The sequence below is a fragment of the Sedimentitalea xiamensis genome, from assembly GCF_030164465.1.
Classification (GTDB): Bacteria; Pseudomonadota; Alphaproteobacteria; order Rhodobacterales; family Rhodobacteraceae; genus Sedimentitalea; species Sedimentitalea xiamensis.
On sequence record NZ_JASNJE010000031.1, the window covers coordinates 1 to 54,606 of the forward strand.

A 54,606-nucleotide genomic window follows, 5' to 3' on the forward strand; every position below is an offset into this window, starting at 1 on the left:
TCATCGACATGACCGGGGGTGACATCGGCATGACCAATCAGGAAAGCGCGAATCTCTGGATCGGCATGAACCTTGTCATTTGCTCGGAGGCGGAACTTCAGAACCGCGGGATCGAGAACAACGGGACACGCCGCCCCGCCTATTACGATGGTAACACCGATCCTACAGACGATGTAGTGTTTGGCGGAGACATATACTACCTCAACAATACGGTGCCGCTCACTCCCTCGGCTACCTTCGGCTACACGACGAACGGCATGATCACTGGCAAGACCGTGAACGCAACGCACCATGTCTGCGGCAACCTGTCGTTCGGGAGCACCAACCCTTATGGAACTGGATCATACACCCAGCCGATCTCAAACTCCTACCCAGAGGCCGGATACCCTGAGGGATTTACCAGATACACGGCGGTGGGGCGAACCAAGGACAATATTGTCGTAGATGACGATGAACCGGTTTTGACGAACGAGTTCTGGGATCCAGCGAATGCCAACAACAACACCCGCGTGACGCCCGCATCCGCCGCAGCCTTGTTCGAAAATTTCGCGGCCAAGGACTATCGCCCGGCTGCGGGGGGATTGCTGGATGGGCCGGGAGCGGATCACTCCGATCTTCTGCCGAGCGGAGCGTGGATCGATTGGTTCGACTTCAATCGCGACCTCGAAGGACGGCCCTTCGATTGGTCGGTGAACCCGCCCAAAGGCGCACTTCTGCCCACATGAACCTGCGGCGGGGTGCGTCCCGCTACCTCAACTAGCCCGCCCCGTTATTCGGTGGCGGGCTTTTTTATTGCGTTTGTGGTGACAGTTGCGCAATATTCGAAAATATGTTACGACAAAAGGGCAATTAAGGAAAACCTATGCCCGCGTCAACTATAAATCGTAGTGGACATTTGTCAGATCACGCCGTCCGTGCGGGATCCGGTGACACCGTCACCTTTCCGCTGTCGTCCGAGGAACCGTATCGTCGCTTTGACGGTGTGGAAATCCTCGACCACACGCGCGAAGCGATCGACCTGACGTGGTTGAACAGTGGCAACGCGCCCCTGTTGGATAACCACATCCGACACGATGGTATCGCCCGACAGGTCGGTGTGATCACCCGCGCGTGGATCGACGGCAAACGCCTGTATGTGAGCGCAAAGTTCAGTTCACGTCCCGAGGCGCAAGCACTTCGTCAAGACGTGATCGACGGAATCGTCCGCAACGTGTCGGTCGGCTACGAGCGTCTTGAAATCAAACGCGACGATGGCACCGAGGATTACCACGTCACGTCATGGAAGCCGACAGAGGCATCCTTTGTTCCTGTTCCTGCCGACACGACGGTCGGGATGGGGCGTTCCGCAACCCCAAAAATGGAGGCACACATGCCTGACAACATCCAAGGCGCCCCGAAGACCGGGGAGCGCAAAATGCCCGGTGTCAAAACCGACGCGGAACGCGCCGCCGAGTTCGAAACGGCGCTGACCGACATCCGCTCGCTTGCGTCCGAACACAACATCGGCAACGTCGGCGAGGCGTTCATCGAGGCGCAAATTCGCGCTGGCAACACGCCGTCGATCGAAGTGTTTCGTGGCATCGCCCGTTCGGAAATCCCCGAAGGGACCGCGCTGCGCAACGAGGACATCGGTCTGAACGATCAGGAGACCCGCAAGTTCTCGATCCTGAACCTCTGCGCTGCCATGCGCGACGGTGCCACGTCCACCGACAATGAACGCGCTGCTTTCGAACTGGAAGCGTGTGAAGCTGCCGCGGCACAATCCGGCAAGGCCACCAAGGGTTCGTTCGTCCTGCCCGCTGAACTCATGCGGTCCTGGGATGACTTCGAAATCGAAGGTGTCCGGTCGTCTGCTGTTCGCGCCCCGGTATCCGCTGGTGGCAACCCGAACATCCAGGACGTTACGCACCTGGCGTCGCGGTTCATCGACAACCTGCGCAATCGCCTGGTTCTCGGCCAACTCGGTATCACCATCCTTGACGGACTCACCGGTGACATCGAACTGCCGGGTGGCGACCAGAACGCACAGGCAGCATGGCTTGGGACGGAAGACGCGGACGCCGCAGAAACCGTGCCGACGTTCCGCAAGGTCTCGCTGACCGTCCACGACGTTGCTGCGTACACCGACATCACCCGCCGGATGATCCAGTACAGCACCATCGGGATCGAGATGTACGTTCGGAACCAGTTGGTGACGGCAATGGTCGAGGCGATCGACCTCGCCGGTTGGTATGGTTCCGGTCTCACCGGCGTTCCCGAAGGTCTGGCAAACACCACCGGCATCGGCTCCGTGACCTTTGCCGCTGCGGTCCCGACACGCAACGAACTGATCGACATGGACACGGCGATTGCCAACACCAACAACACCGGCACGCCCCACTTCGTATCGACCACGGCGATGGGCGGTGCGTTGCGCAAGGCGCCGATCGACGCCGGTTCCGGCAAGTTCCTGATGGACGCAAGCGGTCTGGAAATCGGCAACCCATTCACCCGGTCCAACCAGATCACCGACGGTGATGTATTCGCCGGCACGTTCGAGGACATGCTGATGGGTGCCTGGGGATCGCTCGAACTCGACCGTTCGACCGAAGCCAAGTTCCTTTCCGGTGGTCTGCGTCTGCGCGGGATCCAGTCGGTTGACTTCGGTGTTCGCCGGGTCGGCAGCTTCGTCTTGGGCAACGACACACCGTAACGAAATTAGCGACAGGGTCTCACGATCCTGTCGCCCCTGTGAACATCAAAATTGGAGGCCGAGATGGCTGATAAAGAGAAACCGAACGTCATTGCGATCACCGACTTCCGCCTGCGCGGTGTCAAAGTGGTCGAGGGTGAGGTCGTCGCCAAGAGCGACTTCGCGTCGAAAGGCGACTGGCAGAACCTTGCGAACATGCGCCCCGCGCGTGTCGAGGAAACCGACAAGCCCGTCGGCAAGCCGAAGGCACCCGCCAAGGCGGAAATGCCCGCAGCGAGCAAGTAAATGGCAGGGTCGTTCATCGAGAGCGACCTGTCGGCAGTATTCGCCTCGTCGGATTTCGGCGAGGCGGATTTCGCTGTGACGTGGAAGGGTTGCCCGGTCTCGGGCTGCATCTTCGATGACGAGGACGTCGCCGTCGAACTCGGCGAGGGCGTCGGGGAAATCATGCACCAGTCCGTCATCACCGGACAGTCCGCGAAGTTTCTTGGCATTGCCGACGGCGACCCGATGGTCGTCCGTGGCGTCAACTACACGGTCAAGCACTGGTCCGACGACGGAACGGGCGTGATCGAGATTCACCTAGAGGTCGTCTGATGGCACACGTCCGAACGCAAATCAGAGAAGCGTTCAAGACCGAACTGGCAGCGAACCTGCCCGCCACCGGCTACGCGGTGTTCAGTTCCCGCAAGTTCAAGCGGAACCACGACCGCGCCAAGGCCATTGTGGATATCCACATCAACAACGTCAACATCTCGCAACAGACGATGGGTGATGACCGGACGCACATTGCGTCGCTCTACATCCGTGTGCAGCGCAGCGACGCCGAGGACGCACTGGACGACGCGCTCGACAACGACGAAGTTTTGTTGACGCAAATCATCGAACAGCGCGACTGGTCGAGCCTCCTGGAAGAAGAACCGGAACTTGTGCAGGTCAATTTCGCGGAAGATTCTGACTCTGCGAGCGCAATCGGCGCAATAATCTTGCGCTATGACGTTGAATACCGTATTGATAAGACAAATCCCGAAATAGCGAGGAACTGACAATGGCGACGACAAAAGGCAAAGGCGGCGTTCTTTCCGTAGGTGGCGAGGTCGTCGGCGAATTGAAGTCGATGGAAGTCACCGAGACCTCGAACGAGGTCGATACGTCCACGATGGGGACGGACTGGACCGGCGTCGACTCCACGCAAACCAGTTGGAAGGCAACCGGCGCGATGTTCTGGGATCCGCTCGACGCGGGCCAGGGTGAACTCGTGGTCGGCACCAAGGTCGCGGTCATCTTCTACCCCGCCGGGAACACCACCGGTCTGGTCGAGGAAACCGGCAGCGCCCTCGTGACCAGCATCGGTCGCCAACAGGCGCACGACAACATCATTGAGTCGAGCATCGAACTGACCGGCGACGGTGCGCTCGTCAAGAGCGTGGTGTCGTAATGGGACGGTTCACGAACGCGCTGAAGGCGGAAATCGGTTCCTACGAGAACACCGAATGGTCGGGGAAACTCGGCGGTATCGACGCAAACCTGTTCGCCAAGCCGATCACGTCTGCCGACATCAGCCGCATCAGCCGCAAGTTCCCCGACTTCGCACAGAACCCGTCGCCCGAGGGCATGGTCGAAATGGTGATCCTGAAGTGCCTGGACGAGAACGACGACAAGGCGTTCGACGTGCGGGACAAGAACCTGTTGATGAACATCGGGACCAACAAACTCGGTGAGATATTCGGCGCCCTCTTTGGCGATCAGATGGACGAGTACACCGAGGACGACCTGGAAACCGACATAAAAAACTAGACGAGGATCCGCTTCGCACCGCCTGTTTCGCCATTGCGATGAAGCTGAAGATGCGGGTCCAGGAAGTCGAGAATTGGCCGATCCAGGAAGTCCGCGATTGGCTCGCGTTCTCCGCACTAATGGAGCGACGACAAGATGAGCAGTCTTCGGGGCGTTAATTTCAAACTGTCTGCGACGAACGCCGCGCAACCGGCGTTCAACTCGTTCAATCGGGGCATGGCGTCCGTCAAGAAGGCCGCGAACTCTGCGCAAGCACCGATGAAGTCGTGGAACGCCGGTCTCAACGCACAGCGTCGGATGGTCCAACAGTTCGGTTTCCAGATGACGGACTTCGCAACACAGGTCGCCGGCGGTCAGTCCGCGATGCTAGCGTTCACCCAACAGGGTGGGCAGATGTTGCAGTTCTTCGGGCCGGCGGGCGCGATCATGGCGGCATTGCTTGCGGTCTTCGGATCCCTTGCGATCGCGGTCACGCGCAGCGGTGTGGCTATCAACCAGCTTTATCCGTACCTCGGCGCCCTTGAAGATGATTTCCGTGGACTGGTCGATGTGATCGGCAGCGTGATCGGCGTGTTCGCCGACATGGCGCGGTTCGTCGTCGCGCACCTGGACGTCATCATCATTGCCGCCAGCCTCGTCGCGTCGTTCTTCCTGACCAAGTTCGTCAGTGCGATGGTTGTCGCCGCGTTCAGCACGAACGCCCTGCGTGCGGCGATGCTGGCAACGCACATGAGTTTCGTTCTGGGTGGGACGTCCGCTGCGGCGATGACCGTGGCGACGATCACATTGAGCGCCGCAATGAACGTCCTGCGGGTCGCGCTCATGCGCCTGGGTATCCCGTTGCTGGTGATCGGTCTGGCCTACCTGATCGAGCGGTTCGTCACGCTCACGCGCGGCGCGGGCGGGTTCGGCAATGCCATGCGTCTCTTGGGGTCGCTGGTCAAGTCCATCTTCGTCGGCATGGGCAAGGTGGCGCAAGGGCTGTTCAATATCATGGCGGGTGTCGCGGCCGCAATCAACGGCTCGTTCGTCAAGGCGTTCGCCGAGATTGCGAAGGCATGGGACGCCGTCGCCAATGGCATGGCCGCGACCTGGAACGCAATCGCCGGCAGCGACTTCGGCAAGAGCCTCGGGTTCGCTATCATGGGCGAGTCCAACGTCGCCGGGAAACTCAACAGCGCCGCCGACTCCCTGTTCACGACCGCCGTGGCGCGGATCAAACAAGGTGGTGAACAGATCAAGTCGTCCACCGAGGGCATCAAGGACGCATGGGCCAGCCTGAAAGCTGCAATCGCCGCTGGCGACGTCAATTCCGCGCTGCCCGATTGGAGCAAGGGCGGCGACAAGGACGGCAAGGGCGGTGGTGGTAAAAGCCCGCTCAAGGAACTGAAGGACGAGGCCGATCGGATCAAGAAAGTGTTCGAGGACACGGCCAGTTCGATCAGTTCGTCCATGATGTCCGCGTTCCAGTCGCTCGCCGACGGCACCGCGTCGTTCGGCGACGCCGCGAAAAGCATCCTGGCGAGCATCCTGAAAAAGATCATCGAGATTCTGATGACGCCCGTGTTCAACTCGATCGCCGGGGCGATCACCAATGGCATTCAGGTGGGCATGGGCAGCGTCGGGCTGTCGTTCGCTGGCGGCGGGTACACCGGTAACGGGTCGCGGTCTGGCGGTCTCGACGGGCAGGGTGGGTTCATGGCGATGCTGCACCCGCGGGAGACCGTCATCGACCACACGCGCGGTCAGTCCTCGGGTGGCGGTCAGTCCGTCGTCTACTCCCCGCAGATCGACGCACGCGGCGCCGACGCTGGTGCTGTGGCGCGGATCGAGAACGCGCTGATCAAGGCCAACGCCGACTTTGAAAGCCGCGTCATCGGCACAGTCAACACGGCGCGGAAGCGGAGGATGCTCTAATGGCTCTGACGTTCCCGCGCACCGACATTCTCACCGGCCTTGATTTCAGCCCGCAGACAGAACCGTTCAAACCCATGTGGCGCCAGGAGGTCAGCCGCACGGCTGGCGGTGTGACCATCGTGAAGAACATCGGGCCGCTATTGTGGAAGGCAAATTATGCGACGATCCCGATTCGAACCGCAGAAGCCGGCGAAGTCGAAGCGGACCTTTTGTCGCTTCAAGGTGGCGTTAAGACCTTTGAAGGGTACGACCCGCGCCACCCGCTGCCGGCGTCCGACAAGGTCTCGGCGCTCACAGGCGTAACGGTGTCGTTCATCTCGCCGAACATGGAGCGTATGCAGATCATCGGCGTCCCGGTCGGATTCGTACTGACGAAAGGTGACTGGATCAGCGTCGATGACGGGGTGAACCTGAATCTCCTGAAGGTCGTGGAAACAAAGTCGGCCGACGGAACGGGCGAGGTCGCGCAGTTCACCGTCGCACCGTTCGTTCCGGTGTCTATCAGCGTTGGCGACCCGGTCACGCTTCGCTACCCCTGCGCCCGGTGGATGATCGACAAGGACAGCGTGCAGCGCGTCCCGGCCAGTGCATTGCACGAGCGTATCGTGTTCTCCGCAACGCAGGTGATCGAATGAGGGTTCTGGATCCATCCGTTCAGGCGGCACTTGAGGCACGCGCAATTACCATGCGCGACTTCGTCTGGATCATCGCGCGTGACCGCGTTGACCAGACACCCGTACCCTACGGGATGTGGTCAGGCATCGGCACCATCTCGGCGAGCGTCATCGACCCGCTGACCGGGTCGCCCGTGTCGCGCACGTTCGTCGGTGCCGGTGGACTGGTGGAAATCTCCCCGGTCCCGATGACAGCCAACATGACCGTGCAGTCAGTGACCGTGTCGTTGAGCCACCTGGCGGATGCGAACGACCTGATCCGCGCCTACGACATCCGTCAGGCGCGGATCGAGGTCTGGCGTGGAATGTTCACACCGTCAATGCAGCAAATATCTGCGGCGGTTCCCAGGTTCGTCGGGTTTATTGACGAGGCGTCAATACCGACGCCGGCCGAGAACCAGATCGGCAGCGCGGACCTCACCTGTGTCAGCCACTCGCAAGAGATGAGTCGCAGCAATCCCGCAACCAGGTCCGACGCCGACACCCGTCGCCGCGACCCAACGGATACCTTCAGGCTGCACGCCGCTGCCGTCGGTACATGGGAAGTGAATTGGTCGAGTTGATCCGAAAAGCGGAACGCCGCGACATCCCCGAGATGGTTCGAATGGCCGGCGAGTTCGTCGCTGCCAGCGGCACCGGCTTGCCGTTCGACCCCGTCTATGTCGCCGACTCGATCCGCGCACACATGGTCAACTCCGCGACCCTGTCGCTCATTCTCGACGTCGATGGGTCCGCTCGGGGCATGTTGTGTGCGGTCGCCGCCCGGTCGCCCCTCGCGCCCGTCATGATCGCCGACGAACTCGCCTGGTGGATCGACCCGGAACATCGCGGGCGACACGCCGCGGCCATGCTCAACGCCTATGAGAAATGGGCGGTGCGGATTGGGTGTGACCATCTCGGGATGGTGGCGCTGGCCGGGTCGCGCACCGACGTCATCTATCGTCGCGCGGGGTACGCCCCGATCGAGACACGACATGTGAAGGGACTCTAGGCTATGGCATTTTTCTCTGCGGTAGCGACAGCGGTAGTGACAGCGGTCGGCGGGTTCTTTGCGAGCATTTCGTCCACCGTGATCGGTGGGTTCCTGCTACGCACGGCGCTGTCGATTGGTGCGTCCCTGTTGATTCAGAAGTTGGCGGGGAACCAACAATCGGACGCCAGTTTTTCAGTGCGTGGTCGAATGGACCGTGGCGCCAACATCCCGCAGAGTTTCGGCATCGGCGAGTACGCCACCGCCGGGACGCTCGCATATACCAACACGTCGGCGGGGCACTCCCCGAACGCCGCGCTGTGGTGGGTCGTGACGCTGTCGGACATCCCGATCACAGGCATCAACGACGTATGGGTCAACGGCGTCAAGCGGACTCTCATGCCGGCGGGCGCCGACGGTCGCAGGGCGGTGAGCGGTTTCCAGACCACGCCCGGTCAGTCCTCGAACGTCCCAGGCAATCACCTGATGGTCGAGTTTTTCGACGGCACGCAGACCGCAGCCGACTCCGTACTGACCAGCCTGTTCGGCGGATCCAGTCGTCCGTGGGCCAGCACCGCCGTCGGCAAGGGCACCGCCTACGCCGTGGTCTACGCTTATGTGTCGCAAGACTTCTTTCCCAACGGCATCCCCAAGGTGCTGTTCGAACTGACGGGTGCCCCGCTCTACGACATCTCGAAAGATACGACCGCCGGCGGCAGCGGAACGCACCGATGGAACGACCCGACGACCTGGGAGTCCAGCACATGCACCGCGGTCCAACTCTACAACATACTGCGCGGTATCACCTACGACGGTGAGTGGTTCTATGGGCTTCAGGACGTGACCGAGGCGCAGCTTCCCGCCGCGCACTGGATCGACCAGATCAACAAATGCAAGGAGACGGTGACGGGTGACAGCGGTGCGGAACCCCGATTCCGGTCGGGCGGCGAGATACCGGTCAATGCATCAGCGGCCGATGTGATCACCGCACTCCTGACCGCATGTAACGGCCGACTGTCCGACGCTGGTGGTGTCTACAAGTTGCACGTCGGCGTGCCGGGTTCGACTGTCATGTCGTTCACCGACGATGATATTCTGTCCACCGAGGGACAGATGTTCACGCCGATGTTTGGTCTGGCCGACACGGTGAACGGCGTGTCAGCCAAATACCCCGCGCCCAATGCGGCATGGCAAGTCGAGTCGGCACCGCCGCTGTATCGGCCAGATTACGAGGCCGAGGACGGCGACCGTCGATTGCTGGTCAGTGTGGACTTCGACCTCGTGCCGTACCCTGAACAGGTCCAGCGGTTGATGAAGTCGGCGCTCAACGAGGCGCGGCGTGCGCGGCGTCACACGATCGCGCTGCCCCCGAAGTTCTGGGCGCTCGAACCGGGCGATGTGATCGAGTGGACCAGTGAACGCAACGGCTATGTCTCAAAGCAGTTCCGCGTCGATGGGGTGATCGACACCGTCGCCGCCGACGTCATCCTTGACCTGACCGAGATTGACCCGACGGACTACGATTTCAATACTGCCGTGGACTTCACGCAACCCGCTGCACCATCGCTTGATGTCGTCATCCCGACACAGGACGTGCCGGGGTTCGCCGTGGCACCGGTGTCAGCGACGGATGCGGACGGGAACGCACGTCGCCCCGGTATCCAGGCGACGTGGTCCACAGACATTGACGACGACGTGATTGCGCTGAAGTTCCAAACCCGTGTGAAGATGACCGGCGCCGCCGTGCCGACGCATCGTTGCGACACGCCGCTCGACGGGTCCGCAGTCATTACCGACGGTATCATCCCGAACACTCAATACGAGGTCCGCGCCCGGTACATCACGCGCACATATCGTCCGCTCGACTGGACCTCGTGGCTGACGGTCACATCGCCCGACACCCGTATCGGATCCAACGATCTTGAGACCACCATCGCTGACACCATCGCCGCGGCGGCGGGAGTCGAGACCGCCCTGACTGATTTGACCGCAGGCTTCGTCGGGAACCTGGTTGACGGGTTCGCCGACGAGGCTGAAGCCCGCGACCTGAAGATCACCAGCACCGCCAACATTCTACGCAGCGAGTTCAACAGCGCGGCGAGTTTCCTGTCGGTCAGGGATTTCGCGGATGGATCCGGTGACTGGACACCCGCCGATCACACCATTGTCACCAGCACCACGCCAGCACTCCCCGCAGGCATCACCCACGCTCTGCGCATGGACGACCAGGGTGTGCAGGACGGAGGTCTCCGTGTTGATGCGGGCATGGCGGATCGAGTCATGGAATGGTCGGGTTGGGTGCTGACCGAGGACGCCACTGGTGACGCAATCATTCGAATTCGCACGCAACGCACTGACGGCATTACTATCGACAACACCGACATCACGATACGAGATGCGGGTGTGCAGGGCTGGGCGCAATTCAGCGTCCAGATAACGCTACCGTCAGACGTGGGACAGTGGACACCGGTGTTGCGGTCCAGTGTCAGCGGGACGACACAGAATATATTCTGGGCCAACTTGGACCTGCGGGACGTGTCGGGCATCGCGGCTGCGGAGACCTCGGCGAAGGCATACGCTGATCAGGAAATCCTCGCGCTGACCGGCCCCGGCGGCGCGATCACGACAGTCAGCGAGACGCTTGCTGCCGAGGTCACATCGTTGCGCGGGGAATCGGACGGGCTGAACGTGATACTGGACGACCTGACGAAACTGTTCGAGAACAATTCGACCACGCTGTCGGGCGCTGCGGCGGTTGGTCAGCCCGACACCATCATTGTCACAGAGGCCGCGGGGACGCGCGTCACATCGGGCAATACGAACGGCGGCGCGGTGATCGAGATAGACGAGGAAAAGGCGCGGCAATTCTCGGGGCGGCGGGTCAAGATCAGCATTCTTGCCCGCGCACCCGTGTCCGCGCCGTCAACCCGGTTCGGCATCGCATACAGCACCGCCGACGCGGGCAACTCGGGGTATTTGCAGGCCGACGCGGATCTACAGACGTCCTGGGAATGGTTCTATTTCTTCTTTGGGGTTCCGACCGCCGGCAACGGTGGACCGGATTACCTGGCGATCTTTGGTGACGACGACCAGAATGGCGACGGGACACAGGTCGCCCGTGTGAACATCCAGATCGCCGCCGAAGCTGCCGACCTCCCCGAGATTGCCGACCTTCAGGGGTCCGTCACGGAAATCAAGGGTCTCGATCTGGACGCGCTGACCGGCACGGCGTTCGGCACGTTCATGACGCAGTTGAACGTCGATGCGGGCGGCACGTCGGCCACGATCACCTCGCTGAACTCGGCGAAGTCCGACATGGATGGGTTCGCGTCTGCGTTCTCGGGACTGACCGTGACGACCAGCGGCGGCGCTATTGCCGGGTTCAAGGCGTCATCGTGGACCAGTCCCGACGGCACCGGCAGTTTGCTCGAACTCATGGGCGACGTCGTCAAGGTCGGGACAATGGCCGCTGACCGTCTACAGGTCGGGTCGTTCACGGCAAACCTCGTGGACTCGGCGTCGTTTGCGGTTGCCGGCCTTGCTGTGTTCGGGAACAACATCGCGGGCGGTGGGTTCGACGGCACGTTTTCTGAGAACGGCGAGAACATAACCGACGCCGGAACGGTCGGATACGCCTTCTCGAAGAACGACGCCGTTCTCAACAGACTGATCGTGCGTAACAGCATAGTTGATGGTGCTGTCTCGGACCGACAGGACGTTTTTACGTTCTATCCGACACACAGCATCACATTTCCACCAATCGCAACGAATGACGCCACGGTTTTCGTGTTTGGTCTGGATGAGGAAGTCACAGCCGATAACACCGGGCAAACTACGGTGGCGATTCGTGTCAGGTATTTCAGGAACGGTCAGTGGACGAGTTACGAGACCGTTGGTGGCAACAATTCCATTGCAACCCCGTCGATATTCTACCCATTGCGGGTTGCGGGTGTTGTTGCGGCGCGAGCCGACCTCATACAGTTCCAGATCAACCATACACATCAGTATCCGGGCAATTTCTACCAACAAAATCAGTATTTTGAAGTGTGGGGCGTGACGCGATGATATGGGTTGAGATAGAGAATGGGCTTGTCATGTCGGTGGTTTCCGGCTCGGTTCAGCCTGACGATCACTGGCTGAAAGTTGTCCCGGCGGTTCCGGTGCCGTTCGACCCTGCGCCGGGTGAAATCGGAACGCTAGTGCCGCCTTCGATCAGGGGCTTTGCCCGCCTGATGGTCGATGGTGCCGGGCTTCTGGTCGAGCGCCCTCAGTCACCGGAACCGGTGGTCACTGGTAATACCGTGGACATTCCACCGTGCATGTCCAGCACTGTCGTCACGATCGATGATGGGTTCGAGGTCATGGTCACGGAGACCGCCGGTGTTGACGGGTGGACCGCGACCTACACGCTGCCCGACGCCGGCGCTTATCGCGTCGAGGTCGTGTCGCCCCTGCCCGCTGTCCCATCCATCAGGAGGCTGACAGTCACATGACGACGATTTACAGATCACAGGCCAGCAAGGACGCCGAAGTTTCCGCGCAGATGGCCACGGTGCGGGTGCAGATGAGGCTGACATTTTCGCAGCTTTTGATCGGCCTGGTGACAGAGGGATGGATCACCGAGGCCGAAGGCGATGCATGGCTCACCGGCAATGCCCTGCCTGCCTCTGCGGTGGCGCTGGTCGGAACGCTGCCAGCACCCGCACAGTTTGCGGCGCGGGCGCGGATGCTGCGCATGTCGGAGGCCGTTCGCATGGACCCGCTTGTTGTGGCGCTCGCGGCAGCCGAGGGCAAGACCGATGCGGAAATCGACACGTTTTTCACGACCTATTCGGGAGTGTGACCATGCAAGAAAACACCAGATCAAAGATCGAGGCGGCGAGACGTCTCGTCGCGGAACACGGCAGCATCCGCGCAGCGGCAAGGGCGACAGGTATCCCCCGGACCACGCTGATGTACCGGCTCGACCTCGACCCGGCCGTTGCCGACGGGATGGACGCTGTCGGTGCCGAGATGGTGCCGGGGCTGGTCTGGGCGAAGACGAAAAACTACTCGGTCATGCTCAAGCCGGCGGCGACCGAGTTCCCGTCGTTCCTCGAACACATCCGCAGCACAATCGGCGACCTGAAGTCCGACATGACCGTGAAGCTGCCGAAGCGATTCAAGGAGTCGGTCGGCAAGTTGCTGGTTCTGGATCCGGCGGATGTCCACATTGGCAAACTGTGCGTCGAGTCGGAGACCGGCGTTCGCTACGACAGTCAGATCGCAGAGCATCGCCTGGTCGAAGGGTGCCGCATGCTGATCGAGAAGGGCGTGGCGAACGGGGCGACAAGCGTGTTGCTGGTGATCGGCAACGACATCGCGCACATCGACACGCCGAAGAAAACCACCACCAGCGGGACGCCGCAGGACGTGGACGGCACCATCTTCACCATCCACCGGGCGGCACAGGTCGCCTATGTCCGCGTCATCACAATGGCGCTTGAGATGGGTCTGGGGGTGCGCGTGATCTTCAACCCGTCAAATCACGATTGGGTTCTCGGGTTCACCATCGCGCAGTTCATACGGGCGTGGTTCCACGATCATCCGAACGTCGATGTCAGCGAGTACGCGGTCAGCGAGCGGCACCGCAAGTACGTCCGGTTCGGCGGGAACATCATGGGCTTCACGCACGGTGACGGGGCGAGAGAGGTGGACCTGTTGCCAATCATGACGAGCGAGGTCCGTCCGCACATGTCCGAGGCGCGTCATCTCTACTGGTACGTCCACCACTACCACCACAAGATACGCAAATCGCTCGGGGTTCGGTCGCAGTCCCGAGAGAAGGACCACATTGGAATGACGGTGATCAAGTCGGCCGCGGGGTCGATGGAAGGCGACAACTGCCACATCGAGTATGTCCGGTCTCCGTCGGCGCCTGACGGCTGGCACGACCGCAATGGTTACGTCGGGCGGCAGGCCGTCGAGGCGTTCGTACATTGCCCGTTCGACGGCCAGGATGCGCGGTTCACGGAATGGTTTTGACGATGTGCAGGATCCGGTCTGTCACGTCGCTCACTGACCCATCATTTGTGACGTCCGCATCGGCCCAGGGCGGCGCTTCGCTGGCGTGATCATTCACCGGGCCGACGTCAGTGCGATTGATCCTGATGATTTTCCCACCGACCTTTCGGATTGCGTCAGCTTCGTTGAAGAACCGGACATCGTCAAAGACCACGTTGTCGTATGGTTGCAGATCGCGCGTCGCCGCGTCGCACCAGAGGTCTTCGCAGATCAGCGCCCGACCCCAATCGGTGCCCAGGGTCTGCATGGCGTAGCGGGGCGACTTGCCGTTCAGGAAGTGCGATGGGGTTTCCTTCAGGTCGCCCTCGATCATCCGGTCGATGACGCCGTCCCTCACGCCCTGGTCGCGCAGGAACGACCGCAGCATGTTCTTGATGGGTGCCGCGAACTTGCGACGCCGGAACCCCTTCATTATCAGGCGGTCTGATACGGTTGTCTTGCCGCAACTGGCGTATCCGCAGAGTCCGATGATCATGCTGCAACCTCCGTGTTGAGTGACAGGCAAGCGATCAATGCGTCACGCCACGCCTCTTTGTCCGCGATTTCTTCGTTCACGAAACCCAATGCCGCATTCATTTCCCCGACCGTCATCTTGTTCAGTCGGTCCTCGAACAGCGCGATTGCCGCAATACGTTCAGTCATTTCAGTCATCCTTACATTCCCGGCATTTTGCGCGGCGTTTGAATTGATCGCAGGAGGTTTGTTGCCGCCTCCTGTGGGGTTGACCCTTCCCTGCTGACACATGTGACGTTGTTGGCTTCGAAGATCATTGCGAAGAAGCCCGGTGTTTTTGTCATCGTGCACTTCCCGATCGTGAAACAATGCCACTTCGGGTTTTCCGTGAGTTGTTTTTGCAATTCCTCCAATACGCTCATATATCCCTCCTGTTGATTCCACAATATCTAGATTAGTAGTTTTCTGGCTTCCTCGATGTAGTAAAGCCAGTTCACATTTGACCAATCAAACGCCTCCACATCGTTCGAAATGGTCACATTCCAACCCTTCTGAACGGCGAATTTGCGCGGTTCAGTCTTGCCCTTCAACGGCGGCATCGTTTTTGTCAGAGAACAACCGACGGTTGATATATAATATCGAGTCGTGTTCTGGATCGGTTCGTCACCCAGAGTCAATGTTGACGTGCGCGGCACCTTGATCGAAATCAAGAAGTCAAACGGATTCGTGTGCGACTTGATAAATTCCGCGACGTCAACTCCGTGAACAAGCGCAGCCTCTGCGGCTTTCCGTACCACAAGTGCGCTATGATCCTGGTGCCACTGGCGTTCGCGCGTGTACGGGTTATCGTGGGGCGTCTCGTGCGCATAGGCGCCAATGCGCTTCACCGACCCATCCATCTTGACCGCAATGTAGCTGTTCACGTCGCGGATGTGCATCGCACTGTAATCGACATGTTCCAGTTCAAGGCCGGTGTGTCGTTCCCAAGCCGCGCATGTGTCGTTGAAATTCTGCCGGTGCATCTTGGGCACCAGCATCGTCAGACCGTCGGTGTTGATCTGCACCATCGACCCGCCGGTCTTGGCGAGCAACCATTCTGCCAGCATGCAGAGATATAGCTGGCCGTTGACCGTGATCGACATGGTGTATTGCGGATCATAGAACGGCGAATATTTGTTGTTGCTGTCACCATAAACCCCGTTGAGCGCCAACTTCAGCATGGCGTTCTCTGCCGTGCCTTTCTTGTGCGTCTTGCGCATCTCGTAGACGTCCGAGTAGATATCACAGAACGCCTCTGACAGATGCTCGGGGAACCACCGGTTGCTGATAGCGAGGTTCGGATAGTAGGACGCGACATCGACGTCGATCAGGTCGTGCGTCTCGCTGGCACGCACCGTCTGCGCCTTGACGGAACCGTGAATACCACCGGTCCCGAAGTCGAACCCGAACCCGTCGATCACCGCGCCGACGTCCTTCAGCACGCCCTTGGTCTCGACGTCGCCCGTCCGCATCCCGTCGATTTCCGCACGCTCAAGCACCTGGTTGTTCAACCAGTCGAGGATCCGCTGAAACTCGGGCCGTGTGAACATCACCTTGGGACTGATGACGTCGCACAGTGCGATGCGATCGCGGATGGTCTGGCGCACCTGGCGGCGACCGTTCACCTTGACATAGCAACTGCCGGGAACCCTGCGTTCCAGTTCGCGCTCGAAGTATTTCTTGCCGATCTTGGTGTCGTTGAAATTCAGCACGTCGCCGAGGTCGGGGTACTTCAGCGCCAGGTCATCGCGGAACTTGATCTGATCGCGCGAATGCTCGTAGAAGCGCAACGTCTCGCCGACGTCGTGGCACATGTAGGCAATGACCTCGTCCATCTGTTCGGACGTCAGCGGCTCGTGCGGGGAGTACGGCAGATCAACGACACGCGCCGACCGCATGTTGATTTCCAGTTTCTTCAGCGACGTGCTTCGCGCCATGTTGTCGAAGTGGTGAATCTTGTAGAGGTCGCCCTGCGTCACCAGCCGGTCGCGCGGCCAGACGGTGTGCGCGAACCGGTCGCCGTCGATGATCGCCTGGGCCTTGTCGTAGGCGTCGCGTGCCGTGAAGAACCCTTGTGCAGCGAAGACGTCCGCAAGGTGCTGGCACACCGGCCAGTCGAACCCCTCGTTGTTGTAGCCGAACAGGCGCGAGTCGGTCTGTTTCAACCAGAACAGCATGTCGAAGAAATGCCGCGATTGATCGCGCCTGTCGGAGACCTCGAATACCCATCGAGTCCGCGTATCAACGTGGGTGATGTCGCACGAGAACATATTAACGTAGGTCTCGATGTCATAGATGAAGTCGTTGGTCATCTGGGAGCGAAGTCATGGTAATCGCGCGTGAGTCGACGGACGCGGTGTGACCATCCCCTCGCACGCAATATGTTGTTGACTGTGTGGAATGATACATCCAGATCATCGGCAATTTGCTGTATCGTCCGGTCCCATCCGACGGGCGTGCAGTACGCCCAAATTCGGAAGGCTATCGTTTCGGTTCTCGGGTTCATGTTCACACCGCCCTGTATTCCGCACGTCCCTTGCCGTGCCCCGTGGTTCCCGTGCGCTTGGCGTGACCGAGGTCTACGAGCGCGTCACCGACACGCACGCTTAGAACGACCCCGCGCCCGTGCGCGTCCTGAAGCTGACGCAGCGCGTCCTCTTGCCGATCAGTCATGTGTCACCGCCGACGCTCTGGAATGCGTCACCAGACGCGACCAGACACGCAATTCCCGACGGAGCAACCGCGGTGAGTGTCCACGTCCCTGTTGTCCTGTTGACGAACAACTCCATGAGTAGGCCACGCGATTCCAGCCCGAGGGAATAGCGGGTTTCGCCGTACTCGCCGGCCAGGTGCGCGATGACATCGTCGCGTGGGGCACAGTTATCCTGTGCGCTGACTGTCGTCGTCTGTGCGATGAGCGCGGCGAGAGCGGAAAGTAGGAGTCGTTTCATGGCGTTTTCCTCTGTGAATGAAGTATTGGAGGGCGAGCGCCACGATAATCAGGAGCGGCGGGATCGACAGGATTGCCGGCAGATGCTCGAACAGGATGTATCCGAACCACTTGCCGACCGTCGGTTCACCGACAAAATACCAAGGCGTTTCCATAATTTGTTACCTCTGTTTTGGTGGTGGGCGGGACCGTGAAGCCCCGCCCGGTTGCGTCACATCCCCGGCATGCCAGCGGGACCGTTCAGGATCCCGGTGTGCGGCTGCACGTTAGAATGGGATGAAGTCTGCGCCGCAGGGGCAGCCCCCGGCATTCCGCCACCGGCAGATGCCGTGGGTGTCTGGGCCGGTGCAGGGTTTCCCGGCATACCGCCACCACCGGTCGCGGGTGGGGTTGCCCCGGCCGCTGTGGGCATTTGCGTACCCATCGCTGCCGCTGCACGACCGGCGAACGCCTGCGACGCGCTGATGCCGGTTGCGATCGGATCACCGTAACCAAGGCGACGGATGGCGACCGGGTTCATGTAGACACCGGCGGTATCGTCCATCTTGCCGTTGACCATGCAGTTGAACATGACGTCCACATAGTCGCCACGCTTGATGTCGGCGCGGTTGATCTGGTTGCCGTTGAGGTCGCAGGCGTCAACCTCGAACTGCGTCGAGAACTTGAAGATGTAGCAGCCCTTCAGGTAGTCGGGGATGTCGCGCGGCTGACCGGTTTTCTTGTCGTAGGTCTGGATGTCACCGTCCTGAATCTTCCAAGCGAAATCCTTGGCAGCAAGACCCTGGTTGATCTGGTTCATCACCAGCGGCACCTGGGCGTAGTCGGTCGCGGCCACCTGCCATATCGAGTTGATCAGTTCGGCGACACCGGGCGTGTCTTTCGGCACCGCGACGCCGAAGAAATACCGGCGCTTGTCATCGGGGATGACGTTGCCGTCGTAATCCTTCTCGTCACGTTCGGTAAGACTCCCCATCACGAGGCGACCGCCCGGTGTGAATTGTCCGTCAAGTTTCGTTGCCATGTTCCTATGGTCCTCTTGATTATGCGCGGAATGCGCGTGGTTTGCGGCTGTAGCGTGAATAGTGCGGGCGCGGCGGGGTGCCGCGGTTCGCGTGGGGCGCCTTGTAGTCGTGCGGTCCCGGCAGCGCCCCATCACCGATGATCACCTGAAGCAACTCCTGGGCGACGCGCAGATGACGGCGGGGCAGGGACACGGTGCCGTCGTCGTTGCGGACCAGATCGCCGAGACCGACGAACTTGCGGACCAGCTTGCGACCCCACCCTTCCTTGTCCTTGACGGTCTCGGGCGCGAACCCGCGGCCAATCTCTGCGGCGGTGGGTGCCGACGACGCGATGAACGACTTCATTCGTTGTTCCATCATTTGTTACCTCTGTTTGAACAAGTTGGCGTAATAACCCGGCGCGACTTTCTTCAGGCGCGGGGCGGTTCGTGGCGTCTCGGTGATGCGGGCGACGACTGCGTCGCTGGCACCCATCCGTTCGAGTTCTGCCGGTGTGACCATCTTCGACACTTCGGGATCGAGTCCCGTCAGGGCACGGACGGTCGCGGCGGGCACGGTAAACCGGCGTTGACCGGCTCGCTGTTCCATATGCCAGCCGGGGATCGTCTCGGCGCGTTTCATGCGTGCAGCGGCTTCAGCCTCGACAGCGGACTTGCGACCCTTGAGCATGTCGGACGCCATTTCGAGGAAATCGAGTTCCTTGGCGAGTTCTTCGACGGTCATGTGTCGCTGTTGCTGCGACGCATTGCGCTCGTAGACGCGATAATTCTCGGCGGCGTTCGCGGCGCACGTTGCGGCCGCATCGCAATATTCACAGTGGGCACCTGGCGTTGCCGGTGCGTTGGGGTTCTGTGCGGCGTTACCCGCTTCCTCGATCGTCTTGACGAACGACATCAGTTCCTCGGGGTAGCACGACCATATACGGTGGATCCCGGCAGGACTCCATGCCCGTGGCTGGTAAATCCCGATGACGACGCGATCGACGCGCACGCCCCGTGCTGTCAGCATCCGCAGGATAGCGCCGGCATAGATGCAGACTTGCGGGTTCTGGTACGGCTCGACCAGACCGAAACCATATTTCAGGTCGTCCACGATCAGGACGTGGTCGCTGCCGAGGACGGCGAAAGCGTCGGGCGTCCCGGCGATATGCTGGTTGAGTCGGACCTTGCGCTCGGTGTGGATTTCACCGCCGTAGGACCGGACGCGATCGACGTATTTCTGGATGTGTTGCGCCATGTCAGGCTCGACCAACCATCCGTTTTCGTGTGACTGACCGACCATGTCGGCAGCGGTAGAAACTGCGCCCGTCAAGACCATCTCTGCAACCCAAGCGGCGCATGTACCCTCGCGGGCAGGATCTCCTACGTCACCAGGGGGGACTCGTGACGACATGAGAGGCATGGCGGCACACTTGGTCCAGATATGGGATGATGACGGGCGCAGATCCATCAGGCCAGTTCCGGCTCGATGGCGCACAGTTCTGCAAACAGTGCTGCGCGATAGCTTTCATTGGTCTCCAATGCCGACGGGTCGGGGATGCCGAGTTTGGCGTAGAGTGCGGTCACGCCGTCAGCGTCGATCTTGCCGCGCTGCATCATGCCGAGGGTCTTGTCGAGCATCTGGTCGAAGCTGACGGGCGCGGGTGCGGCTTTGGCTGCACCGGGCATTCCCGGCATTGCGGGGGTGGCGGCAGGGGTCGTCTCGGGTGCGGCTTCAGCACCACCGGCAGCTTTGAACGCAGCGCGTGCCTCGTCGGCTTCCTTGGACTTGCCGCGCTTCGAACGCCAGGTGCCTTTCGCCGTGAACGACTTGGGGTCCGCATGGATTTCCGGATCATACGGCAGACCATCCGCATCGACGTCGTCAGTAATCTCGTCGCTGTCACCGTCGTCGGCTTTGGTCTGCGCGACGGACGGGCTGTGTGCTTCAGGCTCGCGTGCCGGCTCTGCGGGTGCGGGTGCTGCGGCGCGTGTCTCGCCACCGAGGTACGCCCGAAGGTCATCCTCTGTGTCGAACTCGATTTCCAATTTGTATTTGGGCATTTGTGTCTCCGTTGGCGTTAATGAGCAATTTGTATCTTGCAACAACAGTTAGTAACGGTTAAAAGGAATTATGTCTAGCACAAAATTCACATTAAGACCCGATCAGTCGAAGTTGATCCAAGATGGCGATGCCGCGACAGGCAACGTCATACTTGTCGCACCGACGGGTTTTGGCAAGACAGTAGTAATGGGTGCGCTGGCGGAACGTCAGACACGCCCGTCGGTCGCTATCGCCCATCGTCACGAACTGGTGTCACAAATCAGTAAGGCGATCGCGCAATTTGGCGTGCATCACAACATCATCGCGTCAAAGAATACAGTGAATTTCTGCATTCAACAACATGTGCGTCTGTTCGGTCGGTCGTTCTACAATCCTCGCGCCCCGTTCACGGTTGCCGGCGTCGATACGCTGAATGCACGCGCCGACAAGCTGCGCCAGTGGGCCAACACGATCGAGATGTGGATGATAGACGAATGTCATCACGTGCTGACCGGTAACAAATGGGGCAAGGCGACCGAGATGTTCCCCCGCGCCACCGGTATCGGGTTCACCGCAACACCGATTCGCGCCGATCGCAAGTCGCTCGCCAGGTCGCAGGGCGGGGTGTTTGATTCGATGGTTGTCGGGCCGAACATGCGGGAACTGATTGGGCGCGGCTCGCTGTGTGAATATCGCATCTTTTGTCCGTCACAATCCATCGACCGCGCGAACATCAAGGTCGGTGCGAGCGGTGACTTCTCGGGCGCGTCGCTGCGGCAGGAAGCGCACAAGTCGCAGATTGTCGGCGACATCGTCACGCACTACAAGCGAATCGCACCCGGCAAGCGCGGCATTACGTTCGTCGTGGACGTCGATCAAGCCAACGAGACCGCCGCAGCGTTCCGTGACGCCGGGGTTCCGGCAGAGTGTGTGAGCGCCAAGACACCCGACTCGGTGCGCGACGCCATATTCCAGAAGTTCGTCAACGGCACATTGCTGCAACTGGTCAACGTCGATCTGTTCGGCGAGGGTGTGGACGTCCCGGCTGTCGAGGTCGTGTCGATGGGTCGCCCGACGGAATCCTATGGTCTCTATGTCCAACAGTTCGGGAGGGCGCTGCGGACGATCAAGGGCAAGACGCACGGCACGATCATCGACCACGTCGGCAACGTCGTGCGCCACGGTCTCCCCGATGCCCCGCGCAACTGGTCGTTGCTGGCAGAGGAACGCGGCAAGCGCGGCCAGCGGGATCCGAACGTCATGCCGGTCACGACATGCACTGAATGCTTCATGGCCTACGAGGCGGTGACGCCCAAGTGTCCGTTCTGCGGGCACCGGCCGGAACCCGAGTCCCGCGGGCGCCCCGAGTTCGTGGACGGCGACCTGATCGAACTGGACGCGGAAACACTCGCCGCCATGCGCGGGGAAATCGAGGCGGTTGACGGCCCACCGCCGGCAGACGGCAGCGACATCGTCGGCGCGTCGATCAACAAGAACCACCGGCTGCGCCAGGAAGCGCAGGAAGAACTACGCCACTCGATCGCGGTATGGGCCGGCGTGCAGCGCGACATGGGGCGACCCGACAGCGAGATTTACCGCAGATTCTACCACACCTTTGGGACCGACATCATGTCTGCCCAAACCCTCGGCAGACCCGCCGCAAACAAACTCAAGGAACAGATTGATGAACGCATTTGACGCATGGTCCGCTGGCTTCGTTCGGCGCTGGCACACCCACCCGCAACTCTGCGACACGGTCGATTACAACTCGGGCCACCAGCAACGTGTCGCGCTGTTGATGCTGTCGTTCAAACCGTACGTCAGCCGCGACGCGCTTGTTGCCGCCATGCTGCATGACCAGGGCGAGGTGGACGCCGGTGACATGGCGCACCCGGCAAAGGAAAAACACCCGGTAATTCGCGGCATGTTGCGCGACGTCGAGATGGAATCCATCGCCAACCAGGGGTTCGACTACCCGTGCCTGAAACCCGACGAACTCAATTTGCTGACCCTCTGCGATTGGCTCGATTCGTACCTGTGGATGCTGCGACATTTTCCGAAGTATTTGCGGGATGAGGCTTGGATGCATCAACGGATGGCGATGTCGCAACTGGCTGAACAAGTCGACTGCTATCACCAGTTCTGGCGCGTCGTCAACAAAGCCGCGTCGTGCCTGGCATGACCGTGTTCGAATGGGCGGCAAGGCACGGGGTATCGCCGGGTGCCGTCGAGGAATTGCTGGCGGTCCTCGAACCCGGTCGCCCCACCGGTGAGCGCGGCACAGAAGAGTCCGAGGCGGCGGTCCAGGCCGCGCTTCAGATCGAGGCGGCGCGGCGCGGCGGGTCGCTCATGCGGAACAACAGCGGTGCGTGCCTGGACGCCGAGGGACGGATGGTGCGGTACGGTCTGGCGAACACCAGTTCCAAGATCAACCGCAAGTTCAAGTCGGCTGACCTGATCGGGATAACGCCGGTCAACGGTGTCGGGGTGTTCACCGCGATCGAGGTCAAGTCGCCGGGGTGGAAAGGACCGCGCCCCGGCAACGAGCGGGAACAAGCGCAGGCCGCGTTCCTTAAATTCGTCAGGGGTCTCGGCGGTATCGGTCTGTTCGCCCAATCAGTGAAGGACGTTTACAGATGAGACTTGAGCCACAACAGCGACGCACTGTGATCATCACAGCGGCGGTGCGCATAGCACGGGACGGGCAGCTTTCGGACGTCACGCACGGCGCGGTCGCCAAGCGTTGCACGGTCAAGACGAGCGCGGCGACCGTCCGTCACTATTTCCCCGACCGGTCGCAGTTGTGGCGGGCGGTGATCGACGCGGACGAACGGTTCGCGCTTCAGGGTAGGGAACTCGGATTGTGCTGACATGCAAGATGCACCGGGGCGACGCGCGGGAACTGTTGCGCGGGATGCCCGCGGAGTCGGTCGATTGCGTGGTGACAGACCCGCCGTACCAGACGATCAGCGGGGGCAACGGAGAGTCTGCGACGCACAAGCGCCCGACCGGAATGCTTGCCGACAACGACGGCAAGATGTTCGAACACAACGACGTCAAGTTCCGTGAGTATCTGCACGACCTCTATCGTGTGTTGCGTGACCCTGGGCACATCTATCTGATGGTCAACTTCCTGAACCTTGAGGCGGCGCTGGCCGAGATGCGACGCGCGGGGTTCCGGGTCCACAACCTGTTGATCGCGCGGAAACAGAACGCCACGCCGAACCGCTGGTACATGAAGAACGTCGAGTACACGATCTTTGCCCGCAAGGGCGCGGCGTTCCCGATCAACGACTGCGGCTCGATGACATGCCACGACTGGAAGAACCCGGTGGGCAACAAGACGCACCCGACCGAGAAGTCCGTCGATCTGATGCGGATGTACGTCGAGAACAGCACGCAACCTGGCGACATTGTCCTCGACCCGTTCGCGGGCACCGGGTCCACCGGAGTCGCATGCAAATTGTCGGGACGGTCTTTCGTGGGTTGTGAATTTGACGTCACATATCTTACAATAGCGTGCAAGAGAATCGGAGTAATGCCTTGTCTGTAGGAAAACACTGGCGCGATTTCGCCACAAACGAGGAAAATAGGCAGCACGACGAACTCGAACTGATCGTGCTGTTCGCAAAGGACCGGATAGCGGCGGTGCGCGTCGAACAGCGCAAGATCATGCTGCGGGCAACGACACGCTTGCGGAGGGAGCAGAAATGAGAAACGATGGGCTTCTTAGGTACATGGTCGGTGTGCGTGACAAAGGTTACGACAGCGCGGCCCTGACCGGCGTCACCGGATACTCTCCACTGGAACAACAGGTCGCGCACCGCACCGCAGCCCTGCACGGGTTCATGGATGACGACGGTTCGATCACGGGCGAAGGTCATAAATGGTTGAATAGCAACCTGTCACTTCGGGGTGATTCCGGCATGCTATCGGTCGGTGGCGACAAAGACGCGATAATGTTTGCGGAAATCTATGCGGGCCGGGACGCTGCGACCAAGACCAGTTTCGAAGTTCTCCAGGCAATCCTGCCGGAAACCACGTTCGCGGCAATGTGTGAAATTGTCGGTGAGGGTCACGGTCACGAGGCGTTCGAACGGAAGCACCAGATACCGCAGCGAAGCGCAAAGTTACTGGTGGCCGAGGGCGCGACGATATGCAACCGGGTCTTGCGAGCGGTCACATGAATGTCCGTGAACAACTCAAGGACGTACCGGAGTCGGAGCGGGTCGAGTACCTGCTTCACTTCATCGACTACTACATGGGGTTCGCCGTCATCCCCGAAACAGCGACGCCGGGGTTCACGCTGGCCGAGACCGTGGTCCTGAACATGCTGACAAAGCACAGTGGCGACATGGTCCGACACAGCACGATTGTCGCGGCAATCGCGCGTGTGACCGGGCGCGAAGATGTGGACACGCCGACGAAAGTGTTCATCTCGAAAATCCGCAGGAAGCTGCGGGAACAGGGGAACCCGTTGAAGATCAGGAACATCCGGAATTACGGATATATGGCGGTGGCGATATGACAGCCTACTACAACGAGTTCGATGCCGGTGCCGCCGCGTGGCTTCGGGAACTGATCGCAAACGGGCTGATAGCGCCCGGTGACGTGGATGAACGGAGCATTACCGATGTCAAACCCGACGACCTCAAAGGTTACGACCAGTGCCATTTCTTCGCCGGTATCGGGGGATGGTCGCACGCCCTGCGTCTCGCCCGAGTCCCTGATGATTATCCTGTTTGGACGGGTTCTTGCCCCTGCCAGCCTTTCAGCAGCGCAGGTAAGGGTCTTGGGTATGACGACGAGCGGAACCTGTGGTGGGCGTTCTTCCATCTCATTTCCGAGTGCCGTCCTACAGAAATCTTTGGCGAGCAAGTTGCAAGCAAGGATGGTCTCAAGTGGTGGTTCGATCTTGTATCGCCTGACCTGGAAGGAGCGGGGTACGTCACCGCGGCAGCAGATTTGTGCGGCCCGAGCGTCGGGGCACCGCACATCCGGCAAAGACTCTATTTCACTGGCAGGTTGGCACACGCCGGTAGTCAGGGATGGCAAGAACAGCATGGGCGACGGATCGAACCCGAGAGACTTGCCGCGACAAATGGCGCTGCTATCAGGTTGGCCGACGCCGACGGTGGGGAACGCGACGGGCGGGCAGACCTACAGCAACGGGACGTCGGCGACGGGGAGAACACCGGACGGTCGCAAGATCAGGGTGACGCTACCGAACACGGCGTCACTGACGACACCCGCGCGACTGACGGTTTCTGGCGAGATGTTGATTGGCTCTGGTGCCGGGATGGAAAGTGGAGGCCAGTTGAACCCGGCACATTCCCGTTGGCTGACGGGGTTCCCGAAAGAGTGGGACTCCTGCGGGGTTACGGCAATGCAATCATACCGCAAGTCGCGCAAGCGTTCATCGAAGCGGTGAGGTCATGCTAATCTCGATTCCCGAAGCGGCCGAGCGATTGGGCGGTGTTCCGGTGAAACCCCTTGCGTCCGCTGCCCTCGCCCATGGACTCCTGATACGAATCGGTTCATCATCGTTCGTGCAGGAATCAGAGTTGGGGGAGTTGATCGAGAGATGCCGATGCCAGCCAAAGGTGCCCGCCTCGTCCTCCGAAAGCGCAAGGGTCGAGACCCCGTCTACGTCATCAAAGACACTGGCGCCGGTGAAATCTCAACGCGCACAGGGGATCGCCGAGAAGCTGAAAGGCAACTCGCGGAATACATCGACCAAAAGAACCGCAAAAGTGGTCCATATGGACCGGAGGAAATGACAGTGGCCGATGCCCTGGCGATCTACGGAGAGGAACATGCGCCGACGGTGGCCGACCCCGCACGCATAGGGTACGCCATTGACGCACTATTGCCGTTTTGGGGGAATCGCTCCTGTGCGGACGTAAAAGGTTCAACGACCCGTCTGTATGCCAAGCACCGGGGGGTATCCGTCGGGACCGTCCGTCGGGAACTCGGGACACTTCGCGCGGCGATGGTCTACTGCGGCAAAGAGGGATACCTGACCACTGTGCCCATGTTCCCGATGCCGGCGGCACCCGAGACCAAACAACGCGCGATGACGCGCAGCGAGGTCGCCAAGCTACTACGGGTCTCGCCGCGTCACCTGCGCCACTTCATCCTCGTGGCGCTCTATACCGGCACCCGACGTGACGCGACGCTGAACCTGCGACTGTCGGGTCCGACGACGACCGGCGGCTGGTTCGATCTGGACGCGGGGATACTGTACCGCATCGGCAGCGGCGAACGCGCCACACGGAAACGCCGCGCACCCGCACGGATCCCACGCCAGCTACTCGCCCATGCGCGACGGTGGGCTGCGCGGGGAGACACCTGGGCGGTTGAGTGGAAGGGCGGGCGCGTCGGCAGCGTCAAGACGTCATGGTCACACGCTGTCACGGATGCCGACCTCGGGTGGCGACCGACGCCGCACACGCTGAAGCACACCGCGATCACCTGGGCGATACAGGGTGGCGCGACCAAAGAGGACGCCGCGGGGTTCTTCTCAACCAGCACCGAAACGATCGAGCGGGTGTACTGGCACCTGTCGCCCGACTTCCAACAGGGCGCACTCGACGCAATCGAAAGGAACGGATGATGATGTACTGCTATGTGAACTGCGGGTTATCTGGCGATGCATGCGCTTGCTATCGCAACATGATGGCGCGGCGCGACGAACTGATTGCGCAGAACGACGCAGCGTCGGGTTGGGGCGCAGCCGTCGGTGCGAGACTGGGAGAAATCGCGGGTATTGAGCGCCGACTCGAAGGGAACCAAGCATGACTTTCATTTTCGTGATCGCCTTCCTGGCCGTCGGGTTCGCGCAGCCGCACGTCGAGCAAGCTGCCAGCGAGATTGCCGAGTCGGCACTCGACACGTCGGACGTGGACGCTGTGAACGCCGCGCTCGATGGGGTATTTGGGGGCGAAGCGGGGGCGGGGGAAATCGACTGAAGACGTAAGTATCTGATTTCATTGGTCGGAGTGAGAGGATTCGAACCTCCGGCCCCTGCCTCCCGAAGACAGTGCTCTACCAGGCTGAGCTACACTCCGACCGTTGTGCGTGCGGATTACAGACCTGACACGACTTTGGCAAGCCCCATCATTTGGGTCCCTTGAGGTTGTTCTCGATTGTGCCGACGCGCAGGCTGGTGTCGAGGCCGATCCGGGTTTTCGTTTCCAGAACCGGGGTGTGGCGGGATACCTTGCCGCTGTATTCGCGGCGCAGGATGTAAAGGCCGCTGGCGGTGGTGATTGCAGCGCCAAGGTAGGTCATGGCGTCCGGGTATTCGCCGAACAGGGTCGCGCCATAAAGCGCGGCCCAGAGGATCTGCGAATATTGCATCGGCGCGACCACGACCGCCGGGCTGCGGCGGTAGGCCGCGATCAGGCAGGACATGGCGATCAGGACCATCACCGAAACCACGGCGAGCGCGCCGAGGTCGATGAGCGGCATCGGGCGGTACACGGCGGGCAGGGCGATGGCCATCAGACCCACACTTGCCAGCATCGGATAGAGAATCATCAGGACCGGGCGTTCGTCCTGCCCGATCTTGCGCACCACGATGGAATTGAACGCGCCGGCCACGGCGGACAGCAGGGCGGCCATATGGCCAGGGCCAAGCTCTGCGGTGCCCGGCCGCAGCACCACGATCACGCCCAGCAACCCCACCACGACCGCGAGCCCGCGCCGCAGGCGCACGGTTTCCCCGAGGATCGGCACCGACAGCAGGGTGATGAGCAGCGGCGCCGCGAAAAGGATCGCGTAGACCTGCGCCAGCGGCAGCACGGAGAACGCGTAGAAGGCGCCGACTGCGGCCGTGACCCCCGAGACGCTGCGCAAAAGCATCCACCAGGGATGCACCGGGCGCAGCGTGCCGGGCTTGCCGTCGCGGATGATGAGCAGGGTGATGAAGGGAAAACTGATCAGCGAACTGAAGAACACGATCTGGAACGGGGAATAGTGCCCGCCAAGATACTTGATCAGCAGATCGTGGGTGGAAAAGATCGCGAAAGCGGCCAGGCCGAAAAATGCACCACGCAAACTGGCGGCTTCCGGGCCTGTGACGGATGTCATGTCGGGCCTCCGGGACGCGGCCCGGCCGCTGTCCGGCTGAAGACTGCGCGGCACAAGTTCATACCGCGCAGGTGCATCTCAGAGGCTTTCGTCAAGCGCGGCGAGAATGGCGTCGCCCATCTCGCGGGTGGACACCGGCTGCACACCTTCTTCGCCGATCAGATCGGCGGTGCGCAACCCGTCCGCCAGCACTTTTTCGACCGCGTTTTCCAGCCGCGTGGCCTCGTCGCCCTGGTCGAAGGAATAGCGCAGCGCCATTGCAAAGCTCAGGATGCAGGCGATCGGGTTGGCCTTGCCCTGTCCGGCAATGTCCGGCGCCGATCCGTGCACCGGTTCGTAAAGCGCCTTGGGACGGCCATTGGCCATCGGTGCGCCGAGGCTGGCCGAAGGCAGCATGCCGAGGCTGCCGGTCAGCATCGCGGCGGCGTCGGACAAGAGATCGCCGAACAGGTTGTCGGTCACGATCACGTCGAACTGCTTGGGCCAGCGGCAGAGCTGCATCGCGCCGGCGTCCGCATACATGTGGGACAGTTCGACATCCGGATAATCCTCGTCATGCACCTTCTGCACGACCTCGCGCCAGAGGATGCCGCTTTCCATCACGTTGGCCTTTTCCATGGAGCAGACCTTGTTTCCGCGTTTGCGGGCCAGTTCGAAGGCCGAGCGTGCGACCCGGTCGATCTCGCTCTCGGTGTAGCGCTGGGTGTTGATGCCGACGCGCTCGTTGCCTTCCTTGAAGATGCCGCGCGGCTCGCCGAAATAGATGCCGCTGGTCAGTTCGCGCACGATCACGATGTCGAGCCCCGCCACCACGTCGCGTTTGAGGCTGCTGAAATCCGCCAGCGCGTCGAAACACTGGGCCGGGCGCAGGTTGGAAAACAGGTCCATCTCCTTTCGCAGGCGCAAGAGGCCGCGTTCCGGTTTGACGCTGAAATCCAGGTTGTCGTATTTCGGGCCGCCGACGGCGCCGAGCAGCACCGCATCGACCGCCTGGGCCTTGGCCATGGTTTCATCGGTCAGAGGGGTGCCGTGCTTGTCATAGGCCGCTCCGCCGACCAGGTCCTCGGAGACGTCGAACTTCAGGTCGCGCTTGTCGCCATACCAGTCGATGACGCGCCGGACCTCGGTCATGACTTCGGGGCCGATGCCGTCGCCGGCAAGGATGAGAAGCGAGGGGTTGGACATGCGGGACTCTCCTGAATTGTCGTTGCCTGCCCCTACCGCGCGCAACGCAGAGCGTCAATAAGTTGCCTCGGTCCGTGCGGGCGCGCATTGCCTGGCAAGCCCGTCGGCCAGAACGTCCCAGACCCGCCGCAGACGCGGCGTGTGGCGCAGTGACTGATGCGCCGCCAGCCAGACCGGCAGCGGCGGGATCGTTACGGCGAGGTCCAGTTCTTCGACCAGCGGATCGGCCCGTCCGACCGCCACCTGGGAAAAGCCGATGCCACATCCCGCGCGCACCAGTTCCCAGTAGGCCGCCTGGTTATCGCAGCGCACCGCGAAGTTTCCGCGGCTGACCGGCCAGCCCATGTGCTGCATCGTGCGCACGATGAGTTCATTGCTGTCATAGCCGACGAGATCGAGGTCGAGGATGTCGCTCGCCTGTCGCGGGCGGCCGACCCGGTCGAGATACCTGCGCGCCGCGAAGATGCCCAGTTCCAGATCCCCGACATGCCGGGCCACGATGTCAAGCTGGGCGGGGCGATACATCCGGACCGCGATATCCGCCTGGCGGAACAGGAGGTTCTCGGTCGTGTCGGACGGGATCAGGTCCAGCTGGATCTCCGGTTCAAGGCTGCGCAACCGGGCGAGGATCGGCGGCAACAGGTGATGGCTTGCGAATACGCTGGCCGTCACGCGCACGGTTCCACGCATCTGTTGCGATTGCCCCGCGGCGGTCAGGCCGATGGCCTGCATCGTTTCGTGCATCTGCCGGGCGAGCGGCAACATGCCGAGCCCGGTCGCGGTGAGTTTCAGCCCCCGCGCGTGGCGCTCGAACAATTCCGTTCCGAGGCTGCGTTCCAGGGCGGTCACATGGCGTCCCAGTGTCGGTTGGCTGCGGTCTAGCCTGCGGGCCGCGGCGGACAGCGATCCGGTTTCCGCCACGGCCAGAAAGCTTTGTATCAGGGTCCAGTCAGTGATCTGGCGCGGGTCATCCATTCAATATTGAATACATGACCTGCGATCTTTCGCAATATGATTGCAATCCATGAATGGGTAAACCGGACCCGGATTTCACCCCTTCGATGGAGGCTTGCATGGCACGAACCGTTCTGATCCTTGGCGCATCCGGCCGATTTGGCCGGAACGCCGCCATCCAGTTCAAGGCGAGAGGTTGGGAGGTCCGGCTGTTTGACCGCGCCACCGACGATCTGGAAAGATCCGCCGGCGGGGTCTCGGTGATCGTTAATGCCTGGAACCCTCCCTACCCGGACTGGGCGCGGCTGGTTCCGGACCTGCACCGGCAGGTCATCACCGTCGCCGCGAAGACGGGCGCGACGGTGATCGTGCCGGGCAACGTCTATGTCTTCGGGGCGCAGACGCCCGTTCCCTGGGGCAGCAATACTTCGCACCGGGCGGAGAACCCGCTCGGGCAGATCCGCATCCACATGGAAAATGCCTACCGGCAGTCCGGTGTGCGGACCATCGTCCTGCGGGCCGGGGATTTCATCGACACCTGCGCATCGGGCAACTGGTTCGATCAGATCATGATCAAGTCGCTGTCCAGAGGTCGTTTCATATATCCCGGAAACCCCGACATCCCCCACGCCTGGGCCTATCTGCCGGATCTTGCCGCCGCCGCCGTGGACCTGGCAGAGATGCGCGAGAGCCTCCCCGTTCTCGCCGACATCCCGTTTCCCGGCTACAAATTCAGCGGCCGCGACATGGCCGCGGCCCTGGAACGTCTTGTGTCGCGGCCGCTGAAGCTGAAGCGGATGTCCTGGCTTCCCCTGCTGCTGGCGCGCCCGTTCTGGCCGATGGCGCGTTGCCTCCTGGAGATGCGGTATCTCTGGGATACGCCGCATTGGCTGGACGGCGCCGCGTTTCACCGCCTGTTGCCGGACTTTCAGGCCACTCCGTTCGAATTGGCGCTTGCATCGGCTATCCCGCCCGGATCAATCGAGCGCGAGGTCCACCCAGACCAGACGGTGCCGGCTCGCCGCTAGGGCTTCGGCACGACCGTCCTCGCCCTCTGCGGGCCAGGCCACCCCGGCGTCGATCACCTTCCAGCCGCTCGCCGGAAGCACATAGTCCACCCGCATACGCCCGACGCCATCCCAGTCCACCGTGTCCAGCGCGTTGTCGCCCGTGTGGCCCTGATCGGCGGAGCGCGCCGCCCCCGCGCTGGCGGGCCTGGGATCCTGAAGCCGCGAATCGGCGAGCAGGTTGCGCATGGCGGCAAAGCGCCCGTCGCTGTCATGGGGATCGAGATTGGCGCCGCCGGCCAGCACGAAACGGTCGTGGAGCGAACCGAAGCGGCCGTCAAGAACCTCTGTCCAGAGCCGGATTTCGTCGTGATTGCGCCGACCGTTGCGGTCTTCGGCCCCATCGAAAACCGGCGGGCCGGCCTGAAAGGTCAGAAGATCGAACAGGCCGCCGTCGGGCAGCGCGATGGGCACGATCCAATGCGCGGTGCTGGACAGCAGCTGGATCGCGATGGCGTCGTCAGAGGGAAACGGGCGACCGTCCGCCCAGGTTGGCAGCAGGGCGTCCGGCAGGTCCTTCCAGAGCAGATCGGACAGGTCCGTGACCTGCGCGACTGCGATGGGGTGCCGGGACAGGACGGCCAGACCGCCCTGGCCGGTGAATGCACCGAAACCCTGCGCATCGCCGGGACCGCCCAACCGCCTGTCCCCGTCCAGATCGAGATCGGTCGCCAGCCCGCTGTTGGGGCGGGCGGAAAACCGGTGTGGATAGGGCGCTCCGGCATCCGCAAGCCGTTCGGCAAAGGCGGCGAGGGCCACCTGGTCGTGATCCCAGTCGAAATTCTGGATGGCGAGCACATCGGGCGAATGCCGCGCGATCACCGCGACGATCGCGTCGATCTGGGGGTCCTTGCCCCGCGTGAGATCCCGCAGCAGCAGGCCGGGACCCTTGCGCGCCAGTTCGACGTTGAACGTGCCCACCCTCAGGACATCGGCAAAACCCGGCGTTTCCAAGGCAAGAAGAATCAGGGCAAGCAGTGCCCGCAGGCTGGCGACCGCCCGCCCCATCGGCATGCGGTCGCCGTGCCGGATCATCAGATCCAGGGACGTTCCATCGCTGCCTTGGCTTCGAAACTGTCGATTGCGGCGGCCTTTTCCATGGTCAGCCCGATATCATCGAGGCCTTCGATCAGGCAATGCTTCTTGAAAGCGTCGACTTCAAAGGCAAAGGACACGCCATCGGAGGTCGTCACGGTCTGGGCTTCCAGATCGACTGTCATCCGCGCATTGGCACCTTTTTCGGCATCCTTCATCAGTACGTCCACCGTTTCCTGTGGCAGGGCAATCGGCAGGATGCCGTTCTTGAAGCAGTTGTTGTAGAAGATGTCGGCGAAGCTCGGGGCGATGACGCAGCGGATGCCAAAGTCCTTGATCGCCCACGGCGCGTGTTCGCGCGAACTGCCGCAGCCGAAATTATCGCCGGCGACCAGGATTTCTGCCTCGCGGTAGGCCGGCTGGTTCAGGACGAAGCCGGAGATTTCCTTGCCGTCGTCGTCATAGCGCATCTCGTCGAACAGGTTTTTGCCCAGCCCCGAGCGCTTGATGGTTTTCAGGAACTGCTTGGGGATGATCATATCCGTATCGACATTGATCATTGGCATCGGGGCCGCGACCCCGGTGATGGTGGTGAACTTGTCCATGTGTTTCTCCGTCTGGACCGCGTCTGCGCGGTCCGAAATGCGATTACTTGTTGAGACGCGCGTCGAGCTTGTCCTTGAGAGCGCCCTTGGCTGTGCGCAGGAAGAATGCCATTGCGATGAGGCTCGTGCCGTTGATCAGCAGTTCGATCCCGAGAAGGATGCCCAGAAGGCTGAGCGCGATGGCCGAGAAATTGGCAAAGATATACCCCGCCAGAAGCACGGAAATGGCGCCGGATATGAGCATCAGCCAGAAAAACGGCGTGTCGCGCATCTGGAAGGCCGTGATCAGCCGCGAAATGCCGCTGGCGGCAAAGAGGATCGCGACAAGCATGGCCAGCGAGATGACGCCTTGCAGCGGGTGAAACAGCAGCGATGCGCCCAGCAGGATCATCAGAACGCCAAGGCCGATGCCGAGCAGCTTGCCCATGGTCCCTTCCTCGGACAGGCCGGCCCAGATCTGGAACCCGCCGGACAGCAGGAACATGATCCCTGCAAGGGTCGTGACCGCGACCGAAGCGGCAACCGGATTCGCCAGCACGAAGAAGCCAAAGGCAACCGACAGGACGCCTAGAATCAACCACTTTATCCAGACTTTCATTTTCGTTCCTTCTGCGTTCGTTTCAAACCGCCTGCATCATCGTTTCGGTGCCCGGCACGTTTGGTTCCCGGCCGGCTTGCGGCGTTGCACCCCGACGGTTTCACGCGGGACAATAGACCCGCAAGGATCTGTGATCAATGAGATAGAGGCTCCGATGGGCCGGGAATCGGTGGTCTTGCGCCGGCGCTCGCCATTTCGGCGAGGCTCTGGCGCGTTGGCGGTCGCTGCGCCGGCGCAGCAATCGAATCGGAGCGTTCCCTTCGGTGTCCCGATGCTCCAATGACGGGCCGGACCGCGGTGACTTTCGACCGTCGCGAATGGCAGCAGGAAAACCCGAATTGACCGAAAACGCCGTAGTCCGTCCAATTGGCGAACCGGATCTCGATGCGGTCATCCGCCTGATGTCGGACTCTTTCACCCGCCGTCCGCCGGAATATTTCCGGAGCGGCCTGACCGCGCTGGCGCGTCGCCCGGTCCCGGATGGCGGGGAAAATGGGGCTATGTGATCGACGATGGCGGCGTGCGGGGGGCGGTCCTGTCCATTTCCGTCACCCATGACTATGGTGACGCACACCAGACCTATGCCAACATCTGGACCTGGCGCGTGGCTCCGACCCATCGCGGTCCGCTGGACCGGATGACCGGGCGGCTGGGTCACGTCGAACCTGTTCGCTGCAAGACACACCCTGCCGACTTTGGACAAGCTGAGGTTGAGCCCCCGCACGACAGGCCGATACGTGGCGGTGGCGACCTGCGGACCTCAGGGCAAGAGGGTCTTTACCGGCGGACAACTGATCTATTGTCAGGACATGCGGCATTTCGCGGCCCATGCGAAGCCTGTGCTGAACTGGCTCAGACGGCAGGGAAAGATGGCGATGATCCTGGATGCTTCGGGCGATCTGCCACAGTTTCGCTGCGTCTTCCTTGAGGGAAACGCAGCGAAATACGTTCGCGGCGCAGACCCGATCTGGGACGTCGATCACACCTATTCGGAGATGTACTATCTCGGCTTCTAGACGTTCGAACGTCGTCAGGGCCGCAGGCGTTTAGCCGCCATCCTCGCCCGCATGACCGCTGATTTCATCCCTGTCGGAGCGTTCTGGATATAGGTCCGCGGGGTTTCCCGTTTCCAGTCTTTGACATAGCTGTGCCGCATGACGATCCGGGCGTCGAAGGCGCTCATCTGGTGATCGCTGGTATATACCTTGTCGAACGGATCAAGCGCCTTCATCACTTTGCGGTCGTAACTTCCGAAAGGAATGGCGAATTCCGAAATGCGATGCCCCAAGGTGTCTTCCAGCCGGGTCTTTGCACCGCGGGTTTCATAGTCGAGCACCTCGGACGTCACGCGCCGCAGCGGGATATGGCTGGCGCCGTGGCAACCGATCGTCATGCCCTCGGCCTACATCTGCTTGAGGTCGGCCGGCGACAGATAGGCCGGGTCGTCCAGGCGATCGGATCACACGAAGAACGTGGCAGCCAGCCCCCGCGCCTTCAGGGCCGGGACGCCGATTGCGAGATCGCTCTTGTTGCCATCGTCGAAGGTGACGTGAAAGCTGATGTCGCCCACATGTTCAGCCGCCAGCCGGACGATTTCGTCCAGCAGGGTTTCATAGGTGTCCTCGGCGCACCAGTAGCGCCTTTCGCTGTCGGGCACCCCGGGATGCGGAGTGCCCAGACCATGCATGTTGAGCGTGAAACGCAGGGGCGCCGAAGCGTCCACTACATCATCTCCCGCACATCCGTAAGATGCCCCGTGATCGCTGCCGCGGCGGCCATCGCCGGGCTGAGAAGATGGGTGCGTCCGCCGCGGCCCTGGCGGCCTTCGAAGTTGCGGTTGGAGGTGGCGGCGCAGCGTTCGCCGGGGCTCAGCTGGTCCGGGTTCATCGCCAGACACATGGAACAGCCGGCGAGGCGCCATTCGAACCCGGCCTCGATGAAGATGTCGGCAAGCCCTTCTTCCTCGGCCTGGGCGCGGACAAGTCCCGAGCCGGGCACCACCATGGCGCGCAGGCCGTCCTTGATCTTCTTGCCCTTCAGGATTTCCGCGGCGGCGCGCAGATCCTCGATCCGGCCGTTGGTACAGGACCCGATGAACACGGTGTCGATCTCGATCTCGCTGAGCGGCGTGCCGGGAGTGAGACCCATATAGTCGAGCGAGCGCTGTGCCGCCTCGACCTTGCCGCCGGTGAAATCGGACGGATCGGGCACTGTCGCGGTGATCGGCAGAACGTCCTCGGGGCTGGTGCCCCAGGTGACGACGGGGGCGATGTCCTCGCCCTTGATGGTGACGACCTTGTCCCAATGGGCGTCGTCATCGGAATAGAGCGTCTTCCACCACGCCATCGCCGCTTCCCACTGCGCGCCCTTGGGCGCGTGCGGCCGGCCCATGCAATATTCAAAGGTCTTTTCGTCCGGCGCGATCAGCCCGGCGCGAGCGCCGCCTTCGATGGCCATGTTGCAGACGGTCATGCGGCCTTCCATCGACAGGTCGCGGATCGCCTCGCCGCAGTATTCGATCACGTAACCGGTGCCGCCGGCGGTGCCGGTCTTGCCGATCACAGACAGGGTGATGTCCTTGGCGGTGACGCCGGGACGCAGCTTGCCGGTGATCTCGACCTTCATGTTCTTGCCCTTGCGCTGGATCAGCGTCTGGGTGGCCAGGACGTGTTCGACCTCCGACGTGCCTATGCCATGCGCAAGCGCGCCGAAGGCGCCGTGCGTCGCGGTGTGGCTGTCGCCGCAGACCACGGTCATGCCGGGCAGGGTCCAGCCCTGTTCCGGGCCGACGATGTGCACGATGCCTTGGCGGATATCGGACACCGGGTAGTAGTGGATGCCGAAATCGGCGGCGTTCTTGTCCAGCGCCTCCACCTGGATCTTGCTTTCGGGGTTCTCGATCCCCTTGGCGCGGTCCAGCGTTGTCGGCACGTTGTGATCGGGCACCGCGATGGTCTTGTCCGGCGCGCGCACGGAGCGCCCGGACATGCGCAGCCCTTCGAAGGCCTGCGGGCTGGTCACTTCGTGCACGAGGTGGCGGTCGATATAGAGAAGGGTCGTGCCGTCTTCGGCCACATGGGCCACATGGGCATCCCAGATCTTGTCATAAAGCGTTTTGGGGGACATCGGTCCTCTCCCGTTGTTTGGAGGCGGTCAGGGGGTATGGCGGGTTTCGGCTATGGGCGCGCAAGCACCGTGCGCGCCGCGCCGAAAAAGCGTTCGCGCAGGCGGTTGCGATCCTGCAGATCTATTCTGAGCGTCGAGGCGGACAACATGCCTGTCAGATACAGGGGCGTTCTCCGTCATTCAAGGACGGAAGTAACGCGTTTGACCGTCTGGGATCGGCGGGCGCTACAGATGCCGACAGGCTTGCGCCAGCGGGAACGTCATGCAAGCGTTGCCCCTGAAAGGAACCACATGGACCCAGTCAAGGACACGGCCGATACGCTGTTCTCGTCGATCGGCCTCATCTACGAGCAGTTGCATGATCAGCTTGCCTGGGTTCTGATCCCCGGCTGGCGCCAGTACCAGGTCCTGATCGTGCTGGGGCTCGTGCTGATGGCCTGGCTGATGAAGGCGCTCTTGCAGCCGCGCCTGGAGAATTGGGCGCGCTCCCGCGAAGGCTGGCCGAAATGGCGGCTTCGGATGATCGTTCAGGTGCGCCAGCGCCTCGGGCTGATCAGTTTCGCCGTGATCGCCTGGGTGACTTACTGGACCATGCAGCACGTGACCTGGCCATCGCGCAGCTACCTGATCGGGCTGGCGGCCACCCTTGCGACGTTCTGGATCGTGATAGGCCTCGTGACGCGGCTGGTGCGCAATCCCAGTGTGCGCCGTTTCGTCAGGTGGGGTCTCTGGATCTATGCGACCCTCTATGCGCTGGACCTGGATGACGAGGCGACCGAATTCCTGGACGGTTTCGCCATCACCTTCGGCGACATGAAACTGTCCGTTCTGGTGCTCCTGAAGGCGGTCATCCTGATCTGGGTGCTGCTGGTGGGCGCCCGCCTGTTCACCCGCGTCGCCGAATCCGGTTTCCGGCGCAACGAGGATATTTCGCCTTCGATGCAGGAACTGGCGACCAAGGCCGTCCAGGTGTTCGCCTACGGCCTGGTCTTCATGATGGGAATCCGGGCGCTGGGGTTCGACCTGACCGGGCTTGCCTTTCTGTCCGGGGCCATCGGCGTCGGGATCGGGTTCGGCTTGCAGAAAGTCGTGTCCAACCTGATTTCAGGCATCATCATCCTGCTGGACAAGTCGATCAAGCCGGGCGACGTGATTTCCCTCGGCGACACCTTCGGCTGGATCAATTCGCTTGGCGCGCGTTACGTGTCCGTCGTGACCCGCGACGGGCGCGAATACCTGATCCCGAACGAGGATCTGATCACCGGGCAGGTGGTGAACTGGTCGCATTCCGACGAATTCGTGCGCCTGGACATCTATTTCGGCACCGCCTATTGCGACGACCCGCATCTGGTGCGCAAAGTGGCCGTCGAAGCGGCGCAGGGCGTCACCCGGGTTCTCAGCCACCCGAACGCTCCGGTCTGCCACATCGTCGGTTTTGGCGACAGCAGCGTGGACTATATCCTGCGCTTCTGGATCCGGGATCCGACCAAGGGGCTGACGAACATCCGGGGTAATGTCTATCTCGCGCTTTGGGACGCGTTTCAGGCCAAGGGCATATCGATCCCGTTCCCGCAGCGCGAAGTGCGCATGTTGAAGGAAACCGCGGGGTGATCCCGGCGGGCGACCCCGCGTCGCGGCGCCGCCCGCCAGGCGGCATCGCAATTGAAATTTGGCTGCCGAGTTGTTATTCTGGAGTTATCCCCAGCGCCGGGGGTCGGGCGGCGTGTCATTAGGAGGACGATGTCCTGTCAATCCAAGCAGAAGCGGCGATGCCCGCTGATGATCGGGCCGCGCACGTGAGCGGCCAGCCCCAGCCAAGCAGCGAAACGTTGCTGGCGCGTATTCTCACCTCTCTCGAAGAAGACAAGGCCGAAGATGTCGTGCAGATAGACCTGCGCGGCAAGACCGAGATCGGCGACTACATGGTCATCGCCTCGGGCCGGTCGACCCGTCAGGTCTCCGCGATGGCGGAAAAGCTGATCGATCGTCTGAAGCAGGAATTCGGCCGCTTGAGCCGTGTCGAAGGCAAGGATGCCGGCGATTGGGTCCTGATCGACACCGGAGATGTCGTCGTGCACATCTTCCGCCCCGAGGTACGTGAATTCTATCAGCTGGAAAAGATGTGGCAGCCCGCCAAGGCGAGCGTCCGGACCAACTGATGGCCGAACGCGGCTGACGCGGCAGCGGGGAATGAACAGTGCGTGTCACGATCTGCGCCGTCGGACGTATGAAGACAGGGCCGGAAAGAACCCTGATTGACGACTACCTGACCCGGTTCGGACGCACCGGCCGCGCGCTCGGGCTTGGACCTGCATCCGTTGCGGAAGTCGAAGACCGCAAGGGCGGCGGCATGGCGGCCGAGGCGGAGTTGCTGCGGCGCGCGGTTCCCAGGGGCGCCGCCGTCTGCGCGCTGGATGAACGCGGTTCGGTCATGTCTTCGCCCCGGTTCGCGCGCCGGCTCGCGGATTGGCGCGACGGCGGTGCCAGTGACCTCGCGGTCCTGATCGGCGGCGCCGACGGCCTCGATGCCGGCTTGCGCGCCGAGGCGCAGTTCAGCCTGTCCTTCGGCGCGATGGTCTGGCCTCACATGCTGGCGCGGGTGATGATTGCAGAACAGCTCTATCGCGCCGCGACCATCCTGTCGGGCGGCCCTTATCACCGCGCCTGATCCGGCTGCCGGGCGCGCGGTTCGCCTGCCACCCCTATCTCAGGCCGATGGCCGGCGTCGGTTCGGCCCAGCCGTCGCGATTGCACCGGGCCTGAATCCAGACGGTCCGCACCGCGTCGGATATCCGAACGTCGTTCAGGGATCGTGTGAAGGGCTGTTCCGTTTCATGTGGATGCAGAAGGCTGCGCAGTCCCAGTTCCTTGCCGTCCGGGCCAAGCACCCGCCAGCCGTCAGCATAGTGGTCCCATCCGGTGTCGGGATGCGACAGGGTGACGTCGATGTTCCATCCCCCGGAGGTTTTCCGCGCGGATGCGCTCTCGATCACCGGAGGGTCCGCCAGGATGGGCGAAGCCAGAAGGCAGAGGGCCGTGCAAAGTCGCATTCGCGCAGGGTAGCGCGATATTCCGGTCCGCGCGGTCACGTCCTCGTGTCTGGCGGCGCCTTCAGCATGATCGAGCGCGAATGCGATGCGAATTCCCGGCGATAGAGGACGGCCAGGGTCAGCAGGGTGGACAGGACCAGCGGGATGGGTCCGAGAAGCCACGCGACAGCCGCCAGCGAAAAATAGGTCGACCGCATGGCTCGGTTGAAACTGCGCGCGGCGGTGATGCTGACCTCGGCCGCCTGCGCGGCGCGGGGATAGGCCTCGGGCGAGGTGTCGTCCTTCGGAACCGTGGCCATCAGCACAGCGCAATAACCGAACAGGCGATGCGCCCAGACGAATTTCAGAAAGGCGTTGGCCAGGAAGGACAGCACGACCAGCACCTTTATTTCCCAGACGATCGCCGGCGCCTTGCCCTGGGTCAGGTCGCTGACGAGGCCGGCGAGCTGTTCGGTGTTCCCGATCAGCGCCAGGCCGCCGCCGATGGCGATCATGCAGGCTGACGCGAAGAAGGCCGTTCCCTGGCGCAGGTTGCCGATCAGTTGCCCGTCGAACACGCGCGGATCGCGCTGGACCATCTGCTTCATCCAGTCGCGCCGGAAGTTTTCCATCAGATGCGAGACGGACGGTTTGTCTTTTGGCGGAGAGTCGATTCTCCGCCCGATCCAGAGATATGCGGCCAGCAGCAGCGCCAGCGCGGCAAAGTCGACCACGGAAAACAGGGTGAGGGCGTGTTCGAGAATCATCGTGCTACAGTATGATCCGGTATTTGGTCTTGCCAGATGCCAAAATTGGTAATATTAGTTTACCAAACTTGGAGGCCGCCATGGACATGCCGACGCCAGACCCCGATATTCTCGCTCGCAAGGCCCGGCTCGTAGCGCGGCTGTTGCAGGTGTTGCCCGAGGATGCCGTGATCCACGATGTGGCGGAGACGCGGGCCTATGAATGCGACGCGCTGACGGCATACAAGTGCCCGCCGATGGTCGCCGTTCTGCCGGCATCGACGCAGGAAGTGTCCGACGTCCTGCGCATCTGTCACCAGGAAGCCGTGCCGGTGGTGCCGCGCGGGTCTGGCACATCGCTGGCCGGCGGCGCCCTGCCGACCGCAGATTGCGTCATTCTTGGCGTGGCGCGAATGAACGACGTGCTGGAAACCGACTATGAAGACCGTATCGTCCGGGTCCAGTCGGGCCTGACCAACCTGTCCGTCACCGGGGCGGTCGAGGAGCAGGATTTCTTCTACGCGCCGGACCCGTCCAGCCAGCTTGCCTGCGCCATCGCCGGGAATGTGGCGATGAATTCGGGCGGGGCGCATTGCCTGAAATACGGGGTGACGACGAACAACCTGCTGGGCGTGACGATGGTGCTGATGGACGGCACCGTGGTGGAAATCGGCGGCGCGCACCTGGATGCCGGCGGGCTGGACCTGCTCGGGGTGATCTGCGGCTCCGAAGGTCAGCTTGGTGTCGTGACCGAGGCGACTCTGCGCATCCTGCGCAAACCCGAAGGCGCCCGCCCGGTGTTGATGGGGTTCGACGACAGCGAAGTAGCCGGGGCCTGCGTGTCCGACATCATCAAGGCCGGTGTCCTGCCGGTGGCGATCGAATTCATGGATCGCCTGTGCATCCAGACCAGCGACAAGTTCGCGAACGCGGGTTATCCCGATTGCGAGGCGCTTCTGATCGTGGAGGTGGAAGGATCGGACGCGGAGATAGACGCCCAACTTTCGACGATCATGGAGATCGCCCGCCGGCACGATCCGGTCGAGCTGCGCGAAAGCCGGTCCCCAGAGGAAAGCGCGAAGATCTGGCTGGGCCGCAAGAGCGCGTTCGGCGCCATCGGGCAGATCAACGATTACATGTGCCTCGATGGCACGATCCCGGTGTCCGAATTGCCCTATGTGCTGAAACGGATCGGGGAGATGGGCCGGGAGTTCGGGCTGGATGTCGGCAACGTGTTCCATGCCGGGGACGGCAACATGCATCCGCTGATCCTGTTTGACGCCAACAAGCCCGGCGACCTGGAACGGTGCGAGGCTCTGGGTGCGGAGATCCTCAAGCTTTGTGTCGATGTGGGGGGCTGCCTGACCGGCGAGCACGGGGTCGGGATCGAAAAGCGGGATCTCATGCTGCATCAGTATGCGCCGGCGGATCTGGAAGCGCAGATGGCGGTCAAGGACGTGTTCGATCCGGCCTGGCTTCTGAATCCGGCCAAGGTGTTTCCGCTGCCGTCCTCGGAAGCCCGGCGGGTGGTTCCCGCAGCAGCCGAATAGAGGGGCCAGCCCCTCTTGGCCTTTGGCCAATTCACCCCGGAGTTCTTGAGGCAAGAGGAAGATGATGAGTGCCGGAAACGAGGCCGAACTGGCCGACATGGTGGCTTCGGCCCGCGGACCCCTGGCGATACGGGGCGGCGGGACGCGGGGGATCGAACTGAAGGGCGAAGTGCTGGACACGACGGGGCTGACCGGGGTCGATTTCTATGAACCGGGGGCGCTGACGCTCGTGGTGTCGGCCGGCACGACCCTGCGCGAGATCGACGCTGTCCTGAGCGCCGAAAACCAGCGTCTCGCATTCGAGCCGATGGATCATCGCCGCCTGATGGGGACAGAGGGCGAGCCGACCATCGGCGGGGTCGTCGCGGGCAATATTTCCGGGCCGCGCCGGATCCAGGCCGGGGCCTGCCGGGATTTCCTGCTCGGGGTCCGTTATATCGACGGGACCGGGCAGGTGATCAAGAACGGCGGCCGCGTGATGAAGAACGTGACGGGCTACGATCTGGTCAGGCTGATGGCGGGAAGCTGGGGAACGCTCGGCGTCTTGTCGCAGGTATCGCTGAAAGTGCTGCCGCGGTCGGAAACGCAGGCCACGTTGTTGGTGCGGGGCTGCGACGCAGGAACGGCGGTCGCGGCGATGTCGGCTGCGCTCGGGTCTCCGTTCGAAGTGTCCGGCGCGGCTTTCGACCCTGATGCGGGTGGCGCGGTCATGGTCCGGGTGGAGGGGTTCGCGGAGTCGGTGCGCTATCGCACCGGGCGGCTGGCGGATCTTCTGGGCGGGTTCGGCGACATCGAGTCTTGCGATGATGCGGAGGCATCGGACCGGCTGTGGACCGGCGTCCGCGACGTCGAAAAATTCGCAGGCAAGCCGGGCGATGTCTGGCGTCTGTCCGTCAGGCCATCGGACGCCCCGGCGCTTGCGGAGCGCATCGGCGCCGAGGATCTGCTGTTTGACTGGGGCGGCGGCCTGATATGGGCGCGCGTTCCGGAAGCCACGGATCTGCGTGCGCGCATCGGGCCGGTCGGCGGACATGCGACGCTGGTCCGGGCCGGACCCGGCGGGGCGGACCGGCTGGACCGGTTCCATCCGCAGGCCGCGCCGCTGGAAGCCATCAGCGCCGGTCTGAGAGCGCGGTTCGATCCACGCGGGATATTCAATCGGGGGCTGATGGAGCCCTTGCAGCCGGTCGGGGTCTGAGCCATGCAAACCACGTTTTCGCCGGAACAGTTGTCCGATCCCGATATCGCGCGCAGCAACGAGATCCTGCGCAGTTGCGTGCATTGCGGGTTCTGCACCGCGACCTGCCCCACCTACCAGGTTCTGGGCGACGAACTGGACAGCCCGCGGGGCCGCATCTACCTGATCAAGGATATGCTGGAAAACGATCGGGTGCCGGATGCGAAGACGGTCAGGCACATCGACCGCTGCCTGAGCTGCCTTGCCTGCATGACCACCTGTCCGTCCGGCGTGCACTACATGCACCTGGTGGACCATGCGCGCGCGTATATCGAACAACGCTACAAGCGTCCGTTCGGCGACCGGGCCCTGCGCTGGATCCTGGCGCGTATCCTGCCCTATCCGGCACGCTTCCGCCTGGCCCTGCTTGGCGCGCGGATCGGACGGCCGTTCAGGGGGCTGATGCCCGATGCCCGGCTGAGGGCAATGCTGGAAATGGCGCCCAGGACGATCCCGCCGGTCAGCCGCAATGACGACCCGCAGAGTTTCGCGCCCGAGGGGCCGAAACGGATGCGGGTGGCCCTGATGACCGGCTGCGCGCAAAAGGCGCTGAACACCGACATTAACGACGCGACGATCCGCATCCTGAGACGGTTCGGCTGCGAAGTCGTGGTGGCCGAGGGCGCCGGCTGCTGCGGGGCGCTGACGCATCACATGGGCAAGTCGGCGGAAAGCCATGCCGCCGCAGCCCGCAACATCCGCGCCTGGGCGGCGGAAATGGACGGGCAGGGGCTGGATGCCATCGTCATCAATACCTCGGGCTGCGGCACCACCGTGATGGATTACGGTCACATGTTCCGTAACGATCCGCTGGCCGCCGACGCCGCCCGCGTGTCCGCGATCGCCATGGATGTGAGCGAAGTCCTGGTGAAGCTGGACCTGCCCGAAGGGGCCGACAAGGCAACGACGGTCGCCTATCACGCGGCCTGTTCGCTGCAGCATGGCCAGAAGATCAAGACCTTTCCGAAGGATCTGTTGAAACGGGCGGGTTTCAGGGTCGTTGAACCGGCCGACAGCCATCTGTGCTGCGGGTCGGCGGGCACCTACAACCTGATGCAGCCTGAGATTTCCAGACAGTTGAAGATCCGCAAGGTCCGCACGATCGAGGCGAAGAACCCGGATATCATTGCCGCGGGCAACATCGGCTGCATGATCCAGATCGGGTCGGGCAGCGCCATTCCGGTCGTGCACACGGTCGAGTTGCTGGATTGGGCCACCGGCGGGCCGAAGCCGCCGACCCTGATCCGCGGAGCCGAAACTGTGTCCGGGGTGCCGATCCTGAAATAAACGGTCATACCTGCCCTATTCTTGCCGCAGGAGTCCGATATCCTGCCCCGGTGTCGGAAAAGCGGGGTTGGCATCGGTGAGGTATGTCTGGTTCGGGCTGGTGTTTGCGGTGCTGCCGCTTGCATCCTTTGCGCAGGATACGCTTCTGGAAAGGCTGGATACCACGGATGCGGGACGCGCGTGGGAAGCGGTCGGGCGTCTGGATATCAACGGTTCGGGCTTCTGTTCGGGCGCGCTGATCGCGCCCAACCTGGTTCTGACGGCGGCGCATTGCCTGTTTGACAGGGTGTCCAAGGCGCGGATCGATCCGGAGACCGTCCAGTTCCTTGCAGGCTGGCGCAATGGCCGGGCTTCGGCCTATCGCACGGTGCGCCGGGCCGTGGTGCATCCGGATTATGTTTTCGATCAGGACGTCTCTGCCGCCCGCGTGCGCAACGACGTGGCATTGCTGGAATTGCAGCACCCGATTCGGAACACCACGATCACGCCTTTCGAGACCGCCGGGCGTCCGGCCCCCGACGAGGAAGTCGGGATCGTTTCCTATGCCAAGGACCGGGCCGACGCGCCGTCCCTGCAGGAAGTGTGCAGGGTCATGGCGCGCCAGGAAGGCGTGCTCGTGATGTCGTGCAACGTGGATTTCGGGTCGTCCGGCGCCCCGATCTTTTCCTTTGCCGGCGGAACCGCGCGCATCGTGTCGGTGGTGTCCGCAAAGGCGGAGGTGGAGGGGCAGCGGGTCGCGCTTGGAACCTCGCTCGACGAACCGCTTGCGCGGCTGCGTGACGAACTCGACAGGGGCGGCGGCTTCAACCTTGCCCCGCCGCCGGAGGTCAACCGCATCGCGGTCGGGCAGACTCGCCGCGACACCGGGGCCAAGTTCATCAGGCCGTGATGCCGCCGGATCGTCCGTCCGCATGCGCGCATCGCGACGTGGCATCCGTGAAAGCCAAGGTCTGGCGCGCCCGATGCCGTTGCCGCTCCGCTGTCCGTCCCGCGGGTCTTGAAACCGCTTTTGCCGCTTCCCATCTGGGTGTTGTCGGAATGCCGAACCGGGTTCCGGCGTGTCAACTTGCCCGTCCGATCAGGAGGGCATTCGTAAATCGCTCGAAGGAAGAGGATAACGACAATGCGTACATTCGACTTTGCACCGCTGCACCGCGCCACCGTCGGTTTCGATCAGATCGCCGATCTGATGGACCGCGTTATGACCAACGACGTGAGCCAGTCCAGCTACCCCCCCTACAACATTGAAAAGACGGCGGCGGATTCCTACCGCATCTCGATCGCCGTGGCCGGGTTTTCCGATTCCGACCTGATGGTCGAAGTCAAGGAAAACGCGCTCGTCGTCGCCGCCAAGAAGGCCGAGGACGACAGCGGACGGACCTATCTGCATCGCGGCATCGCCACCCGTGCATTCGAACGCCGGTTCCATCTGGCCGATCATGTGCGCGTGACCGGTGCCAGCCATGTGGACGGAATGCTGCATATCGACCTGCAGCGCGAAGTGCCCGAAGCCCTGAAACCCCGCCGGATTGAAATCGCCAGTTCCAAGGCGATCGAAACCGATGTGGTCGACAGCAAGGCCGTGAACTGAACCCGAGCCTTCGATTTACCTCGAACGACGGGTATGCGCCCCGCGCCGCATGGCGCGGGGCGATTTCGTGCCGGGAACGGACAGGATTTCGGACCGGCCCCGGCACCGCCCGCCACAGCGGGCCTTGAGGCCTGGCCAAAATGCAAAACGCGCGGTCCGTTCCCGCCGAACCGCGCGCTTTCCGATGTTTGGACCGTGTAGGCCGGATCAGACCGACATGCAGACGTATTTCATCTCGAGATAGTCCTCGATTCCGTGATGGCTGCCTTCGCGGCCAAGGCCCGACTGCTTGACACCGCCGAACGGTGCCACCTCGGTCGAGATGATGCCGGTGTTGACGCCGACGATGCCGTATTCCAGCGCTTCGGCCACCTTGTAGACCCGGCTCAGATCCTTGGCGTAGAAATAGGCGGCGAGGCCGAAGATGGTGTCGTTGGCCATCGCGATGACCTGGTCCACGTCCTCGAACTTGAACAGAGGCGCCAGAGGTCCGAAGGTTTCTTCCTGGGCCACGGCCATGTCCTGGGTGACGCCGGTGACGACGGTGGGTTCAAAGAACGTCCCGCCCAATGCGTGGCGCTTGCCGCCGGTCAGAACCTCGCCGCCCTTGGCGGTCACGTCGCCGAGATGTTCCAGGACCTTGTCGACCGCGTCCTGGTTGATCAGCGGGCCGGTGGTGATGCCATCGTTCAGGCCGTCGCCGACCCTGAGATTCTCGACCGCCACCTTCAGCTTGGCGGCGAATTCATCATAGACCCCGGCCTGCACGTAGATGCGGTTGGCGCAGACGCAGGTCTGGCCATTGTTGCGGAACTTGCACATCATCGCGCCTTCGACGGCGGCATCCAGATCGGCGTCGTCGAACACGATGAAAGGCGCGTTTCCGCCCAGTTCCATCGAGCATTTCATGATCTGGTCCGCAGCCTGCTTGAGCAGGATACGCCCGACCTCGGTTGAGCCGGTAAAGGTCAGCTTGCGCACGGCGGGGTTCTCGCAGAATTCCTTGCCGATGGCGCTGGCGGACGAAGACGTGACCACGTTGAACACGCCGGCCGGGATGCCCGCGCGTTCGGCAAGCACGCCCATCACAAGAGCGGAGAGCGGGGTTTCCTTGGCCGGGCGCGCGACAAAGGCACAGCCGGCGGCCAGGGCCGGTGCGGCCTTGCGTGTGATCATCGCGTTGGGGAAGTTCCAGGGCGTGATCGAGGCGGCGACGCCGATCGGCTGTTTCAGCACCATGATCCGCTTGTCGCGCTGGTGGCCGGGGATCATTTCGCCATAGATCCGTTTCGCCTCCTCGCCGAAGAATTCGATGAAGGACGCGCCATAGGCGATCTCGCCCACCGCCTCGGCCAGCGGCTTGCCCTGTTCGGCGGTGAGGATCCTGCCAAGGTCCTGGGCGTTCGCCATCATCAGGTCGAACCATTTGCGCAGGATTGCGGCGCGTTCCTTGCCGGTCATGGCCGCCCATTCCTTTTGCGCCGCCTCGGCCTGTTCGATGGCGTCCGCGACCTGCGCCCGGCTGAGATCGGCGACCTTGGCGATCACGTCGCCGCGCGCCGGGTTGGTCACGGAAAACGTCCCGTTATCGCCGTCGATCCACTGGCCGCCGACATAGGCTTTCGTCACCAGGAGCTCCGGGTCGTTCAGAAGCGATTTCAGGTCTGTTGTTGCATCCAGCATGGTGAGTCCTCCTGCAAATTCCACTCGCGCAGCCAAACCAGTTGAGGCAGGGTTTGTCTAGGGCCACATGCAGGGGAGGTCGAGATGGAACTGGACGATGCCTATGCCAACGCGGCCCATATCGCCGGGGCAGAGGCGTTTCCGTCGCGGTGGGCCGCCGAGGCGCGCGCATTCAGGGAGCGATTGGGACCGCGCGCCGCATGCGGGATTGCCTACGGCGCGGGTGAGCGCCAGGTCTACGATCTGTTTCAGCCGGAACAGGATCCGTCGGGCACGGTGATCTTCATCCACGGCGGATACTGGTTGGATTTCGACCGGTCGTTCTGGTCGCATCTGGCGGGAGGACCCTTGGCGCGGGGCTGGGCGGTGGCGATGCCGTCCTATGATCTGTGCCCGCAAGTGCCGATCGCCGGCATCACCCGCCAGATCGCGCAGGCGGTTCAGCACGTGGCCGCACGCACCAAAGGGCCGATCTCGATCACCGGCCATTCCGCGGGTGGTCATCTCGCGGCGCGGATGCTGGATGCGGGCCTGATATCCATGGACGTGGCGCGCCGTCTGGCGGCGGTGGTGCCGATCTCGCCGATTTCGGACCTGCGCCCGTTGATGCGGACATCGATGAACGCGGACCTGGGCCTGGACGATGCCGCGGCGCGGGCGGAAAGCCCGATCTTCATGCGCGACCGCCACAAGGCCAGCGTGGCGGTCTGGGTCGGCGCCGAAGAACGCCCGGTGTTTCTCGACCAGGCGCGCTGGCTGGCCGATGCCTGGGGCGCGGAACTTGTCGTTGTCCCCGAACGGCACCATTTCGACGTAATCGATGCGCTGAGCGACCCGGACAGCCGGTTGATCGGGCGGCTCACCGGGCTGCCCTGATGCGCTCTACAACGCCTTGTTGAAGGAAGCCCGCGCCCGCGGATTGCGCTGAAAGCAAACGCGGTTCCGCCGTGGCTTCCAGGACAGGCGGTCCGATCGGCGATACCGGTCACAAAAGACTTGCCAAACGCGTGATTTTCGGCAACCCATGCCTCGTGTCCGGTCGATGGCGTCGCCCGGAAATTCACGTTCATATTCGTCCTGAACGCCGGGACCTTTCTGCAAAGGAGGGTCAACGATGACCACTCGTCCTGACATGTACCGGTTCCACAATGGCGAAAAGGCGGTTCTGCCGTTTGAAACCGCCGAATACGAGGCCCGCATCGCCGAATTGCGCGAGCGCATGGACGCCGCCGGCGCCACCGCCGCCGTCTTCACCTCGATGCACAATATCGCGTATTATTCGGGGTTCCTCTATTGTTCCTTCGGGCGGCCCTATGGGCTGGTCGTCACCGAAAGCGATTGCGTCACGGTTTCTGCCGGGATCGATGCGGGCCAGCCGTGGCGGCGCAGTTTCTGCGACAATATCACCTACACCGACTGGCAACGCGACAATTTCTGGCGCGCCGTGGGTTCTGTCACCGGCAAGGGCGGCGTCATCGGCTACGAGGGCGACCACCTGACCCTGATGCAGCGCGACAAGCTCGAGGATTTCCTTGAACCGCTCACCATGGTCGATCTCTTCGAGACCACCATGCGCCAGCGGATGCACAAGTCGGAGGCCGAAATCGCGTTGATCCGGCAGGGTGCGCAGGTGGCGGATGTGGGCGGCTATGCGATCCGCGATGCCGTCCGGGCCGGCGCCCGCGAGATCGACGTGGCGATGGCGGGGCGCGACGCGATGGAGCTGGAAATCGCCAAACGCTTTCCCGACGCCGAATATCGCGATACCTGGGTCTGGTTCCAGTCGGGGCTGAACACCGACGGCGCGCATAACCCCGTGACCGGACGGAAGCTGGAACGCGGCGATATCCTGTCGCTGAACACCTTTCCGATGATTTCCGGCTATTACACCGCGCTCGAACGCACGATGTTCGTCCAGAGCGTCGATGACGCAAGCCTGAAGATCTGGCAGGCCAATGTCGCGGCGCATGAATACGGGATGTCGCTGCTGAAACCGGGTGCGAACTGTGCCGATATAACCAACAAGATCAATGCCTTTTTTGCCGAACGCGACCTGCTCCAATACCGCACCTTCGGCTATGGCCATTCCTTCGGCGTGCTGTCGCATTACTACGGCCGCGAGGCGGGTTTGGAACTGCGCGAGGATATCGATACCGTGCTGGAACCCGGCATGGTGATCAGCATGGAACCGATGCTGACCATCGCCCAGGGCCAGCCGGGCGCGGGGGGCTACCGCGAACATGACATCCTGGTGATCACCGAGGACGGGGCCGAGAACATCACCGGCTATCCCTACGGGCCGGAGTTCAACGTGGTCGGCTGAGCCGCGCCGGGGACACCGGAAACGGGCTGTGCCATCCGTGCACATCCCGTGCATACCGCGTGCATACGCCATGCACCGACGCCGGAGCGCGGGCCGCCGGCTTACAACCGGATGACATAGTCCTTGCGGGTGGTTTCGATCACTTCCCAGGTGCCGGAAAACCCCGGCCGCAACACGAAACTGTCGCCCGCACGCACCCTGTGGGCGACGCCGTCCGCATCGGTGATGACCGAATGGCCCGACAGGATCCGGCAATATTCCCATTCGTCATACTCGATCCGCCAGGCGCCGGGCGTCGATTGCCAGATGCCGCAATAGAGCCCGTCGCGTTCTTCCAGGTTCCAGGTCGTGAACACCGGGTCGCCCGAGATCAGGCGATCCGGGGCGGGGCGGTCGGTTTCGCCGGGGCCGGCCGGCGTGACGGGGCAATAAAGGGTCATCGGGCGCGGTATCCGGAGGGTTGCGGTCGATCCAGACTGCCGGAAAGACAGGCGGCGCACAATCCCGATCCGCGCAGACTATCCACGGGTTTGCCGGCAAAACCATGGCCGAACGACCGTCCTGTGACTTGCACCTTGACGCATTCTTTGCCATTGCCGGACCAAAGCTTTACCAAGGGCAGGACCTGTCGCATGAAATTCACGCTTTCCTGGTTGAAAGACCATCTGGACACGCAGGCCAGCCTGGACGAGATCGTCTATGCGCTGACCGATCTTGGACTGGAGGTCGAGGAGGTTACGAACCCGGCGGCGCGTCTGGGCGATTTCACCATCGGCAAGGTGCTGCACGCCGAGAAACATCCCGAGGCGGACAGGCTGAAAGTGTGCAGGGTCGCGACCGACGAGGGCGAGATGCAGATCATCTGCGGCGCGCCGAACGCGCGGGAAGGGATCACCGTGGTGGTGGCCAAGCCCGGCGTCTATGTGCCGGGTATCGACACCACCATCGGCGTCGGCAAGATCCGCGGCATCGAGAGCTTCGGCATGATGGCGTCCGAACGCGAGATGGAACTCAGCGACGAGCATGACGGCATCATCGAACTTCCCAGCGGCGAGATCGGCGACCGGTTCGTCGACTGGCTGGCGGAGAACGATCCCGCCAAGGTCGATCCGGTGATCGAGATCGCCATCACCCCGAACCGCCCCGACGCGCTGGGTGTGCAGGGCATCGCGCGCGATCTTGCGGCGCGCGGCCTCGGGGTTCTGAAGGACCGCGACTACGACCCGGTGCCGGGGGATTTTCCCTGTCCGATCCCGGTGACGATCGATGCGGATACGCTGGACGGATGCCCGCTGTTCACCGGCCGGGTGATCCGTGGTGTCAGGAACGGCCATTCGCCGCAATGGTTGCAGGATCTGCTGCGCGCCATCGGGCTGCGCCCGATTTCCGCCCTCGTCGATATCACCAACTATTTCACCTATGACCGCAACCGCCCCCTGCACGTCTTTGACGCGGACAAGGTCGCGGGCGGGCTGCGGGTGCATCGTGCCGCCGGGGGCGAGACGCTCGCCGCGCTGGATGAAAAGCAATATACCCTCGTGCCCGGCATGATGGTGATTTCCGACGACACCGGGCCGGAAAGCCTCGCCGGGATCATGGGCGGAGAAGCGACCGGCGTGTCCGGGGACACGGTCGACGTGTTTCTGGAAAGCGCCTATTGGGACCATGTGCAGATCGCGATGGCGGGGCGTGCGCTGAAGATCAATTCGGACGCGCGATACCGGTTCGAACGCGGGGTGGACCCGGAATTCACGCTGGAAGGGCTGGAACTGGCGACCCGGATGATCCTGGACATCTGTGGCGGCGAGCCCTCGGACGTGGTGATCGCGGGCAAGGTGCCGGATCATTCCCGCGCCTATCGCCTGGACGCGGCGCGGGTGCAGAGCCTTGTGGGCATGGACATTCCCGAAAGCGATCAGCGCCAGACGCTGACCCGCCTCGGGTTCCGGCTGGAGGGAAACCTGGCCCATGTGCCGAGCTGGCGTCCGGATGTGCAGGGCGAGGCCGACCTCGTCGAAGAGGTGGCCCGCATCGCGTCGCTGACCCGGCTCGAGGGCCGTCCGCTTCCCCGGCTGACGCCGGGTGTGCCGAAGCCGGTGATGACGCCGATGCAGCGCCGCCAGCAGGCGGCCCGCCGGACCTGCGCGGCGCTGGGCTACAACGAATGCGTGAGCTATTCCTTCATCGACCGGGCCAGCGCGGCGCTGTTCGGCGGCGGCGGTGACGCCACGATGCTGGAGAACCCGATCAGTTCGGAAATGAGCCACATGCGCCCGGACCTGTTGCCAGGTCTCTTGCAGGCGGCGGCGCGCAACCAGGCGCGCGGGTTCATGGACCTGGCGCTGTTCGAGGTCGGCCCGGCGTTCCACGGCGGCGAACCCGAGCAGCAGCACGACATGGTGACGGGCCTGCTGGTCGGGCGCACCGGCCCGAAAGACGTGCACGGCGCCGCGCGCCCGGTGGACCTGTTCGATGTCAAGGCCGATGCCGAGGCGGTTCTGGACGCGATCGGCGCGCCCGCCAAGGTGCAGATCCGGCGCGGCGCGCCCGAGTGGTGGCATCCGGGCCGGCATGGGCAGATCTGCCTGGGGCCGAAGAAGGTGCTGGGCGTCTTTGGCGAACTGCACCCGAAGGTCCTGGCGGCGATGGGCGTCAAGGGACCGGCGATGGCCTTTGCCGTCAGGCCCGCCGAGGTTCCGATGCCGCGCAACACCGGGGCGACCCGCGCGGCGCTGGAGTTGCGCGACCTGCAGGCGGTCGAACGGGATTTCGCCTTCGTCGTGGATGCCGGCGTCGAGGCGCTGGACCTGGTCAATGCCGCCGCCGGGGCCGACAAGACGCTGATCGAAAGCGTGCGGGTCTTTGACGAATTCATCGGCGGCAGCCTGGGCGAGGGCAAGAAATCCCTGGCCGTGACGGTGCGGCTGCAGCCGGTGGCGCAGACGCTCAGGGACGCGGATATCGACGCCATCGGCGCCAGGATCGTGGAGAAGGTCGGCAAGGCGGCAGGCGGCGTGCTGCGCGGCTGAGGGCGGTTTTCGCCTTCGGCGAGAGTATTTTTGGCAAGAGGAAAGCAGGGGCCGGCGCGCGCCGGCTCTCGTGGAAAGGAATGACATGACGTTGCAGGTCTATCTGTCCGGGGAAATCCATACCGACTGGCGGGAGCAGATCGTTGCCGGCGCCGAAGGTCTGGACGTGCGGTTTGACGGTCCGGTGACGGACCACGCGGCGAGCGACGATTGCGGGGTGGCGATCCTGGGGGCGGAGCCGGACAAGTACTGGCACGACCACAAGGGCGCGATGGTGAACGCGATCCGCACCCGCAGGGGGATTTCGGCGGCCGACGTGGTGGTCGTGCGTTTCGGCGAGCAATACAAGCAATGGAATGCGGCGTTCGATGCCGGCTATGCCGCCGCGCTGGGCAAATCGCTGATCGTTCTCAACCCGCCGGCGCATCAGCACGCGCTCAAGGAGGTGCATGCCGCGGCCCTGGCGGTCGCCGAAGACCCGCGGCAGGTGGTCGAGATTCTGCGCTACGTGCTGACCGGCGCGCTGCCGGACCGGGATCGGTCCTAGATCATGGCGATCCGCGCCCCTGAAATGGGGTGCGGGACCATTTCATCGGCGGACGGGATGACCTTTCGGGAATCGGCAACCGGAATGTTCCGGGGGATTGCCGTTGCGGCTTCCGGCATGGCCCTTTCGCTTTGAACGGCGGAAATCCGGCACTACCCAGGAAACGGACGGCTTTTCAGGCGTGGCGGCGGTGTGCGAACTGCCCGGCATGCATGCAGGATGGCGGCGGCGAGGAGAACGCGCCTGTGGCCGCCGCCGCAAGTCCGGCCTGCCGAGGCGGATAGAGACGGGTCCGCGAAGCGGCAGTTCCCTTCGCGCGGA

General features: G+C 62.6%; 63 protein-coding genes and 1 tRNA gene. 41 read left to right on the top strand and 23 right to left on the bottom strand.

The annotated features are described in order from the left end of the window. The 15 genes from QO034_RS18765 to QO034_RS18835 form a co-directional block, all read left to right on the top strand. Positions 1 to 725: hypothetical protein (locus tag QO034_RS18765; RefSeq protein ID WP_284487070.1), on the top strand; the 725-nt coding region annotated here is incomplete at its 5' end. 137 nt (positions 726 to 862) lie between these two features. Further along, entirely contained in the window at positions 863 to 2,692 is a 1,830-nt protein-coding gene (locus QO034_RS18770; protein WP_284487071.1) for a phage major capsid protein, read from the top strand. 63 nt (positions 2,693 to 2,755) lie between these two features. Then, positions 2,756 to 2,977 carry a hypothetical protein gene (locus QO034_RS18775; protein WP_284487072.1) on the top strand — a complete coding sequence of 74 codons (222 nt, stop codon included), beginning with the start codon at positions 2,756 to 2,758 and terminating at the stop codon, positions 2,975 to 2,977. Next, the gene (locus QO034_RS18780; protein ID WP_284487073.1) at positions 2,978 to 3,289 is read left to right on the top strand and encodes a head-tail joining protein; all 312 of its coding nucleotides are present in this window, start codon (positions 2,978 to 2,980) and stop codon (positions 3,287 to 3,289) included. Then, entirely contained in the window at positions 3,289 to 3,738 is a 450-nt protein-coding gene (locus tag QO034_RS18785) for a hypothetical protein (protein ID WP_284487074.1), read from the top strand. The genes QO034_RS18780 and QO034_RS18785 overlap by 1 nt, the downstream gene beginning before the upstream one ends. A 2-nt stretch (positions 3,739 to 3,740) precedes the next feature. Further along, positions 3,741 to 4,130, top strand: a complete 390-nt coding sequence (locus tag QO034_RS18790) for a hypothetical protein (protein WP_284487075.1) — start codon at positions 3,741 to 3,743, stop codon at positions 4,128 to 4,130. Then, positions 4,130 to 4,489 carry a hypothetical protein gene (locus tag QO034_RS18795; protein WP_284487076.1) on the top strand — a complete coding sequence of 120 codons (360 nt, stop codon included), beginning with the start codon at positions 4,130 to 4,132 and terminating at the stop codon, positions 4,487 to 4,489. Before QO034_RS18790 ends, QO034_RS18795 begins: the two co-directional genes overlap by 1 nt. Before the next feature lie 135 nt (positions 4,490 to 4,624). Then, positions 4,625 to 6,406, top strand: a complete 1,782-nt coding sequence (locus QO034_RS18800) for a hypothetical protein (RefSeq protein ID WP_284487077.1) — start codon at positions 4,625 to 4,627, stop codon at positions 6,404 to 6,406. Further along, a complete protein-coding gene (locus tag QO034_RS18805) occupies positions 6,406 to 7,041 on the top strand; it encodes a hypothetical protein (RefSeq protein ID WP_284487078.1) in 636 nt (211 codons plus the stop codon). The genes QO034_RS18800 and QO034_RS18805 overlap by 1 nt, the downstream gene beginning before the upstream one ends. Next, complete coding sequence (locus tag QO034_RS18810) at positions 7,038 to 7,643, top strand: hypothetical protein (protein ID WP_284487079.1); 606 nt, start codon at positions 7,038 to 7,040, stop codon at positions 7,641 to 7,643. Before QO034_RS18805 ends, QO034_RS18810 begins: the two co-directional genes overlap by 4 nt. Further along, a complete protein-coding gene (locus QO034_RS18815) occupies positions 7,631 to 8,071 on the top strand; it encodes a GNAT family N-acetyltransferase (RefSeq protein WP_284487080.1) in 441 nt (146 codons plus the stop codon). The genes QO034_RS18810 and QO034_RS18815 overlap by 13 nt, the downstream gene beginning before the upstream one ends. A 3-nt stretch (positions 8,072 to 8,074) precedes the next feature. Then, the gene (locus QO034_RS18820) at positions 8,075 to 12,115 is read left to right on the top strand and encodes a phage tail protein (protein ID WP_284487081.1); all 4,041 of its coding nucleotides are present in this window, start codon (positions 8,075 to 8,077) and stop codon (positions 12,113 to 12,115) included. 29 nt (positions 12,116 to 12,144) lie between these two features. After that, the gene (locus tag QO034_RS18825) at positions 12,145 to 12,543 is read left to right on the top strand and encodes a hypothetical protein (RefSeq protein ID WP_284487082.1); all 399 of its coding nucleotides are present in this window, start codon (positions 12,145 to 12,147) and stop codon (positions 12,541 to 12,543) included. Beyond that, positions 12,540 to 12,893: a hypothetical protein gene (locus tag QO034_RS18830; RefSeq protein ID WP_284487083.1), complete on the top strand. Its 354-nt coding sequence runs from the start codon at positions 12,540 to 12,542 to the stop codon at positions 12,891 to 12,893. Before QO034_RS18825 ends, QO034_RS18830 begins: the two co-directional genes overlap by 4 nt. A gap of 110 nt (positions 12,894 to 13,003) precedes the next feature. Beyond that, complete coding sequence (locus QO034_RS18835) at positions 13,004 to 14,074, top strand: hypothetical protein (protein WP_284487084.1); 1,071 nt, start codon at positions 13,004 to 13,006, stop codon at positions 14,072 to 14,074. Here the strand turns inward: QO034_RS18835 and QO034_RS18840 are convergent. The 5 genes from QO034_RS18840 to QO034_RS18860 all read right to left on the bottom strand — a co-directional run bounded on the left by QO034_RS18840 (position 14,058) and on the right by QO034_RS18860 (position 17,556). After that, a complete protein-coding gene (locus QO034_RS18840; RefSeq protein WP_284487085.1) occupies positions 14,058 to 14,588 on the bottom strand; it encodes a deoxynucleotide monophosphate kinase family protein in 531 nt (176 codons plus the stop codon). The genes QO034_RS18835 and QO034_RS18840 overlap by 17 nt on opposite strands. Beyond that, the gene (locus tag QO034_RS18845; RefSeq protein ID WP_284487086.1) at positions 14,585 to 14,941 is read right to left on the bottom strand and encodes a hypothetical protein; all 357 of its coding nucleotides are present in this window, start codon (positions 14,939 to 14,941) and stop codon (positions 14,585 to 14,587) included. Before QO034_RS18845 ends, QO034_RS18840 begins: the two co-directional genes overlap by 4 nt. Before the next feature lie 74 nt (positions 14,942 to 15,015). Next, positions 15,016 to 16,917, bottom strand: coding sequence for a hypothetical protein (locus tag QO034_RS18850; RefSeq protein WP_284487087.1), 1,902 nt, complete (start codon positions 16,915 to 16,917; stop codon positions 15,016 to 15,018). 196 nt (positions 16,918 to 17,113) lie between these two features. After that, positions 17,114 to 17,278, bottom strand: a complete 165-nt coding sequence (locus tag QO034_RS18855; RefSeq protein ID WP_284487088.1) for a hypothetical protein — start codon at positions 17,276 to 17,278, stop codon at positions 17,114 to 17,116. After that, positions 17,275 to 17,556, bottom strand: a complete 282-nt coding sequence (locus QO034_RS18860) for a hypothetical protein (RefSeq protein ID WP_284487089.1) — start codon at positions 17,554 to 17,556, stop codon at positions 17,275 to 17,277. Before QO034_RS18860 ends, QO034_RS18855 begins: the two co-directional genes overlap by 4 nt. Here QO034_RS18860 and QO034_RS18865 point away from each other — a divergent pair. After that, positions 17,555 to 17,749, top strand: coding sequence for a hypothetical protein (locus QO034_RS18865; protein ID WP_284487090.1), 195 nt, complete (start codon positions 17,555 to 17,557; stop codon positions 17,747 to 17,749). The two genes, QO034_RS18860 and QO034_RS18865, sit on opposite strands and share 2 nt — an antisense overlap. 17 nt (positions 17,750 to 17,766) lie before the next feature. On the opposite strand, the gene QO034_RS18870 is transcribed toward QO034_RS18865, so the two are convergent. From QO034_RS18870 to QO034_RS18885, 4 genes are read right to left on the bottom strand one after another with little or no spacing between them, the layout of a single operon-like run. Next, a complete protein-coding gene (locus QO034_RS18870) occupies positions 17,767 to 18,576 on the bottom strand; it encodes an ssDNA-binding protein (protein ID WP_284487091.1) in 810 nt (269 codons plus the stop codon). A gap of 19 nt (positions 18,577 to 18,595) precedes the next feature. Then, positions 18,596 to 18,922, bottom strand: coding sequence for a hypothetical protein (locus QO034_RS18875; protein ID WP_284487092.1), 327 nt, complete (start codon positions 18,920 to 18,922; stop codon positions 18,596 to 18,598). Positions 18,923 to 18,940: 18 nt separating this feature from the next. Then, a complete protein-coding gene (locus QO034_RS18880) occupies positions 18,941 to 20,026 on the bottom strand; it encodes a DUF2800 domain-containing protein (RefSeq protein ID WP_284487093.1) in 1,086 nt (361 codons plus the stop codon). Further along, positions 20,026 to 20,619: a hypothetical protein gene (locus tag QO034_RS18885; RefSeq protein ID WP_284487094.1), complete on the bottom strand. Its 594-nt coding sequence runs from the start codon at positions 20,617 to 20,619 to the stop codon at positions 20,026 to 20,028. Before QO034_RS18885 ends, QO034_RS18880 begins: the two co-directional genes overlap by 1 nt. 70 nt (positions 20,620 to 20,689) lie before the next feature. Here QO034_RS18885 and QO034_RS18890 point away from each other — a divergent pair, with 70 nt between their 5' ends. The 11 genes from QO034_RS18890 (at position 20,690) to QO034_RS18940 (ending at position 27,570) form a co-directional block, all read left to right on the top strand. Continuing rightward, positions 20,690 to 22,297 (top strand): DEAD/DEAH box helicase, encoded by a 1,608-nt coding sequence (locus tag QO034_RS18890; RefSeq protein ID WP_284487095.1) that lies wholly within the window; start codon positions 20,690 to 20,692, stop codon positions 22,295 to 22,297. Further along, on the top strand, positions 22,284 to 22,781 hold the full coding sequence (locus tag QO034_RS18895; protein ID WP_284487096.1) for a hypothetical protein: 498 nt from the start codon (positions 22,284 to 22,286) through the stop codon (positions 22,779 to 22,781). The genes QO034_RS18890 and QO034_RS18895 overlap by 14 nt, the downstream gene beginning before the upstream one ends. Further along, on the top strand, positions 22,778 to 23,239 hold the full coding sequence (locus QO034_RS18900) for a hypothetical protein (protein WP_284487097.1): 462 nt from the start codon (positions 22,778 to 22,780) through the stop codon (positions 23,237 to 23,239). The genes QO034_RS18895 and QO034_RS18900 overlap by 4 nt, the downstream gene beginning before the upstream one ends. Next, positions 23,236 to 23,469, top strand: a complete 234-nt coding sequence (locus QO034_RS18905) for a hypothetical protein (RefSeq protein ID WP_284487098.1) — start codon at positions 23,236 to 23,238, stop codon at positions 23,467 to 23,469. Before QO034_RS18900 ends, QO034_RS18905 begins: the two co-directional genes overlap by 4 nt. An 8-nt stretch (positions 23,470 to 23,477) precedes the next feature. Next, entirely contained in the window at positions 23,478 to 24,152 is a 675-nt protein-coding gene (locus QO034_RS18910; RefSeq protein WP_284487099.1) for a DNA-methyltransferase, read from the top strand. Further along, positions 24,143 to 24,313 (top strand): hypothetical protein, encoded by a 171-nt coding sequence (locus QO034_RS18915; RefSeq protein WP_284487100.1) that lies wholly within the window; start codon positions 24,143 to 24,145, stop codon positions 24,311 to 24,313. Before QO034_RS18910 ends, QO034_RS18915 begins: the two co-directional genes overlap by 10 nt. After that, a complete protein-coding gene (locus tag QO034_RS18920; RefSeq protein WP_284487101.1) occupies positions 24,310 to 24,786 on the top strand; it encodes a hypothetical protein in 477 nt (158 codons plus the stop codon). Before QO034_RS18915 ends, QO034_RS18920 begins: the two co-directional genes overlap by 4 nt. Beyond that, a complete protein-coding gene (locus QO034_RS18925) occupies positions 24,783 to 25,127 on the top strand; it encodes a helix-turn-helix domain-containing protein (RefSeq protein WP_284487102.1) in 345 nt (114 codons plus the stop codon). Before QO034_RS18920 ends, QO034_RS18925 begins: the two co-directional genes overlap by 4 nt. Continuing rightward, on the top strand, positions 25,124 to 26,041 hold the full coding sequence (locus QO034_RS18930) for a DNA cytosine methyltransferase (RefSeq protein ID WP_284487103.1): 918 nt from the start codon (positions 25,124 to 25,126) through the stop codon (positions 26,039 to 26,041). Before QO034_RS18925 ends, QO034_RS18930 begins: the two co-directional genes overlap by 4 nt. Positions 26,042 to 26,375: 334 nt before the next feature. Beyond that, positions 26,376 to 27,215, top strand: coding sequence for a tyrosine-type recombinase/integrase (locus QO034_RS18935; protein WP_284487131.1), 840 nt, complete (start codon positions 26,376 to 26,378; stop codon positions 27,213 to 27,215). A 181-nt stretch (positions 27,216 to 27,396) separates the two neighbouring features. Beyond that, the gene (locus tag QO034_RS18940; protein ID WP_284487104.1) at positions 27,397 to 27,570 is read left to right on the top strand and encodes a hypothetical protein; all 174 of its coding nucleotides are present in this window, start codon (positions 27,397 to 27,399) and stop codon (positions 27,568 to 27,570) included. 22 nt (positions 27,571 to 27,592) lie between these two features. Here the strand turns inward: QO034_RS18940 and QO034_RS18945 are convergent. The 4 genes from QO034_RS18945 to QO034_RS18960 all read right to left on the bottom strand — a co-directional run bounded on the left by QO034_RS18945 (position 27,593) and on the right by QO034_RS18960 (position 30,853). Continuing rightward, positions 27,593 to 27,669 (bottom strand) — tRNA-Pro (locus QO034_RS18945). Positions 27,670 to 27,718: 49 nt separating this feature from the next. Then, complete coding sequence (locus QO034_RS18950; protein WP_284487105.1) at positions 27,719 to 28,693, bottom strand: DMT family transporter; 975 nt, start codon at positions 28,691 to 28,693, stop codon at positions 27,719 to 27,721. A gap of 78 nt (positions 28,694 to 28,771) precedes the next feature. Beyond that, positions 28,772 to 29,878 carry a 3-isopropylmalate dehydrogenase gene (gene leuB / locus QO034_RS18955; protein WP_284487106.1) on the bottom strand — a complete coding sequence of 369 codons (1,107 nt, stop codon included), beginning with the start codon at positions 29,876 to 29,878 and terminating at the stop codon, positions 28,772 to 28,774. 54 nt (positions 29,879 to 29,932) lie between these two features. Continuing rightward, the gene (locus QO034_RS18960) at positions 29,933 to 30,853 is read right to left on the bottom strand and encodes a LysR family transcriptional regulator (RefSeq protein WP_284487107.1); all 921 of its coding nucleotides are present in this window, start codon (positions 30,851 to 30,853) and stop codon (positions 29,933 to 29,935) included. A gap of 98 nt (positions 30,854 to 30,951) precedes the next feature. Between QO034_RS18960 and QO034_RS18965 the strand changes: the two genes are divergently transcribed. Then, positions 30,952 to 31,860 carry a Rossmann-fold NAD(P)-binding domain-containing protein gene (locus tag QO034_RS18965; protein ID WP_284487108.1) on the top strand — a complete coding sequence of 303 codons (909 nt, stop codon included), beginning with the start codon at positions 30,952 to 30,954 and terminating at the stop codon, positions 31,858 to 31,860. Here the strand turns inward: QO034_RS18965 and QO034_RS18970 are convergent. Genes QO034_RS18970 through QO034_RS18980 form a run of 3 tightly spaced genes read right to left on the bottom strand, consistent with a single transcriptional unit; the run spans position 31,810 to position 34,137 of the window. After that, positions 31,810 to 32,934: an endonuclease/exonuclease/phosphatase family protein gene (locus QO034_RS18970; RefSeq protein WP_284487109.1), complete on the bottom strand. Its 1,125-nt coding sequence runs from the start codon at positions 32,932 to 32,934 to the stop codon at positions 31,810 to 31,812. The two genes, QO034_RS18965 and QO034_RS18970, sit on opposite strands and share 51 nt — an antisense overlap. Further along, positions 32,934 to 33,539, bottom strand: a complete 606-nt coding sequence (gene leuD / locus QO034_RS18975; RefSeq protein WP_284487110.1) for a 3-isopropylmalate dehydratase small subunit — start codon at positions 33,537 to 33,539, stop codon at positions 32,934 to 32,936. Before leuD ends, QO034_RS18970 begins: the two co-directional genes overlap by 1 nt. A gap of 43 nt (positions 33,540 to 33,582) precedes the next feature. Then, the gene (locus tag QO034_RS18980) at positions 33,583 to 34,137 is read right to left on the bottom strand and encodes an HdeD family acid-resistance protein (protein WP_284487111.1); all 555 of its coding nucleotides are present in this window, start codon (positions 34,135 to 34,137) and stop codon (positions 33,583 to 33,585) included. Positions 34,138 to 34,847: 710 nt separating this feature from the next. Between QO034_RS18980 and QO034_RS18985 the strand changes: the two genes are divergently transcribed. Next, positions 34,848 to 35,153: a hypothetical protein gene (locus QO034_RS18985; protein WP_284487112.1), complete on the top strand. Its 306-nt coding sequence runs from the start codon at positions 34,848 to 34,850 to the stop codon at positions 35,151 to 35,153. A gap of 14 nt (positions 35,154 to 35,167) precedes the next feature. On the opposite strand, the gene QO034_RS18990 is transcribed toward QO034_RS18985, so the two are convergent. From QO034_RS18990 to leuC, 3 genes are all read right to left on the bottom strand, one after another. Continuing rightward, complete coding sequence (locus tag QO034_RS18990) at positions 35,168 to 35,530, bottom strand: polysaccharide deacetylase family protein (protein WP_284487113.1); 363 nt, start codon at positions 35,528 to 35,530, stop codon at positions 35,168 to 35,170. 66 nt (positions 35,531 to 35,596) lie between these two features. Continuing rightward, positions 35,597 to 35,860 (bottom strand): polysaccharide deacetylase family protein, encoded by a 264-nt coding sequence (locus QO034_RS18995; RefSeq protein ID WP_284487114.1) that lies wholly within the window; start codon positions 35,858 to 35,860, stop codon positions 35,597 to 35,599. Beyond that, complete coding sequence (gene leuC, locus QO034_RS19000) at positions 35,860 to 37,263, bottom strand: 3-isopropylmalate dehydratase large subunit (protein WP_284487115.1); 1,404 nt, start codon at positions 37,261 to 37,263, stop codon at positions 35,860 to 35,862. Before leuC ends, QO034_RS18995 begins: the two co-directional genes overlap by 1 nt. 291 nt (positions 37,264 to 37,554) lie before the next feature. On the opposite strand from leuC, the gene QO034_RS19005 reads away from it, so the two are divergent. From QO034_RS19005 to rlmH, 3 genes are all read left to right on the top strand, one after another. Beyond that, positions 37,555 to 38,874 (top strand): mechanosensitive ion channel family protein, encoded by a 1,320-nt coding sequence (locus QO034_RS19005; RefSeq protein ID WP_284487116.1) that lies wholly within the window; start codon positions 37,555 to 37,557, stop codon positions 38,872 to 38,874. Between the two features lie 158 nt (positions 38,875 to 39,032). Beyond that, positions 39,033 to 39,422, top strand: coding sequence for a ribosome silencing factor (rsfS, locus tag QO034_RS19010; RefSeq protein WP_284487117.1), 390 nt, complete (start codon positions 39,033 to 39,035; stop codon positions 39,420 to 39,422). Between the two features lie 38 nt (positions 39,423 to 39,460). Then, a complete protein-coding gene (gene rlmH / locus QO034_RS19015) occupies positions 39,461 to 39,931 on the top strand; it encodes a 23S rRNA (pseudouridine(1915)-N(3))-methyltransferase RlmH (protein WP_284487118.1) in 471 nt (156 codons plus the stop codon). Positions 39,932 to 39,965: 34 nt separating this feature from the next. Here the strand turns inward: rlmH and QO034_RS19020 are convergent, their stop codons facing one another. Continuing rightward, entirely contained in the window at positions 39,966 to 40,256 is a 291-nt protein-coding gene (locus tag QO034_RS19020) for a hypothetical protein (RefSeq protein WP_407696787.1), read from the bottom strand. A gap of 92 nt (positions 40,257 to 40,348) precedes the next feature. Then, positions 40,349 to 41,059, bottom strand: coding sequence for a DUF599 domain-containing protein (locus QO034_RS19025; RefSeq protein WP_284487119.1), 711 nt, complete (start codon positions 41,057 to 41,059; stop codon positions 40,349 to 40,351). Between the two features lie 80 nt (positions 41,060 to 41,139). Between QO034_RS19025 and QO034_RS19030 the strand changes: the two genes are divergently transcribed. The 5 genes from QO034_RS19030 to QO034_RS19050 all read left to right on the top strand — a co-directional run bounded on the left by QO034_RS19030 (position 41,140) and on the right by QO034_RS19050 (position 46,703). Further along, a complete protein-coding gene (locus tag QO034_RS19030) occupies positions 41,140 to 42,588 on the top strand; it encodes an FAD-linked oxidase C-terminal domain-containing protein (protein ID WP_284487120.1) in 1,449 nt (482 codons plus the stop codon). Positions 42,589 to 42,652: 64 nt separating this feature from the next. After that, entirely contained in the window at positions 42,653 to 43,786 is a 1,134-nt protein-coding gene (gene glcE / locus QO034_RS19035; protein ID WP_284487121.1) for a glycolate oxidase subunit GlcE, read from the top strand. 3 nt (positions 43,787 to 43,789) lie between these two features. Further along, complete coding sequence (gene glcF / locus QO034_RS19040) at positions 43,790 to 45,112, top strand: glycolate oxidase subunit GlcF (protein ID WP_284487122.1); 1,323 nt, start codon at positions 43,790 to 43,792, stop codon at positions 45,110 to 45,112. Positions 45,113 to 45,188: 76 nt separating this feature from the next. Continuing rightward, a complete protein-coding gene (locus QO034_RS19045) occupies positions 45,189 to 46,001 on the top strand; it encodes a trypsin-like serine peptidase (protein WP_284487133.1) in 813 nt (270 codons plus the stop codon). Positions 46,002 to 46,235: 234 nt separating this feature from the next. Next, positions 46,236 to 46,703, top strand: a complete 468-nt coding sequence (locus tag QO034_RS19050) for an Hsp20 family protein (protein ID WP_284487123.1) — start codon at positions 46,236 to 46,238, stop codon at positions 46,701 to 46,703. A 207-nt stretch (positions 46,704 to 46,910) separates the two neighbouring features. Here the strand turns inward: QO034_RS19050 and QO034_RS19055 are convergent, their stop codons facing one another. Then, positions 46,911 to 48,386, bottom strand: coding sequence for an NAD-dependent succinate-semialdehyde dehydrogenase (locus QO034_RS19055; protein WP_284487124.1), 1,476 nt, complete (start codon positions 48,384 to 48,386; stop codon positions 46,911 to 46,913). An 84-nt stretch (positions 48,387 to 48,470) separates the two neighbouring features. Between QO034_RS19055 and QO034_RS19060 the strand changes: the two genes are divergently transcribed. Further along, entirely contained in the window at positions 48,471 to 49,262 is a 792-nt protein-coding gene (locus tag QO034_RS19060) for an alpha/beta hydrolase (protein ID WP_284487125.1), read from the top strand. A gap of 238 nt (positions 49,263 to 49,500) precedes the next feature. Next, positions 49,501 to 50,709 carry a M24 family metallopeptidase gene (locus tag QO034_RS19065; protein WP_284487126.1) on the top strand — a complete coding sequence of 403 codons (1,209 nt, stop codon included), beginning with the start codon at positions 49,501 to 49,503 and terminating at the stop codon, positions 50,707 to 50,709. Positions 50,710 to 50,810: 101 nt separating this feature from the next. On the opposite strand, the gene QO034_RS19070 is transcribed toward QO034_RS19065, so the two are convergent. Further along, positions 50,811 to 51,149 (bottom strand): cupin domain-containing protein, encoded by a 339-nt coding sequence (locus tag QO034_RS19070; protein WP_284487127.1) that lies wholly within the window; start codon positions 51,147 to 51,149, stop codon positions 50,811 to 50,813. A gap of 192 nt (positions 51,150 to 51,341) precedes the next feature. On the opposite strand from QO034_RS19070, the gene pheT reads away from it, so the two are divergent. Continuing rightward, positions 51,342 to 53,738: a phenylalanine--tRNA ligase subunit beta gene (gene pheT, locus QO034_RS19075; protein WP_284487128.1), complete on the top strand. Its 2,397-nt coding sequence runs from the start codon at positions 51,342 to 51,344 to the stop codon at positions 53,736 to 53,738. 85 nt (positions 53,739 to 53,823) lie between these two features. Then, entirely contained in the window at positions 53,824 to 54,285 is a 462-nt protein-coding gene (locus QO034_RS19080; protein WP_284487129.1) for a YtoQ family protein, read from the top strand. Positions 54,286 to 54,606 lie beyond the last annotated feature (321 nt).

What these genes read in the sequence shown, in the direction of transcription:
- QO034_RS18825 (WP_284487082.1), top strand. Translation starts at nt 12,145, where the DNA reads ATGTCGGTGGTTTCCGGCTCGGTTCAGCCTGACGATCACTGGCTGAAA.
- QO034_RS18835 (WP_284487084.1), top strand. Translation starts at nt 13,004, where the DNA reads ATGTACCGGCTCGACCTCGACCCGGCCGTTGCCGACGGGATGGACGCT.
- QO034_RS18970 (WP_284487109.1), bottom strand. Translation starts at nt 32,934, where the DNA reads ATGATCCGGCACGGCGACCGCATGCCGATGGGGCGGGCGGTCGCCAGC.
- leuB (WP_284487106.1), bottom strand. Translation starts at nt 29,878, where the DNA reads ATGTCCAACCCCTCGCTTCTCATCCTTGCCGGCGACGGCATCGGCCCC.
- QO034_RS18855 (WP_284487088.1), bottom strand. Translation starts at nt 17,278, where the DNA reads ATGACTGATCGGCAAGAGGACGCGCTGCGTCAGCTTCAGGACGCGCAC.
- QO034_RS18860 (WP_284487089.1), bottom strand. Translation starts at nt 17,556, where the DNA reads ATGAAACGACTCCTACTTTCCGCTCTCGCCGCGCTCATCGCACAGACG.
- pheT (WP_284487128.1), top strand. Translation starts at nt 51,342, where the DNA reads ATGAAATTCACGCTTTCCTGGTTGAAAGACCATCTGGACACGCAGGCC.
- glcE (WP_284487121.1), top strand. Translation starts at nt 42,653, where the DNA reads ATGAGTGCCGGAAACGAGGCCGAACTGGCCGACATGGTGGCTTCGGCC.
- QO034_RS18770 (WP_284487071.1), top strand. Translation starts at nt 863, where the DNA reads ATGCCCGCGTCAACTATAAATCGTAGTGGACATTTGTCAGATCACGCC.
- QO034_RS18965 (WP_284487108.1), top strand. Translation starts at nt 30,952, where the DNA reads ATGGCACGAACCGTTCTGATCCTTGGCGCATCCGGCCGATTTGGCCGG.
- QO034_RS18795 (WP_284487076.1), top strand. Translation starts at nt 4,130, where the DNA reads ATGGGACGGTTCACGAACGCGCTGAAGGCGGAAATCGGTTCCTACGAG.
- QO034_RS18905 (WP_284487098.1), top strand. Translation starts at nt 23,236, where the DNA reads ATGAGACTTGAGCCACAACAGCGACGCACTGTGATCATCACAGCGGCG.
- QO034_RS18820 (WP_284487081.1), top strand. Translation starts at nt 8,075, where the DNA reads ATGGCATTTTTCTCTGCGGTAGCGACAGCGGTAGTGACAGCGGTCGGC.
- QO034_RS18925 (WP_284487102.1), top strand. Translation starts at nt 24,783, where the DNA reads ATGAATGTCCGTGAACAACTCAAGGACGTACCGGAGTCGGAGCGGGTC.
- QO034_RS18900 (WP_284487097.1), top strand. Translation starts at nt 22,778, where the DNA reads ATGACCGTGTTCGAATGGGCGGCAAGGCACGGGGTATCGCCGGGTGCC.
- QO034_RS18940 (WP_284487104.1), top strand. Translation starts at nt 27,397, where the DNA reads ATGACTTTCATTTTCGTGATCGCCTTCCTGGCCGTCGGGTTCGCGCAG.
- QO034_RS18910 (WP_284487099.1), top strand. Translation starts at nt 23,478, where the DNA reads ATGCACCGGGGCGACGCGCGGGAACTGTTGCGCGGGATGCCCGCGGAG.
- QO034_RS19030 (WP_284487120.1), top strand. Translation starts at nt 41,140, where the DNA reads ATGGACATGCCGACGCCAGACCCCGATATTCTCGCTCGCAAGGCCCGG.
- glcF (WP_284487122.1), top strand. Translation starts at nt 43,790, where the DNA reads ATGCAAACCACGTTTTCGCCGGAACAGTTGTCCGATCCCGATATCGCG.
- QO034_RS18935 (WP_284487131.1), top strand. Translation starts at nt 26,376, where the DNA reads ATGACAGTGGCCGATGCCCTGGCGATCTACGGAGAGGAACATGCGCCG.
- QO034_RS18980 (WP_284487111.1), bottom strand. Translation starts at nt 34,137, where the DNA reads ATGAAAGTCTGGATAAAGTGGTTGATTCTAGGCGTCCTGTCGGTTGCC.
- QO034_RS18800 (WP_284487077.1), top strand. Translation starts at nt 4,625, where the DNA reads ATGAGCAGTCTTCGGGGCGTTAATTTCAAACTGTCTGCGACGAACGCC.
- rsfS (WP_284487117.1), top strand. Translation starts at nt 39,033, where the DNA reads ATGCCCGCTGATGATCGGGCCGCGCACGTGAGCGGCCAGCCCCAGCCA.
- QO034_RS18895 (WP_284487096.1), top strand. Translation starts at nt 22,284, where the DNA reads ATGAACGCATTTGACGCATGGTCCGCTGGCTTCGTTCGGCGCTGGCAC.
- QO034_RS18890 (WP_284487095.1), top strand. Translation starts at nt 20,690, where the DNA reads ATGTCTAGCACAAAATTCACATTAAGACCCGATCAGTCGAAGTTGATC.
- QO034_RS18785 (WP_284487074.1), top strand. Translation starts at nt 3,289, where the DNA reads ATGGCACACGTCCGAACGCAAATCAGAGAAGCGTTCAAGACCGAACTG.
- QO034_RS18875 (WP_284487092.1), bottom strand. Translation starts at nt 18,922, where the DNA reads ATGAAGTCGTTCATCGCGTCGTCGGCACCCACCGCCGCAGAGATTGGC.
- QO034_RS18850 (WP_284487087.1), bottom strand. Translation starts at nt 16,917, where the DNA reads ATGACCAACGACTTCATCTATGACATCGAGACCTACGTTAATATGTTC.
- QO034_RS18805 (WP_284487078.1), top strand. Translation starts at nt 6,406, where the DNA reads ATGGCTCTGACGTTCCCGCGCACCGACATTCTCACCGGCCTTGATTTC.
- QO034_RS18950 (WP_284487105.1), bottom strand. Translation starts at nt 28,693, where the DNA reads ATGACATCCGTCACAGGCCCGGAAGCCGCCAGTTTGCGTGGTGCATTT.
- QO034_RS18830 (WP_284487083.1), top strand. Translation starts at nt 12,540, where the DNA reads ATGACGACGATTTACAGATCACAGGCCAGCAAGGACGCCGAAGTTTCC.
- QO034_RS18810 (WP_284487079.1), top strand. Translation starts at nt 7,038, where the DNA reads ATGAGGGTTCTGGATCCATCCGTTCAGGCGGCACTTGAGGCACGCGCA.
- leuD (WP_284487110.1), bottom strand. Translation starts at nt 33,539, where the DNA reads ATGGACAAGTTCACCACCATCACCGGGGTCGCGGCCCCGATGCCAATG.
- QO034_RS18870 (WP_284487091.1), bottom strand. Translation starts at nt 18,576, where the DNA reads ATGGCAACGAAACTTGACGGACAATTCACACCGGGCGGTCGCCTCGTG.
- leuC (WP_284487115.1), bottom strand. Translation starts at nt 37,263, where the DNA reads ATGTCCCCCAAAACGCTTTATGACAAGATCTGGGATGCCCATGTGGCC.
- QO034_RS19065 (WP_284487126.1), top strand. Translation starts at nt 49,501, where the DNA reads ATGACCACTCGTCCTGACATGTACCGGTTCCACAATGGCGAAAAGGCG.
- QO034_RS18865 (WP_284487090.1), top strand. Translation starts at nt 17,555, where the DNA reads ATGGCGTTTTCCTCTGTGAATGAAGTATTGGAGGGCGAGCGCCACGAT.
- QO034_RS19050 (WP_284487123.1), top strand. Translation starts at nt 46,236, where the DNA reads ATGCGTACATTCGACTTTGCACCGCTGCACCGCGCCACCGTCGGTTTC.
- QO034_RS19055 (WP_284487124.1), bottom strand. Translation starts at nt 48,386, where the DNA reads ATGCTGGATGCAACAACAGACCTGAAATCGCTTCTGAACGACCCGGAG.
- QO034_RS18780 (WP_284487073.1), top strand. Translation starts at nt 2,978, where the DNA reads ATGGCAGGGTCGTTCATCGAGAGCGACCTGTCGGCAGTATTCGCCTCG.
- QO034_RS19070 (WP_284487127.1), bottom strand. Translation starts at nt 51,149, where the DNA reads ATGACCCTTTATTGCCCCGTCACGCCGGCCGGCCCCGGCGAAACCGAC.
- QO034_RS18960 (WP_284487107.1), bottom strand. Translation starts at nt 30,853, where the DNA reads ATGGATGACCCGCGCCAGATCACTGACTGGACCCTGATACAAAGCTTT.
- QO034_RS18840 (WP_284487085.1), bottom strand. Translation starts at nt 14,588, where the DNA reads ATGATCATCGGACTCTGCGGATACGCCAGTTGCGGCAAGACAACCGTA.
- QO034_RS18880 (WP_284487093.1), bottom strand. Translation starts at nt 20,026, where the DNA reads ATGGATCTGCGCCCGTCATCATCCCATATCTGGACCAAGTGTGCCGCC.
- QO034_RS19005 (WP_284487116.1), top strand. Translation starts at nt 37,555, where the DNA reads ATGGACCCAGTCAAGGACACGGCCGATACGCTGTTCTCGTCGATCGGC.
- QO034_RS19060 (WP_284487125.1), top strand. Translation starts at nt 48,471, where the DNA reads ATGGAACTGGACGATGCCTATGCCAACGCGGCCCATATCGCCGGGGCA.
- QO034_RS18790 (WP_284487075.1), top strand. Translation starts at nt 3,741, where the DNA reads ATGGCGACGACAAAAGGCAAAGGCGGCGTTCTTTCCGTAGGTGGCGAG.
- QO034_RS18990 (WP_284487113.1), bottom strand. Translation starts at nt 35,530, where the DNA reads ATGACGATCGGTTGCCACGGCGCCAGCCATATCCCGCTGCGGCGCGTG.
- QO034_RS18885 (WP_284487094.1), bottom strand. Translation starts at nt 20,619, where the DNA reads ATGCCCAAATACAAATTGGAAATCGAGTTCGACACAGAGGATGACCTT.
- QO034_RS19080 (WP_284487129.1), top strand. Translation starts at nt 53,824, where the DNA reads ATGACGTTGCAGGTCTATCTGTCCGGGGAAATCCATACCGACTGGCGG.
- QO034_RS18775 (WP_284487072.1), top strand. Translation starts at nt 2,756, where the DNA reads ATGGCTGATAAAGAGAAACCGAACGTCATTGCGATCACCGACTTCCGC.
- QO034_RS19025 (WP_284487119.1), bottom strand. Translation starts at nt 41,059, where the DNA reads ATGATTCTCGAACACGCCCTCACCCTGTTTTCCGTGGTCGACTTTGCC.
- QO034_RS18930 (WP_284487103.1), top strand. Translation starts at nt 25,124, where the DNA reads ATGACAGCCTACTACAACGAGTTCGATGCCGGTGCCGCCGCGTGGCTT.
- QO034_RS18920 (WP_284487101.1), top strand. Translation starts at nt 24,310, where the DNA reads ATGAGAAACGATGGGCTTCTTAGGTACATGGTCGGTGTGCGTGACAAA.